The 55,049-nt window shown below is 67.5% G+C and carries 60 protein-coding genes, 1 tRNA gene, 1 other RNA gene and 1 pseudogene (1 of these 63 only partly in view); 30 read left to right on the forward strand and 33 right to left on the reverse strand.

The features are described 5' to 3' along the window. The 3 genes from ACFUEJ_RS13465 to ACFUEJ_RS13475 form a co-directional block, all read left to right on the forward strand. A protein-coding gene (locus tag ACFUEJ_RS13465) for a hypothetical protein (RefSeq protein WP_374193920.1) crosses the window boundary here: on the forward strand, window positions 1-277 show its final stretch. It extends 545 nt beyond the left edge of the window; only the last 277 of its 822 coding nucleotides appear in the window; its start codon lies off the left edge, out of view; it ends in the stop codon at window positions 275-277. A 265-nt stretch (window positions 278-542) separates the two neighbouring features. Then, window positions 543-887: an Lsr2 family protein gene (locus ACFUEJ_RS13470; protein ID WP_058252466.1), complete on the forward strand. Its 345-nt coding sequence runs from the start codon at window positions 543-545 to the stop codon at window positions 885-887. Between the two features lie 91 nt (window positions 888-978). Continuing rightward, the gene (locus ACFUEJ_RS13475; protein ID WP_388029907.1) at window positions 979-2,025 is read left to right on the forward strand and encodes a PHP domain-containing protein; all 1,047 of its coding nucleotides are present in this window, start codon (window positions 979-981) and stop codon (window positions 2,023-2,025) included. 37 nt (window positions 2,026-2,062) lie between these two features. On the opposite strand, the gene ACFUEJ_RS13480 is transcribed toward ACFUEJ_RS13475, so the two are convergent. The 6 genes and pseudogenes from ACFUEJ_RS13480 to ACFUEJ_RS13505 all read right to left on the reverse strand — a co-directional run bounded on the left by ACFUEJ_RS13480 (window position 2,063) and on the right by ACFUEJ_RS13505 (window position 7,993). Continuing rightward, window positions 2,063-3,157: an LLM class flavin-dependent oxidoreductase gene (locus ACFUEJ_RS13480; protein ID WP_388029910.1), complete on the reverse strand. Its 1,095-nt coding sequence runs from the start codon at window positions 3,155-3,157 to the stop codon at window positions 2,063-2,065. A gap of 24 nt (window positions 3,158-3,181) precedes the next feature. Further along, a complete protein-coding gene (locus ACFUEJ_RS13485; protein ID WP_388029913.1) occupies window positions 3,182-4,255 on the reverse strand; it encodes an ABC transporter substrate-binding protein in 1,074 nt (357 codons plus the stop codon). A 32-nt stretch (window positions 4,256-4,287) separates the two neighbouring features. Further along, the gene (locus tag ACFUEJ_RS13490) at window positions 4,288-5,076 is read right to left on the reverse strand and encodes an ABC transporter ATP-binding protein (protein ID WP_388029915.1); all 789 of its coding nucleotides are present in this window, start codon (window positions 5,074-5,076) and stop codon (window positions 4,288-4,290) included. Between the two features lie 40 nt (window positions 5,077-5,116). Further along, window positions 5,117-5,962: an ABC transporter permease gene (locus ACFUEJ_RS13495; RefSeq protein WP_058252462.1), complete on the reverse strand. Its 846-nt coding sequence runs from the start codon at window positions 5,960-5,962 to the stop codon at window positions 5,117-5,119. A 127-nt stretch (window positions 5,963-6,089) separates the two neighbouring features. Beyond that, window positions 6,090-6,689 carry a DUF1707 domain-containing protein gene (locus ACFUEJ_RS13500; RefSeq protein ID WP_058252553.1) on the reverse strand — a complete coding sequence of 200 codons (600 nt, stop codon included), beginning with the start codon at window positions 6,687-6,689 and terminating at the stop codon, window positions 6,090-6,092. A 68-nt stretch (window positions 6,690-6,757) separates the two neighbouring features. Further along, window positions 6,758-7,993, reverse strand: a pseudogene (locus tag ACFUEJ_RS13505) (serine hydrolase domain-containing protein). A gap of 94 nt (window positions 7,994-8,087) precedes the next feature. On the opposite strand from ACFUEJ_RS13505, the gene ygiD reads away from it, so the two are divergent. Continuing rightward, a complete protein-coding gene (gene ygiD, locus ACFUEJ_RS13510) occupies window positions 8,088-8,963 on the forward strand; it encodes a 4,5-DOPA dioxygenase extradiol (RefSeq protein WP_388029918.1) in 876 nt (291 codons plus the stop codon). 3 nt (window positions 8,964-8,966) lie between these two features. Here the strand turns inward: ygiD and ACFUEJ_RS13515 are convergent, their stop codons facing one another. Together ACFUEJ_RS13515 and ACFUEJ_RS13520 are read right to left on the reverse strand one after the other, a co-directional pair. Further along, window positions 8,967-9,452 carry an SRPBCC domain-containing protein gene (locus ACFUEJ_RS13515; protein WP_058252460.1) on the reverse strand — a complete coding sequence of 162 codons (486 nt, stop codon included), beginning with the start codon at window positions 9,450-9,452 and terminating at the stop codon, window positions 8,967-8,969. Window positions 9,453-9,455: 3 nt separating this feature from the next. Beyond that, entirely contained in the window at window positions 9,456-9,827 is a 372-nt protein-coding gene (locus ACFUEJ_RS13520) for a helix-turn-helix transcriptional regulator (RefSeq protein ID WP_058252459.1), read from the reverse strand. A gap of 177 nt (window positions 9,828-10,004) precedes the next feature. Here ACFUEJ_RS13520 and ACFUEJ_RS13525 point away from each other — a divergent pair, with 177 nt between their 5' ends. Further along, window positions 10,005-11,375 (forward strand): LLM class flavin-dependent oxidoreductase, encoded by a 1,371-nt coding sequence (locus ACFUEJ_RS13525; protein WP_388029922.1) that lies wholly within the window; start codon window positions 10,005-10,007, stop codon window positions 11,373-11,375. Window positions 11,376-11,381: 6 nt separating this feature from the next. Here the strand turns inward: ACFUEJ_RS13525 and ACFUEJ_RS13530 are convergent, their stop codons facing one another. Then, window positions 11,382-13,043 carry an ABC-F family ATP-binding cassette domain-containing protein gene (locus ACFUEJ_RS13530; protein WP_388029925.1) on the reverse strand — a complete coding sequence of 554 codons (1,662 nt, stop codon included), beginning with the start codon at window positions 13,041-13,043 and terminating at the stop codon, window positions 11,382-11,384. A gap of 113 nt (window positions 13,044-13,156) precedes the next feature. Here ACFUEJ_RS13530 and ACFUEJ_RS13535 point away from each other — a divergent pair, with 113 nt between their 5' ends. The 4 genes from ACFUEJ_RS13535 (at window position 13,157) to ACFUEJ_RS13550 (ending at window position 16,579) form a co-directional block, all read left to right on the forward strand. Then, on the forward strand, window positions 13,157-14,356 hold the full coding sequence (locus tag ACFUEJ_RS13535; RefSeq protein ID WP_388029927.1) for an NAD(P)/FAD-dependent oxidoreductase: 1,200 nt from the start codon (window positions 13,157-13,159) through the stop codon (window positions 14,354-14,356). A gap of 111 nt (window positions 14,357-14,467) precedes the next feature. Then, window positions 14,468-14,902, forward strand: coding sequence for a DUF1801 domain-containing protein (locus tag ACFUEJ_RS13540; RefSeq protein WP_388029930.1), 435 nt, complete (start codon window positions 14,468-14,470; stop codon window positions 14,900-14,902). A 272-nt stretch (window positions 14,903-15,174) separates the two neighbouring features. Continuing rightward, window positions 15,175-15,552, forward strand: a complete 378-nt coding sequence (locus ACFUEJ_RS13545) for a VOC family protein (RefSeq protein ID WP_388029932.1) — start codon at window positions 15,175-15,177, stop codon at window positions 15,550-15,552. 109 nt (window positions 15,553-15,661) lie between these two features. After that, window positions 15,662-16,579 (forward strand): hypothetical protein, encoded by a 918-nt coding sequence (locus ACFUEJ_RS13550; RefSeq protein WP_388029935.1) that lies wholly within the window; start codon window positions 15,662-15,664, stop codon window positions 16,577-16,579. A 27-nt stretch (window positions 16,580-16,606) separates the two neighbouring features. Here the strand turns inward: ACFUEJ_RS13550 and ACFUEJ_RS13555 are convergent, their stop codons facing one another. Both ACFUEJ_RS13555 and ACFUEJ_RS13560 read right to left on the reverse strand, forming a co-directional pair. After that, window positions 16,607-17,299, reverse strand: coding sequence for an alpha/beta fold hydrolase (locus ACFUEJ_RS13555; RefSeq protein WP_388029937.1), 693 nt, complete (start codon window positions 17,297-17,299; stop codon window positions 16,607-16,609). A 22-nt stretch (window positions 17,300-17,321) separates the two neighbouring features. Continuing rightward, entirely contained in the window at window positions 17,322-19,040 is a 1,719-nt protein-coding gene (locus ACFUEJ_RS13560; RefSeq protein WP_065631727.1) for a CocE/NonD family hydrolase, read from the reverse strand. A gap of 144 nt (window positions 19,041-19,184) precedes the next feature. Between ACFUEJ_RS13560 and ACFUEJ_RS13565 the strand changes: the two genes are divergently transcribed. The 6 genes from ACFUEJ_RS13565 (at window position 19,185) to ACFUEJ_RS13590 (ending at window position 21,990) form a co-directional block, all read left to right on the forward strand. Then, a complete protein-coding gene (locus ACFUEJ_RS13565; RefSeq protein ID WP_065631726.1) occupies window positions 19,185-19,541 on the forward strand; it encodes a VOC family protein in 357 nt (118 codons plus the stop codon). After that, window positions 19,538-19,891, forward strand: coding sequence for a helix-turn-helix transcriptional regulator (locus tag ACFUEJ_RS13570; RefSeq protein ID WP_078113706.1), 354 nt, complete (start codon window positions 19,538-19,540; stop codon window positions 19,889-19,891). The genes ACFUEJ_RS13565 and ACFUEJ_RS13570 overlap by 4 nt, the downstream gene beginning before the upstream one ends. After that, window positions 19,881-20,414 (forward strand): SRPBCC domain-containing protein, encoded by a 534-nt coding sequence (locus ACFUEJ_RS13575; RefSeq protein WP_205333529.1) that lies wholly within the window; start codon window positions 19,881-19,883, stop codon window positions 20,412-20,414. Before ACFUEJ_RS13570 ends, ACFUEJ_RS13575 begins: the two co-directional genes overlap by 11 nt. A 17-nt stretch (window positions 20,415-20,431) precedes the next feature. Then, window positions 20,432-20,731 (forward strand): YciI family protein, encoded by a 300-nt coding sequence (locus ACFUEJ_RS13580; RefSeq protein WP_137810758.1) that lies wholly within the window; start codon window positions 20,432-20,434, stop codon window positions 20,729-20,731. A gap of 150 nt (window positions 20,732-20,881) precedes the next feature. Next, the gene (locus ACFUEJ_RS13585) at window positions 20,882-21,412 is read left to right on the forward strand and encodes an excisionase family DNA-binding protein (protein ID WP_137810757.1); all 531 of its coding nucleotides are present in this window, start codon (window positions 20,882-20,884) and stop codon (window positions 21,410-21,412) included. Then, the gene (locus tag ACFUEJ_RS13590) at window positions 21,412-21,990 is read left to right on the forward strand and encodes a PIN domain-containing protein (RefSeq protein ID WP_083207433.1); all 579 of its coding nucleotides are present in this window, start codon (window positions 21,412-21,414) and stop codon (window positions 21,988-21,990) included. The genes ACFUEJ_RS13585 and ACFUEJ_RS13590 overlap by 1 nt, the downstream gene beginning before the upstream one ends. Window positions 21,991-22,106: 116 nt before the next feature. Here the strand turns inward: ACFUEJ_RS13590 and ACFUEJ_RS13595 are convergent. The 3 genes from ACFUEJ_RS13595 to pgm all read right to left on the reverse strand — a co-directional run bounded on the left by ACFUEJ_RS13595 (window position 22,107) and on the right by pgm (window position 24,782). Next, a tRNA-Ala gene (locus tag ACFUEJ_RS13595) sits at window positions 22,107-22,179 on the reverse strand. Between the two features lie 114 nt (window positions 22,180-22,293). After that, window positions 22,294-23,046: a DsbA family protein gene (locus ACFUEJ_RS13600; RefSeq protein ID WP_065631552.1), complete on the reverse strand. Its 753-nt coding sequence runs from the start codon at window positions 23,044-23,046 to the stop codon at window positions 22,294-22,296. Between the two features lie 92 nt (window positions 23,047-23,138). Next, entirely contained in the window at window positions 23,139-24,782 is a 1,644-nt protein-coding gene (gene pgm / locus ACFUEJ_RS13605; protein WP_068971897.1) for a phosphoglucomutase (alpha-D-glucose-1,6-bisphosphate-dependent), read from the reverse strand. On the opposite strand from pgm, the gene ACFUEJ_RS13610 reads away from it, so the two are divergent. Beyond that, window positions 24,781-25,539, forward strand: coding sequence for an alpha/beta hydrolase (locus ACFUEJ_RS13610; protein WP_137810756.1), 759 nt, complete (start codon window positions 24,781-24,783; stop codon window positions 25,537-25,539). The genes pgm and ACFUEJ_RS13610 overlap by 2 nt on opposite strands. Before the next feature lie 2 nt (window positions 25,540-25,541). Here ACFUEJ_RS13610 and ACFUEJ_RS13615 read toward each other — a convergent pair whose 3' ends face one another. After that, window positions 25,542-27,323 carry a long-chain-acyl-CoA synthetase gene (locus ACFUEJ_RS13615; protein ID WP_068971873.1) on the reverse strand — a complete coding sequence of 594 codons (1,782 nt, stop codon included), beginning with the start codon at window positions 27,321-27,323 and terminating at the stop codon, window positions 25,542-25,544. A 189-nt stretch (window positions 27,324-27,512) separates the two neighbouring features. Here ACFUEJ_RS13615 and ACFUEJ_RS13620 point away from each other — a divergent pair, with 189 nt between their 5' ends. From ACFUEJ_RS13620 to ACFUEJ_RS13650, 7 genes are all read left to right on the forward strand, one after another. After that, on the forward strand, window positions 27,513-28,748 hold the full coding sequence (locus ACFUEJ_RS13620; RefSeq protein ID WP_068971896.1) for a CaiB/BaiF CoA-transferase family protein: 1,236 nt from the start codon (window positions 27,513-27,515) through the stop codon (window positions 28,746-28,748). A 20-nt stretch (window positions 28,749-28,768) separates the two neighbouring features. Then, window positions 28,769-29,608, forward strand: a complete 840-nt coding sequence (locus ACFUEJ_RS13625) for an ABC transporter ATP-binding protein (protein ID WP_065631555.1) — start codon at window positions 28,769-28,771, stop codon at window positions 29,606-29,608. Continuing rightward, window positions 29,605-30,741, forward strand: a complete 1,137-nt coding sequence (locus tag ACFUEJ_RS13630; RefSeq protein ID WP_388029946.1) for an ABC transporter permease — start codon at window positions 29,605-29,607, stop codon at window positions 30,739-30,741. The genes ACFUEJ_RS13625 and ACFUEJ_RS13630 overlap by 4 nt, the downstream gene beginning before the upstream one ends. Continuing rightward, window positions 30,738-31,379 (forward strand): class I SAM-dependent DNA methyltransferase, encoded by a 642-nt coding sequence (locus ACFUEJ_RS13635; protein ID WP_388029948.1) that lies wholly within the window; start codon window positions 30,738-30,740, stop codon window positions 31,377-31,379. The genes ACFUEJ_RS13630 and ACFUEJ_RS13635 overlap by 4 nt, the downstream gene beginning before the upstream one ends. Window positions 31,380-31,444: 65 nt before the next feature. Further along, window positions 31,445-32,368, forward strand: a complete 924-nt coding sequence (locus ACFUEJ_RS13640; RefSeq protein ID WP_065631558.1) for a metal ABC transporter substrate-binding protein — start codon at window positions 31,445-31,447, stop codon at window positions 32,366-32,368. Beyond that, window positions 32,365-33,186, forward strand: coding sequence for a metal ABC transporter ATP-binding protein (locus ACFUEJ_RS13645; protein WP_065631559.1), 822 nt, complete (start codon window positions 32,365-32,367; stop codon window positions 33,184-33,186). The genes ACFUEJ_RS13640 and ACFUEJ_RS13645 overlap by 4 nt, the downstream gene beginning before the upstream one ends. After that, window positions 33,183-34,061 (forward strand): metal ABC transporter permease, encoded by an 879-nt coding sequence (locus ACFUEJ_RS13650; protein WP_058253663.1) that lies wholly within the window; start codon window positions 33,183-33,185, stop codon window positions 34,059-34,061. Before ACFUEJ_RS13645 ends, ACFUEJ_RS13650 begins: the two co-directional genes overlap by 4 nt. 55 nt (window positions 34,062-34,116) lie before the next feature. Here ACFUEJ_RS13650 and ssrA read toward each other — a convergent pair. Then, window positions 34,117-34,490, reverse strand: a transfer-messenger RNA (tmRNA) gene (gene ssrA / locus ACFUEJ_RS13655). Between the two features lie 162 nt (window positions 34,491-34,652). Between ssrA and ACFUEJ_RS13660 the strand changes: the two genes are divergently transcribed. Beyond that, window positions 34,653-35,234, forward strand: a complete 582-nt coding sequence (locus ACFUEJ_RS13660; protein WP_388029952.1) for a hypothetical protein — start codon at window positions 34,653-34,655, stop codon at window positions 35,232-35,234. 1 nt (window position 35,235) lies between these two features. On the opposite strand, the gene smpB is transcribed toward ACFUEJ_RS13660, so the two are convergent. The 7 genes from smpB to ACFUEJ_RS13695 all read right to left on the reverse strand — a co-directional run bounded on the left by smpB (window position 35,236) and on the right by ACFUEJ_RS13695 (window position 40,653). After that, complete coding sequence (gene smpB, locus ACFUEJ_RS13665; protein ID WP_058253665.1) at window positions 35,236-35,712, reverse strand: SsrA-binding protein SmpB; 477 nt, start codon at window positions 35,710-35,712, stop codon at window positions 35,236-35,238. 90 nt (window positions 35,713-35,802) lie between these two features. Beyond that, window positions 35,803-36,711 carry a permease-like cell division protein FtsX gene (gene ftsX, locus ACFUEJ_RS13670; protein WP_058253666.1) on the reverse strand — a complete coding sequence of 303 codons (909 nt, stop codon included), beginning with the start codon at window positions 36,709-36,711 and terminating at the stop codon, window positions 35,803-35,805. Between the two features lie 54 nt (window positions 36,712-36,765). Continuing rightward, entirely contained in the window at window positions 36,766-37,452 is a 687-nt protein-coding gene (ftsE, locus tag ACFUEJ_RS13675) for a cell division ATP-binding protein FtsE (protein WP_265969190.1), read from the reverse strand. Window positions 37,453-37,543: 91 nt separating this feature from the next. Then, entirely contained in the window at window positions 37,544-38,146 is a 603-nt protein-coding gene (locus ACFUEJ_RS13680) for a hypothetical protein (RefSeq protein WP_288811814.1), read from the reverse strand. After that, window positions 38,146-39,099, reverse strand: a complete 954-nt coding sequence (locus ACFUEJ_RS13685; protein WP_226513758.1) for a mechanosensitive ion channel family protein — start codon at window positions 39,097-39,099, stop codon at window positions 38,146-38,148. Before ACFUEJ_RS13685 ends, ACFUEJ_RS13680 begins: the two co-directional genes overlap by 1 nt. Then, the gene (gene prfB / locus ACFUEJ_RS13690) at window positions 39,099-40,214 is read right to left on the reverse strand and encodes a peptide chain release factor 2 (RefSeq protein ID WP_137810754.1); all 1,116 of its coding nucleotides are present in this window, start codon (window positions 40,212-40,214) and stop codon (window positions 39,099-39,101) included. The genes ACFUEJ_RS13685 and prfB overlap by 1 nt, the downstream gene beginning before the upstream one ends. Before the next feature lie 46 nt (window positions 40,215-40,260). Further along, entirely contained in the window at window positions 40,261-40,653 is a 393-nt protein-coding gene (locus tag ACFUEJ_RS13695) for a hypothetical protein (RefSeq protein WP_205333527.1), read from the reverse strand. A gap of 19 nt (window positions 40,654-40,672) precedes the next feature. Between ACFUEJ_RS13695 and hisN the strand changes: the two genes are divergently transcribed. Continuing rightward, window positions 40,673-41,482: a histidinol-phosphatase gene (gene hisN, locus ACFUEJ_RS13700; protein WP_068971867.1), complete on the forward strand. Its 810-nt coding sequence runs from the start codon at window positions 40,673-40,675 to the stop codon at window positions 41,480-41,482. A gap of 114 nt (window positions 41,483-41,596) precedes the next feature. On the opposite strand, the gene ACFUEJ_RS13705 is transcribed toward hisN, so the two are convergent. Further along, window positions 41,597-42,256, reverse strand: a complete 660-nt coding sequence (locus ACFUEJ_RS13705; protein WP_205333526.1) for an MBL fold metallo-hydrolase — start codon at window positions 42,254-42,256, stop codon at window positions 41,597-41,599. 17 nt (window positions 42,257-42,273) lie between these two features. After that, window positions 42,274-42,732, reverse strand: a complete 459-nt coding sequence (locus ACFUEJ_RS13710; RefSeq protein ID WP_058253673.1) for a DUF2752 domain-containing protein — start codon at window positions 42,730-42,732, stop codon at window positions 42,274-42,276. 179 nt (window positions 42,733-42,911) lie between these two features. Here ACFUEJ_RS13710 and ACFUEJ_RS13715 point away from each other — a divergent pair, with 179 nt between their 5' ends. Beyond that, window positions 42,912-44,282: an acyl-CoA dehydrogenase family protein gene (locus ACFUEJ_RS13715; RefSeq protein ID WP_388029959.1), complete on the forward strand. Its 1,371-nt coding sequence runs from the start codon at window positions 42,912-42,914 to the stop codon at window positions 44,280-44,282. A gap of 33 nt (window positions 44,283-44,315) precedes the next feature. Further along, a complete protein-coding gene (locus ACFUEJ_RS13720; protein WP_068971866.1) occupies window positions 44,316-45,539 on the forward strand; it encodes an acyl-CoA dehydrogenase family protein in 1,224 nt (407 codons plus the stop codon). A 73-nt stretch (window positions 45,540-45,612) separates the two neighbouring features. Here ACFUEJ_RS13720 and crcB read toward each other — a convergent pair whose 3' ends face one another. The 5 genes from crcB to ACFUEJ_RS13745 form a co-directional block, all read right to left on the reverse strand. Then, window positions 45,613-45,981 (reverse strand): fluoride efflux transporter CrcB, encoded by a 369-nt coding sequence (crcB, locus tag ACFUEJ_RS13725; RefSeq protein ID WP_388029962.1) that lies wholly within the window; start codon window positions 45,979-45,981, stop codon window positions 45,613-45,615. Further along, complete coding sequence (locus tag ACFUEJ_RS13730; protein WP_247449829.1) at window positions 45,978-46,442, reverse strand: CrcB family protein; 465 nt, start codon at window positions 46,440-46,442, stop codon at window positions 45,978-45,980. Before ACFUEJ_RS13730 ends, crcB begins: the two co-directional genes overlap by 4 nt. Before the next feature lie 14 nt (window positions 46,443-46,456). Further along, the gene (locus ACFUEJ_RS13735) at window positions 46,457-46,939 is read right to left on the reverse strand and encodes a DUF6790 family protein (protein WP_388029965.1); all 483 of its coding nucleotides are present in this window, start codon (window positions 46,937-46,939) and stop codon (window positions 46,457-46,459) included. Window positions 46,940-46,943: 4 nt separating this feature from the next. Then, window positions 46,944-48,824, reverse strand: a complete 1,881-nt coding sequence (locus ACFUEJ_RS13740; protein ID WP_388029967.1) for a propionyl-CoA synthetase — start codon at window positions 48,822-48,824, stop codon at window positions 46,944-46,946. Between the two features lie 109 nt (window positions 48,825-48,933). Beyond that, entirely contained in the window at window positions 48,934-49,377 is a 444-nt protein-coding gene (locus ACFUEJ_RS13745; RefSeq protein WP_065631567.1) for a MarR family winged helix-turn-helix transcriptional regulator, read from the reverse strand. Between the two features lie 72 nt (window positions 49,378-49,449). On the opposite strand from ACFUEJ_RS13745, the gene ACFUEJ_RS13750 reads away from it, so the two are divergent. Further along, complete coding sequence (locus ACFUEJ_RS13750) at window positions 49,450-50,343, forward strand: alpha/beta fold hydrolase (protein ID WP_137810743.1); 894 nt, start codon at window positions 49,450-49,452, stop codon at window positions 50,341-50,343. Between the two features lie 10 nt (window positions 50,344-50,353). Here the strand turns inward: ACFUEJ_RS13750 and ACFUEJ_RS13755 are convergent, their stop codons facing one another. Both ACFUEJ_RS13755 and ACFUEJ_RS13760 read right to left on the reverse strand, forming a co-directional pair. Then, entirely contained in the window at window positions 50,354-50,953 is a 600-nt protein-coding gene (locus tag ACFUEJ_RS13755; protein WP_269553841.1) for an MSMEG_1061 family FMN-dependent PPOX-type flavoprotein, read from the reverse strand. 26 nt (window positions 50,954-50,979) lie between these two features. Next, window positions 50,980-51,621, reverse strand: coding sequence for a universal stress protein (locus ACFUEJ_RS13760; protein ID WP_388029973.1), 642 nt, complete (start codon window positions 51,619-51,621; stop codon window positions 50,980-50,982). 160 nt (window positions 51,622-51,781) lie between these two features. Here ACFUEJ_RS13760 and ACFUEJ_RS13765 point away from each other — a divergent pair, with 160 nt between their 5' ends. Further along, window positions 51,782-52,954, forward strand: coding sequence for a sensor histidine kinase (locus tag ACFUEJ_RS13765; RefSeq protein ID WP_388029975.1), 1,173 nt, complete (start codon window positions 51,782-51,784; stop codon window positions 52,952-52,954). Then, entirely contained in the window at window positions 52,951-53,637 is a 687-nt protein-coding gene (locus ACFUEJ_RS13770) for a response regulator transcription factor (RefSeq protein WP_137810740.1), read from the forward strand. Before ACFUEJ_RS13765 ends, ACFUEJ_RS13770 begins: the two co-directional genes overlap by 4 nt. Window positions 53,638-53,648: 11 nt before the next feature. Here the strand turns inward: ACFUEJ_RS13770 and ACFUEJ_RS13775 are convergent, their stop codons facing one another. Continuing rightward, window positions 53,649-54,908, reverse strand: coding sequence for a helix-turn-helix domain-containing protein (locus ACFUEJ_RS13775; protein WP_137810739.1), 1,260 nt, complete (start codon window positions 54,906-54,908; stop codon window positions 53,649-53,651). Between the last annotated feature and the right edge of the window lie 141 nt (window positions 54,909-55,049).

A 55,049-nucleotide genomic window follows, 5' to 3' on the forward strand; every position in this document is an offset into this window, starting at 1 on the left:
GCAGCGCGGTGCGTGCGCCAATCGATATCCCGTTCTGTATCGCAGTTCGATTGTCGACTTCGGTCGCACAATTTCGATATCACGATTTTCTTGTCTCGTTGAGACCGTCGGTATGTTCTGTCTCGAATCGCGTTCTCAATCAGGATTCGCAATCACCCCGAACGGTTACCAAACCATCTATGCAGCAGATCGGGCGCCCGAAGCGTTGGTGAGCGTGTCGCCCGAGGAATCGGACGAATCGTCCCGGCGGACGACCGGGGCTGTGCCCACGAGCTAGACCACACCTACTTCGAACCGGTCCGCCACTGCGCGTAACCCGCCGTCGAGACCAGCATGGATCCGACTTGTCAACAAACGGACGTGTCTCGACTTCCCTAACGCTATTCAATGATTTATGGTCTAGGCGGGGGTTCTCAGCAAGTACTCATGGTTTGAGTCTAAGCTGTGCACTGTTGGAATAGATCAAAACGGGGGGACGCAGGTTTTCGGGCCTTGCACGTCCGTCTTGGTCGGATGACACAATTCGAGGGGACAAGCAATTCATGGCGAAAAAGGAAATCGTTCAGGTCATCGACGATCTCGACGGTAAGGTGCTGGATCAGTACGAAACCGTCCGGTGGTCACTCGATGGAAAGAACTACGAGTTCGACACTTCGTCGAAGCACGCGCAGCAATTCCGCGATTCGCTGTCGAAGTACCTCGACATCTCCCGCCAGACCGGTCGCGTGACCAAGCGCACCGCAACGGCGTCGACTGCGACCGGGGGCGGACGCAACAAGGAGACCACCAAGGCGATTCGTGAGTGGGCCATCCGCGAAGGTTACGAACTGAGTGATCGCGGTCGCATCCCGCAGAGCATCATCGAGGCCTTCGAAGCCGCACACTGATCGGTCAGTCCTGACCGTCATCACACATGAGATCTGTTGCCCGGCCGCCTTTCGCGGGCCGGGCAACAGGCGTTGAAAGGGCTGTTCGCCGATGAGGCCCCTGACCCCGCTGTCGGCTCCGGTGGACCCGATTCGCGCACTCGAGCGCATCTCGTGGCTGCTCGAGCGTCGTCGGGAGAGCACGTACCGCGTGGAGGCCTTCCGCCGCGCCGGGCAGGCGGCCGCCGGACTCGACCCGTCCGAGCTACACGCACGGGCTGTCGCCGGCACTCTCACCGCGATCAAGGGAATCGGCAAGACCACTGCGGCGGTCATCGCCGAGGCCGCCGACGGTGAGCTACCGGGGTACCTCGCACGTTTGCAGGCCGAAGATCCACCCCTCGCCCCCGACGGCGCCGAGGGCCTCGTCGAGGCCGTTGTCGGCGACCTGCACGCCCACACCGACTGGAGCGACGGCGGGGCGCCCATCGACGAGATGGCCGCGGCTGCGGAGGCCTCCGGCCACGACTGGCTCGCGATCATCGACCACTCGCCGCGCCTCACGGTCGCGAACGGACTGAGCCCGGAACGGCTCGCCGCCCAGATCGAGGCGATCGACAACTGGAACACCGGTCACAGCAGCCACTTTCGTCTCTTCCGTGGAATCGAGATCGACATCCTCGACGACGGCACGCTCGATCAGACCGACGAGATGATCGCCCGACTCGACGTCGTGACCGCATCCGTGCACTCAAATCTGCGCATGGCGCACGACGCCATGACCGACCGGCTCATCGCCGCGGTCTCCGACCCACGGGTGCACGTCCTCGGCCACTGCACAGGCCGGCGAGTGCTGAGCGGCCGGGGCCACCGCCCACCCTCGACCTTCGACGCCGAGGCCGTGTTCGCCGCCTGCGCGGCCCACGACACCATCGTGGAGATCAACTCCCGTCCGGAGCGGGTCGACCCGCCCGACGAACTGATCGAGATCGCCGACGACGCGGGCTGCCTGTTCGCGATCGACTCCGACGCCCACGCACCCGGGCAACTCGACTTCAAGATCCTCGGCGCGCGGCGGGCCGTCGACCACGGCATCGCCCCCGACCGGATCGTCACGACATGGTCGTCGGACCGGTTGTCGGAGTGGCTCGCCCGCTGACCTGTCCCGCTGGGCCCGAGCGGCCCAGAACGTGCTGTCAGCTCAGGGCCTCGACCCGGGCCCGGATCACCGGCAGCACACCTTCGGCGAACCAGTGCGCTTCCTCGATGTGCGGATAGCCCGACAGGATGAAGTGGGAGAAGCCCTCGGATTCGTACTCGCCGATCAGCGCCGCGACCTCGTCGTAGCTGCCGACGAGCGCGGTGCCGGCTCCCCCACGGATGAGCCCGACCCCCGCCCACAAGCCGGGATGGATCTCGAGCGCATCGCGACGTCCGCCGTGGAGTTCGGCCATCCGACGCTGACCGGTCGACTCCGAGACCGAGTGCAGGGCGAACGCGGTCTCGATCTCGTCGTCGGAGATCCCCTGCAGCAGTGTGTCGGCGACCCGCCACGCCTCCTCGGAGGTCTCGCGGGCGATGACATGCAGCCGCACACCGTATTCGAGAGACCGGCCGACCCTCTCGGCGCGTCGCGCCACCTCCGCGATCTTCTCTCCGGCCACCGCCGGCGGCTCGCCCCACGTGAGGTAGACCTGGGCACGCGAGGCCGCAACGGTCAGTGCCGGGTCCGACGACCCGCCGAAGTAGATCCGCGGTGGATCGGTCGGCGGATCCGCGAGGAACGCCCCGGCGATCTGGTAGAACTCGCCGTCGAAGTCGACGGTCTCTCCGGACCAGAGCCGGTCGACGATCTGCACGAACTCGTCGGTGCGCGCGTAACGGCGGTCGTGGTCGACCCAGTCACCGAACCGGCGTTGCTCGACCTCGTCACCGCCGGTCACGATGTTGACCGCGATCCGTCCACCCGAGAATCGCTGGAGCGTCGCCGCCTGCTGTGCGGCCAGGGTCGGCGAGATCAGCCCGGGGCGGAATGCGACGAGGAAGGTCAACTGCTCGGTGTGGGTGATCGCGGCGGCCGTGGTCATCCACGCGTCCTCACACCAGGTTCCGGTCGGGGTCAGGACACTCTCGTAGCCGAGCCGATCGGCGGTGCGTGCGACATCGATCAGGTACGGCAGGTCTGGCGCACGGTAACCCGGAGGGTGCCGTTTCGTCGCCGATGCATGTGAGGCTCCGACGATCCCGCGGCTGTCACCGGCGGTCGGAAGAAACCAATGGAAATGGCTCATGGGCGTGGTCCCTTTCTCGCACCTCTAGGACTGGGGCGTGCCGAACAGCGGTGCCAGGGCCTCGTCGTAGCGGTTGTCGACGAACGTCGCGAAGTCGACCTGCCCCTGGAGTTGCCCGGAGTCGGCGAAGGCATCGGCGAGCTCCTGCTCCGACGCCACGACGCTGTCGTCGAGTGCGATCGCGGGTCGGAGGCTGCGGCCCTGGGCGATCGCGCCGGCCCGCGGGTCGATTCCGACCTCGGCGGAGTACTGCTCGGCCCACTCTTCCGGGTTGGCCTCGGCCCAGTTGGCGGCCCGCGCGATCCCGAGCGCCAGTTCCCGTACCGCGGTGTTGCGACGCGGGTCGGCCAGCGCCTCGTCGCCCGCGATCCCGAAACCGTAACCGTTCGAGACGCCTTCGGCCGTGACGAGCGTCTTCGGGTTGTTCTCGAGCTGGACGATCGCGGTGTACGGGTCCCAGATCGCCCATGCGTCGACGTTGCCGGAGGTGAACGCGGACAACGCATCCGCGGGCTGCAGGAAGACCGGCTCGACGTCCTTGCCGGGCCCCAGGGTCAGATTCACCTTGTTCAGTTGCAGCAGCAGATGTCCGTGTGCCGAGCTGCCCTTCGCCACGGCGACCTTCTTGCCCCTGAGGTCGGCGACCGAGGCCAGTGTCGACGTTCCCGGGATCAGGATCGCGTCGCCGCTGGCGTTGTTCGCGTACCCGGTGACGATCTTGACCTTCGCGTTCGCCGCGGCGCCGAAGATGGGCGGCGTGTTCCCGGTGACCGCGAAGTCGATCTTGCCTGCGGTGGCGGCCTCGATCTGCGGCGGGCCGGAGGTGAAGGTGGAGAATTCGATGGTGAACGGGAGCTTCTCGAGTTCGCCCGAGGCGCGCAGTAGGGCTTCGGTGCCGCCCTTCTGGTCTCCGACTCGGAGGGTCAGGTCCTGCAGTGAGGCGACGTCGACCGTCTCGTTCGCGATCGATTCGGCGGTGTCCTCCCGCTGCACACAGCCCGCGAGGCCCAGGGTCAGGGCGGCGGTGGCCAGCACGGCGGCGAGCACGCGGCGCCGTCGGGGCCGGGATGCGCGCACGGAAAGATGGTGGTGTGTCATCGAGATCGGCTTTCGGTCAGGGAACGGGAGGGTCAGCGCGCCGGATCGGCGACGCCGAGTGCGGTCAGCAATTCGGCTCGCAGGCGCGGGATCTCGGAGTCGGGGTCATCGGCGTCGCCGGTCTGACGTGGACGGGGCACGGCGAGATCTTCGACGATCTCGCCACCGGCCAGGACGACGACGCGGTCGGCCAGCCGCAACGCCTCGTCGACGTCGTGGGTGACGAGGAGTGCACCGAACCCGTTGTCGCGCCACAGCGAGATGAGCAGTTCGTGCATCGTGCGCCGAGTGAGGGCGTCGAGTGCACCGAACGGCTCGTCGAGCAGCAGCAGTTGCGGACGGGCCACGAGCGCACGGGCGAGCGAGACCCGTTGCGCCTGACCACCCGAGAGTTGCGCGGGCCACGCAGCCGTCTTGTCGCTCAGGCCGACCTCGCCGAGGGTGCGGCGCGCGCGTTCGCGGGCCTGTGACTTGCCGACCTTCTCGCGCACGAGGCCGAAGGCGACGTTCTGTAAGACGGTGCGCCAGGGGAAGAGTCGCGGTTCCTGGAAGGACACCGCCGGGTGACCGGCGGTCCGGACGCTGCCCGACTCGGTCTGCGACAGGCCCGCCAGCAGGCGAAGCAGCGTCGACTTGCCGCTGCCGCTGCGTCCGATGAGCGCGACGATCTCGTGCGCCCCGACCCGTAGGGTAACGTCCCGCAACACGATATTGTCCCCGTAGCTCAGGCTCGCGTTCTCGACTTCCGCGGCGTATCCGGCGGGGTCGACCAGGTCGTCGGCGGACGGGACCTCGAGATCTCGGGTGGCGATGGCGGTCATGGTAGGGCCTCCTGGACTCGGTATGTGCGGGTTGGGGGCGTCACCGGTTCTGGTATCGGGTCGTGTAGCGCTCCAGCGCACGCACGATGGCGTCGGTGATCAAACCCAGTGCGGCGTAGACGATCAGGCCGAAGAAGATGATGTCGGTGCGGAGGAAGTCGCGCGCGTTGTTGATCAGGTATCCCAGCCCGGACGTGGCCGCGATCTGCTCGGCGACGATGAGGCTGAGCCATGCGATCGCCAGGGCCTGGCGCAGACCGACCAGGATCTGCGGCATGGCACCCGGGATGATGAGATCGCGGATGGTGGTCAGCCGCGAGAAGCCCAGCACGCGAGCGGTTTCCACCAGGCGGCCGTCGATCTGGCGAATCGCGGCGGAGGTGTTCAGGTAGAGGGGGAACAGCGCGCCGAGGGACACGAGCAGCACCTTGGGCATCTCGCCGATGCCGAACCACAGGATGAACAACGGGATCAGACCGAAGAGCGGAAGTGCGCGTATAGCCTGCATGTTCGGGTCGATGGCCGAGTCGGCGAACTTGCTCAGGCCGACCAGCAGGCCCAGACCGATCCCAACCGCGACGCCGATCGTCAGTCCGATCGCGACCCGCTGCGCCGACGCCGCGATGGCGTCGAGGAGTTGTCCGTTGTTCAGGACCTCCCACCCGGCCTCGGCGATCAGCGACGGTGCGGGCAGCTTGTCCTGCGGGATGATCCCCAGTGCGCTGCCCACCTGCCAGAGCACGAGAACGGCGATGGGTGACAGCGCGCGCAGGATGGTGTGCAGCCGGGACGACCGGCCCGCCTTGGCCGATGGGGAGTCGGACGACCCCGGGTCCACCGCCCGCGGATCGCCGGGCGCGCTGATACTGAGTGTTCGGTCGGCCACGTGCGGCAACGTTACGAATCGGGAAACACTCGCGACACCGTTGAGTTCAGCGTGAGCACAAGTAGGAAACCCGCCCAGCGTTCGCGTAACGGCGAGCGGTCAGCCCCGGTCGATACCGTTCGATGCGTCAGCTCCGTTTGATGACGATGCCGGTCATCCCCGACGCCGACCCCGTCAGCTCGATCACCGGTCCGCCCGGACGCGTCGGTGCGCCGGCCTTGTCCTTCACCTTCGACCATCCGGATAGTTGGAGGTCGCCGTACCTTATCTCCTGATCGGGGCCGATCCGGAGCTTCACCGTGGTGATGGAGACCTGCAGCTGCAGGATCGTCGACGGCCCGGGGAACGTCGCATGGGTGAAGTCCATGTCGACGGTGCCCATGCTGCCGGTGACCAGCGTCGACGGCGGAACATGCCACGTGCCCTTGCGTCGAACCGTCTCCCACTCGGCCGCGAGGTGCACGGGCCCGGCCGAAGGGACGGCGACGGCCGGGGTCGCGGCTACGGCCTGGCCCGGCTCGTTGAACAGGCGACCGGCGTTCGGCAGGTGTTCCAGGACGGCTCGCAGGTCTGCGCGGGTCTTGGCGGCGTACACCAGACCGGACCGGTCCTCGAACTCCGCGATCTCCAGATATCCCGACGAGAAGGCGTCGTTGAGAAGAGTCACGGCCCGTTCGCGTTCCGGGTTTCCGACCCGTAGATCGTCGTCGGGGAGGCGGTCGACCATACCTGCCACCTTATGGCACCCGCGCTGGGTGGGTTTTCGCAGCACGACGGCCGGGGCTCGCGGCGGCGTCAGTTCCGCGGGATCGGTGGCGCGGAGTCGGGGGCCATCAGGGCGCCGATCTGCGCGAAGATCGGATTGCCGCCGTTGGCGTAGGAGCCGTCCGGACCGAACGCCTCGGCGTCGTAGGTCACCGCCACCGCGATGGCGATCTTCTCTGACGGGAGATACGCGACGACCGCCGCGTAGCCGTTGAACAACGGGTTCTGCACGATCCAGCCGCCGGTCAGCACGACTCCCATGCCGTAGGTGTACTCCTCGTTCATCGGCCGGCACGTCGAGCAACCGGCCAGCGGACGCGCCACGCCGCGGAGCCGGGTGGAGACCATGGTGTCGTAGCCCTCGGCCGACAGCGTCTCCCCCGCGAAGAGTTTCCGGGCCGTCGCCTCGACGTCGTAGATGTTCGACGTCTGGATCGCACCGTGGGTGATGCTCCACGACGGGTTCCAGCCGGTCGTCTCCTCGTAGAACGGCGTCGACGGTGGAGGGTTCAGAATCCCGCGGCGTTCCGACGAGTAGGCATGCAGGGCGGGTTCCGAGATCACCGCCGTCAGATCCGACACCGTGTTGTCGAGGTCGAGCGGCTCGGAGATCCGCTGCCGGAGTAGATCCGCGACCGATTCACCGGTGATCTTCTCCAGCACGAGGCCGAGGATCACGTAGTTGGTGTGCGCGTAGTTCCAGTTCGTCCCCGGCGCGTAGAGCAGCGGCTCGTTCACCGCGTAGGACAACATCTCGTCGGTCGTCCACGCCTTGAACGGGTTCGTCAACTCCTCGATCTCGAACGCGTCGTTGCCGAGCACATAGTCCTGGTACCCCGACGTCATCGTCGCCAGTTGCCGGAGGGTGACCCGGTCGCTGTTGGGGATCTGGGGCACCCATGTCGCGATGATGTCGTCGAGGGCGACCGCCTTCTCGTCGACGAGTTGCAACAGCACCGCCGCGACGTGGGCGATGGCGACCGACCCGTTGCGGAAGTGCATGTCCGCGGTGGCGGGTACACCGGTCTGCGACTCGCCGAACGCCTTGGTGGTCACCTCCTGGCCGTCGTCGGTGACACGCACGATCACCGACTTGAGGTGTTGGGACTCCATCAGTCCCTCGACGATCTACTCGATCTGCGCCGCCTGCTGCGGGTTGGACGACGACGCCGACGAGGACGCGGGTTCGGCACCGCCCCCGGTGCCGCACGCCGCCAGAACGATCGCGAGGACCGCGGCAATCAGCATTGACCAGCGCTTGTGCATTGTCGAATTTTCACGGGCGCCGAACCCCTGTCGGCGACTTCGTCGATTCCGGAGTAGCGTCGACTCCGTCCGCAATCGGCCGGAGGAGGCGACGATGTCAGCGGTAGACGCGACGAGCTCGGGGACGATGCCGGTCGCGTTCATCGGTCACGGCAACCCGATGAATGCCCTGGAGCGCAACAAGTACACCGAGGCCTGGGCCGCTCTGGGTGCATCGGTGCCGAAACCGCGAGCGATCCTGGTGATCTCGGCGCACTGGTACACCAACGCCACCGCCGTGACGGCGATGCCACGGCCACGGACCATCCACGACTTCTACGGTTTCCCGCAGGACCTCTTCGACGTGGAGTACCCCGCCCCGGGCGACCCGGATGTCGCCGACATGGTCTCCGATGTCGTCAAACCCACGTGGTGCGGTCACGACATCGACAGCTGGGGTATCGACCACGGGACGTGGTCGGTGCTGGTGCACACGTTCCCGGATGCGTCCGTACCCGTACTCCAGTTGTCGCTCAACGCTTTCAAGGACTACGAACACCACTACGAACTGGGCCGCCGGCTCGCCCCGCTCCGCGACCAGGGTGTGCTGATCATCGGCAGCGGCAACATCGTGCACAACCTACGCGCGGTCGACTTCGCGAAGCCCGACAGCGGATTCGACTGGGCCCACCGGTTCGACGATGCGGCCCGAGAGGTGTTGCTGGACAAGCCGTCGAGTGTGCTGAGTCTGGACGGACATCCCGACTTCGACAAGTCCGTACCGACCCCGGACCACTATCTGCCGATGCTGTACATCGCCGGACTCGCCGGGGACGCCCCGCTGAATCTGCTCGTGGACGGCCATGCCGCCGGGTCGATCTCGATGGCCGCCTACACGCACGGGCTGGAGGTCGAGCCCACGGGGTCCGGCGCCGGTGACCCGGCTGCCGAACTGCCCGAGGGGTTTCCGACACTCAACTCGAACCTGTGACCCTCAGGCCGCGAGGAACTCGTCGATCTGGTTGATCGCCGACGACGCACCTTCGACGACTCCCATGTCGAGCACCTTCTGCAACGCCTCGGCCGAGTCGTAGGTGCTGATGAAGGTGGCGACGGTCTTACCGTCCGTCTCGGTGAATGCGTAGGAATTGCGGGATTCGGGCATGTCGGTGATCGGGTTGAGGTCCCCGTCGGCAAAGCCGTCCAGGAAGGTGAAGCCAGTGGGCTCGTCCACCGATTCGACTTTCCAGTAGCCGCCGAACTTCTCGCCCTCGGGACTGGTCATGTAGTACGTGACCTTGCCACCCGGGCGCAGGTCGTGGTCGACGACGGTCGCCGGATAGGTGGGCGGGCCCCAGATCTTCTCGAGCTGACGCGGATCGGCGTAGATCTGCCACACCCGTTCGATCGGCGCCGCGAATTCGGCGTTGATGGTGATCGTCCGGGCGTCCAGGTCGGGTGTCACATCGATGACAGGCATTGTTCATTCCTCCGGTGTGATTGTGGGTGAGGGTGATTCGAGCGTGAGTAGATCGTCGATGCGGGCGATACGACCACGCCACACCGCTTCGAGCTCGGTGAGCATCGAGGCCACCGAACGCACTGCCGCGACATCGCCGCTGGCCAGCTGCTCGCGTCCGGAACGACGCTTGGTGAGCAGACCGGCCTTCTCCAGGACGGCGACGTGCTTCTGTACCGCCGCGAAGCTCATGTCGTATTTCGCGGCGAGCACCGAGACCGAGTGTTCGCCGGCGAGCACGCGTCGCAGGATGTCACGACGGGTGCGGTCCGACAGCGCGTGGAACAGGGCGTCGGCCCGGTCCTCGTCTGTCGGTTCGCCTGCGTTCTCGGCCACGTCTCAAACATACAACCAATTGGTTGTATGTCAAGGGTCTGTTGCGATCACGACGGGCTCAACCCTGGCCGCCGGCTGACCCAGCGCCTTGACTTGTCCCGACCGTCTCGCCGCATCCGTCGCGCGTCGCCGCCATCGGACCGACTCCGCGATGCCGAACCCCGAAGGACCCCACTCGTGACCCGTCAGCTCCACCTCGGTGGTTTCTTGATCGCCTCCCCCGTCACCCACTCGCACGCCGCATGGCGTCATCCCGGGTCGGAGACCGACTACTTCGGGCCAGACCACTACCACCGGGTCGGCCGCATCCTCGAACGCGGCAAGTTCGACTTCGCCTTCTTCGCCGACCTGCTCGCCGCACCGGTCCGGTTCGGCGGCGACCAGTCCGAACCCTTCCGGCGCGGCACTCAGGCCGCCGCGACGATCGATCCGAGCCTGGTCGCGGCGAGCATCGCCGCCGTCACCACGCGACTCGGTATCGCGGTCACCAAGTCCACCACCTACTTTCACCCCTACGAACTCGCGCGCGTCTTCGGTTCCCTCGATCACCTCACCCGCGGACGGATCGCGTGGAACACCGTGACGTCGCTGTCGCAGGCCGAGGCGCAGAACTTCGGCTTCGACGACCACGTCCGACACGACGAGCGGTACGTGCGTGCCGAGGAGTTCGTCAGCACGGCGATCAAGCTGTGGTCGAGCTGGGATGCCGACGCCGTCACCGCCGACAAGGAGTCCGGCGTCTGGGCGGATCCGTCGAAGATCCACACCGTCGACCACGAAGGCACGCACTACCGCACGCGGGGTCCGCTCAACCAGCCCCGCTCACCGCAGCATCGCCCGGTACTCATCCAGGCGGGGTCGTCGAACACCGGCAAGGACTTCGCCGCGCGGTGGGCGGAGGCGATCTTCGAGATCGACCCGACCCCGGAGGGACGCCGGGCCTACTACGACGACGTGAAGTCGCGGGCGGTGAACTTCGGCCGAAATCCCGACCACGTCAACATCTTCCCGGCGTTCATCCCGTTCATCGGCGAGACCGAGTCGATCGCCCGGGAGAAGCAGGCGTTCCACAACGAACTCGCCGATCCGATCTCCGGCCTGATCACGCTGTCGGTTCACACCGACCACGACTTCTCCGCCTACGATCTCGACGCTCCCGTCGAAGACGTCCAGGTGAGCGGCACACAGGGGCTGTTCGACGTCGCCCGACGCCTCTCCGAGCGGGACAGTCTCACCCTCCGCGACATCGGCAAGCTCTACGCCCAGGGAGTGCTGCTGCCGCAGTTCGTCGGCACGGCCGCCGATGTCGCGGATCAGATCGAGGAGTCCTTCACCGGCGGTGAGGCCGACGGGTTCATCGTGTCGAGTGCGCAAACCCCGGGCACCTTCAACGATTTCGTGGACTACGTGGTGCCGGAGTTGCAGCGCCGCGGCCTGTTCCGCACGGAGTACGAGGGCACGACCCTGCGCGAGCACCTCGGACTCGGGAGCGCCGAGGAGGATCTGCCCGCGGACGTGCGTGGGGTAGACACCCGGCTCGCGGGCTGAGAGAACTCAGCGCTCGCCGACCCGGCCGCCGTCGACGTCCCAGTGCCGGTCGACGCGCACGTTCTGCAGCATGCGCCGATCGTGGGTCACGAGAAGCACTGCGCCGTCGTAGGAATCGAGGGCGGACTCGAGTTGCTCGATGGCCGGCAGGTCGAGGTGGTTGGTCGGCTCGTCGAGGACGAGGACATTGGTGCCCCGCGCCTGCAGCAGGGCGAGTCCGGCCCGCGTGCGTTCGCCGGGTGACAGCTCTCCGACCGGCCGGTCCACGTGATCGGCCCGCAGGCCGAACTTGGCGAGCAACGTCCGCACGTCCGCGGTGGAGTATTCGGGGACCAGCGTTTCGAACCGTTCGGCCAGCGGCCGGGGACCGGTGAACAGGCCACGCGCCTGGTCGATCTCGCCGATCGCGACGTTGGCACCGAGTCGCGCGGTCCCCTCGTCGGGTTCAACGCGACCGAGCAGTAGCCGCAGCAGCGTCGTCTTGCCGGCACCGTTGTGGCCCGTGATGCCGATGCGTTCGCCGGCGTTCACCTGTAACGACACCGGGCCCAGCACGAAATCCCCCTTTCGCACGACCGCTTCATTGAGGGTGGCGACCACTGAGCTGGAGCGCGGCGCGGACCCGATGGTGAACTCGAGGACCCATTCCTTGCGCGGTTCGGCGACCTCGTCGAGCCGAGCGATCCGGCTCTCCATCTGCCGGACCTTCTGCGCCTGCTTCTCACTGGACTCGGTGGCGGCGCGGCGTCGGATCTTGTCGTTGTCCGGCGCTTTCCGGATGGCATTGCGGACACCCTGGCTCGACCATTCACGCTGGGTCCGAGCGCGTGCGACGAGGTCGGCCTTCCTGGCCGCGAACTCCTCGTACTCCTCGCGACGGTGACGGCGGGCGACGGCACGCTCCTCGAGGTAGCTCTCGTAGCCGCCGCCGTACACGGTGTTGGTGTGCTGCGCGAGGTCGAGTTCGAGCACCCGGGTGACGCTGCGCGCGAGGAACTCTCGGTCGTGACTGACGAGGACGACGCCGCCCCGCATGCCGGCCACGACCTCCTCCAGGCGCGCGAGACCGTCGAGATCGAGGTCGTTGGTCGGTTCGTCGAGGAGCACGATGTCGAAGCGCGAGCACAGCAGCGCGGCGAGCCCGACCCGGGCGGCCTGGCCGCCGGACAGATCCGCCATCAGGGTGGCATCCGGGTCGATGACACCGTCACCGAGCCCGAGGTCGGCGAGGACCGCGGGCAGCCGCTCGTCGAGATCGGCCGCCCCGGTGGCCAACCAGTGGTCGAGCGCGGCCGCATACGTCTCGGCCGGATCTCCCGGCGCCGCGGCGTCGGGGTCGGCCAACGCGTCCGCCGCCGCGTCCATCGCGGTCGTCGCCGCCGCGCACCCCGTCCGGCGGGCGACGTACGCGCGCACCACCTCACCGGGAACCCGTTCGTGCTCCTGCGGCAACCATCCGACGAAAGCGTCGGACGGTGCACGGGTCACCGTCCCCTCCAGGGGCGCGAGATCACCGGCGAGTACCCGCAGCAGCGTGGTCTTCCCGGCACCGTTCGCACCGACCACGCCGATCACGTCGCCGGGTGCCACCGTGAGATCGAGGTGGTCGAAGAGGACGCGGTGGGCATATCCCCCGGCGACGTCCTTGGCGACGAGCGTGGCGGTCATCGGTCCATGGTCGCACCCAGCTCTCGGACCACGAGGACCCGGCCGAGGCGGCCCCGGCACGCGGCAGCCGGCTCCCCCGGTTTTCCCGAGCGCCCGGCCGGGTATTGACCCGCATGACCTCATCTCGCGAGACCCGACACTTCGACGTCGTCATCGTCGGCGGCGGAAACGCCGGCCTCAGCGCGGCGGCGCGACTGCTGCGCCTGGGCGTCACCGATGTCGCGGTGATCGAACCGCAGGCCGTCCACACGTACCGCCCACTGCTCTCCTACGTCGGCGGAGGTCAGGCGACGCTGCAGGACGCCGAGCGCACGCAGCGATCGGTGACGCCGGACGGGGTGACGTGGTTGCGCGACACCGCCGTCGTCGTCGACGCGGGAAAGCGGACGGTCCGCTGCGTCTCGGGCGCCGACATCGGCTACCGGGACCTCGTCCTGGCCGTCGGACTCGTACCGGATCACGACGCGATGCCGGGGATCGAGCTCGCGATCGCCGACCCGGCGGTGGCCAGCAACTATCTCGACCGGGCCGAACAGACCTGGGATCTCGTCACCTCGATGCCGCGGGGTGGACGGGCCGTGTTCACCGTCCCGCGTCCGCCGGTCAGCTGCACCGGGACCACACTCAAACCACTCTTCCTGGCCGCCGCCCACTGGCGGCGTCGAGGCATCCTCGAGTCGCTCGACATCACCTTGATCGTTGACCGGCCCCATCTGCTCGGAGTCGCGGCCCTCGACGCCCGCCTCTCGGAGTGCCTCGACGAACTCGGCGTCCGCGTGCTGCTCGACAGTTCCGTACGACTACATCCGGTCGATCGCCGGGTCACCGTCGTCACCGGCTCGGCCACCCGAGATGTGTACTACGACATGCTGCACCTCGTCCCGCCCTTCCGAGGCGCCGACCTGGTGACCGACTCGGGCCTGGCCGGCGCCCGCGGCCGGGGGCTCGTCGACATCGATCCCAACACGCTGCGTCACCGCACCCATCCGTCCATCTGGGGAGCCGGTGACGGCGCCGCGATCGCGACCGACCCATCGGGCGGCGGGCTGCGCCGGCAGATCTCGGTGCTCGCAGACAACATCGCGGCCGCGCGGGCCGGTGAGGAGCTCACCGCCTACGACGGGTACACCGTCGCTCCGATCGCGACGGACGCACATCATCTGATCGCCGCCGAGTTCGACCGCGACGGGACCGTCACGTCCTCATTGCCGTCGGTCATCGACCCGCTCAAACCGCGCCGGAGTGCGTGGGCCTTCGACCGATATGCCCTCCCGCGCCTGTACTGGAACGCGATCTTGCGTGGGCGGGTGTGAGTCCGCGTCGAGACCTCTGACCGGTTCGGAATCGAGAAGCCCCTCGACCCGCCGCGGACTACCGTGAATGCTGCCTCGGCCCCGAGGCCGTCGACCACGAAGGAAACGCGAATGGGCAGCTCTGGAGGATTCTCCGATCAGGAACGGGCCGCGATGAAGGAGCGCGCCGCGGAGCTCGAGAAGGAGAAGACCCGCGGGCGCGGGAACAAGAAGGCGGCCGAGGAACTGGATCTGCTCGCGAAGCTCGAGAGCATGGACCCGGCCGATCGCGCGCTGGCCGAACGCATCCACGCGATCGTCACCACGACCGCGCCGGACCTCGCGCCGAAGCTCTGGTACGGGCAACCGGCCTACGCGCTGAAGGGCAAGGTCGTGTGTTTCTTCCGCAGCGGGCACGACGACAAGGAGCGGTTCTCCACCTTAGGGTTCACCCAGAACGCGAGCCTCGACGACGGCGGATTCTGGCCGACGTCGTTCGCGGTCAGCACCCTGGACACCGAGGCGGAAAAGACCATCGCGACGCTGGTCGCCAAGGCGGTGAGCTGACCTTCCCCTTACTGCCTCATCCGAAAGACTGTAAACCCGCAGGTCCCAGCCCTGCTCCCGGAGGTGTGAGGAGCGTTAGCGACGAGCCACGAAGGGCCAGCAAACCGACGCGGGATCGTCCTCCCAGCGAATTTGGCTCCCCCTCAACAGGTTTGAAGGGTATATTGCCCTTCGCGCCGACTCACGGGGACGGAGATTCAGCGCTGGGAGCCGGTTCCGGCTTCTGCGAACAACGCCGGTTCGACTCCCGCGGCCGGACTACTCTGATCGCCATGATCACCGCGGTGCACACACTGATCTACTGCGACGACCCGGACGCCGCCCGCGCCTTCTTCCGCGACGTGTTGCGCTTCCCGCACGTCGACACGGGCGGCGGCTGGCTGATCTTCCAGACCGGTCCCAGCGAACTCGGAGCGCACCCGAATGCCTGGGAGCACGAGGGAAGCGCCGGGCGCACCGATCAGAAGTTCGACGTGTCGTTCATGTGCGAAGATCTCGACTCCACCATGCGCGAACTCGCCGGCCGGGGCGCCGAGTTCGCCGGCACCCCGACTGATGAGGGCTGGGGCGTGACTGTCCGGGTCAAGGTCCCCGGCGCCGGGGAGATCACGCTGTACGAACCGAAATACCCACCGCCCGCGCTCCTGTGAACGTCCGGACCCGTCCGCCGGACGTCGCTCATTCGGTCGCATGAAACCCGGCGATGCCCCCATCGAAGCGCGGTAATCTCCCGAGGTCACCGACCAGGAGGAGCCGACCGTGGGCAGTCCCTACGACCCCAACCAGCCGACCGCAATGGGTCCGCAGGGGCCGCAGCAACCCGGCTGGCCGCCATCTGGCGGTCACCAACCCGGCGGGCCGCAGCCGGCTCCCGGCCAGCCGCCGAACCCGGGTCCGTACGGTGGGCAGCCGTACGGCCAACAACCGTATGGCCAGCCGTTCGGTCAGCAACCGCCCCCGCCGGCCAAGAGCGGGAGCAAGAAGTGGTGGTTCATCGGCGGCGGCGGACTGGTCCTCGTACTGATCGTCGTGGTGGCGGTGGTGCTGGCGCTGACCCTGCGCGGTGGTGGCGACGACGAACCGTCGATCCCGACCGCCTCGGCCCTCCAACTGGTGCTGCCCGAAGACCAGTTCCCGGACATCACGGGCGAATTCAGCACGGAGACCGGCAGTACCGACGACAACGGCAGCACCGTGGACAACGAGAAGTGTGCGACGCTGGTCCAGTCTCAGCAGACCGGCAACGAACGCGCGGAGCGCGAGCTCACCGAGACCTCGTCGTCCAGTGAGATACTCTTCGGTCTCGACAACTACAGTGCCGACGTGACCAAGCCGGCCGACAACGGTTACGACGAGTTCGACGAGATCGTCTCCGCCTGTTCGTCTTTCACGCTGACCCTCGAGGACGGCGACGTCCCGGTCACTCTCGCGCTCGAGAAGGTCGAGCTGCCGATCGACGGTGACTACAAAGCGGTCCGGATGACCGGCGAGTACGAGGTCGGTGCGATCGAGGTTCACCTCGCCGGGATCATCGTGGTCGGCGAAGAGCGGGGCGTGTCGTTCACGGTCACGCACAACACGGTTGACGACGCCCCGCCCGCGATGGACACCACGGTCAGCAACAATCTGGCCGAGATGTTCACGGCCCAGCGGCAGATCATCGCCGACGCGACCTGAAGCCCGACGGTCGAGATTCGCCGGTCGTCAGAGGAGGATTCGCGCCACCGCGGCCGGGTCGTCGAAGATGCTCATATGCCAGGCCCCGGCGCGGACGATGAAGCCCGATCCCGGTATCCGCTGATGCATGGCTTTCATGGAGGCGACGTCGGACACCGTGTCGTGTTCGGCCGCGACCACGGTCACCGGGCACGAGATCGACGCGGTGCGTTGCGAACAGTCGAAGTGGGCGATCGCGCGCAGCGCCGACGCCCAGGACGCGTGGTCCGCGGCGGCCACGGCTTCGCGAGCGTAGCGGACGACCGGTCCATCGTTGCGCAACTCGTCTGCGCTGAACCAGCGTCCGAGTGTGCCGTCGACATCGACGGTGCCGGCCTCGACGGCGGCTGCCGCAGCGTCGAATGCCGGGAAGGGCGTGTCTCGGGTGCACAGCAGCGTCAGGCGGGAGACGAGCTCGGGGCGCCGGATCGCGAGTTCCAGGGCCACCTGTCCGCCGAAGGAATGTCCCACCACATGCCAGGGCGCCTCGGACGCAACCGATTCCGCGACCCCGGCGGCGAGCCGCGCGGGTAGATCGTCATCCGCATAACCCGGCGGCGGGCTGATCGCAGGCGTGATCACGTGTCCGTACTCGGCCAGCTCGGCACGCACGCCGTCCCACACCGCCGGCGACAGCGGGGTTCCCGGCAGTAGCAGCCAGGTCGGGGGTTCGGTCGTCACCACGTACTCTCCTCAGCTGTCGTCACGGATTCAGACCGGCCGCCGGATTCGTCGCCTCGATCAGCGGCACCGTCAGCATCGAGGGATGATCTCCGCCCCGATGAATCCGACACGTTCCGCGGGGACCGGTCTGATAGCGGGCGGGGAAATGTCCGGTCAACGGGTTGCCCCGGTCGATGTTCCGTCCCGCGAGCACCAGCCGCAGGCGATCGCCGGGCATGAAAGATGTTGCCGACGAACCGAGTCCGACCTCTATCTCCACGATCTGACCGGGCTCCAGCAACTGAACGCGGTCGAAGCTGTGCACCGGCCGGGCCACCGACGATGCATCGCGGTCCAGTGCTCGCAGGGAGAGCTTCTGCCTACCCGTCACGATGCGGTCCCGGCCGTATCCGTACGAACCCTCGAACGGGACCCACCGCGTTCCGGCCCATTTCTCCACTGCCACGAACAACGTCGCATCCCCACCGCGCGGCAGGCTGACCCATAGTCGAGCACTCATCGGTCCGGAGAGTTCGAGATGAGAATCGATGGCAAGGTCGTAGGCCAGCCCGGCCCCGCGCAGGTCGAGAACCGACGAACCACTCGCCACGCCTCCCCCGGTGACCCGGGTCAGACGATCACCGTCGGCGAGTAGCAGTTCGGTCCACGTGGTCGCCGCCGGCGGCCACTCATGTTCCTCGCGTACATCGGTGACCTCGGTCCGCGACCCCCGGACTTCGAGGCGGACCCGTGGCAGGGTCCTGGTCGTGTCCCCGCGCAGGTGTCGGTCGAAGAACGCGTGCTGGGTCGCCACCGCGTCGTCGCTGTAGAACGTCGCCCATTTCGGTCCGCGGTGGGTGTACAGGTACTTGTGAGCCGACCCGGCCCGCTCGAACGCACGCATCGAACCCGCGCTGTGCAGATTGCTGTCGGAGAAACTGGCGCACACCAGCATCGGCACCTCGATGGCCGTAAGATTCGGTGTCTTGCTCTGCCACCAGTCATCTCGCAGGGGGTGGCGGCGGCGTTCGGCACCGATGTCCTCCGACAACCGGGCGGCCTTCCGGGTGACGAGAGCCCAGATGCGGGAGAACCCTCTCTCGTCGACTCCACCGGGCTTCATGAAGTCGCGGTAGAGGTCGGTGAACCCTTCCCACGGACAGATCGCCGCGAGGTGGGGCGGGTGGAGTGCGGCCGCCTTGTACTGCGAGAGCGCGAGATACGACACGCCCAGCATGCCGACCGCTCCGGTCGACCAGGACTGCCGGCCGGCCCACTCGATCAGGTCGTGGACATCGAGGGCCTCGGCGTCGGAGAGCAGCGATCCGGTTCCCTCCGAGGTCCCCGCGCCGCGCAGGTCGGCATTGATGACGACGTAGCTCCGCGAGGTCCAGACCGCGGGGTCGGGCGCCTCCCAGCCCGTCTCACTCGAAACGCGATACGGCGCAGGTTGATTCATGATCCGGTACTGGAAGTTGATCTTCCACCCGAACCGCGTCCGGACCGGCAGCGCGTCCTTGCCGTAGGGGTGCGCCGAGAGCAGGACCGGGAACGGACCATCCCCCGCCGGCCGATACACGTTGACCCGCAGGGTGACCCCGTCGCGCATCACCACCGGGACGTCGGCATCCTTGATCATGTCGTCGGGTGGCGGGTAGATGGTCACCGGCGGACGTACGGCGTTCCGCACCCGCCGCAGGCCGTAGCGGAGAGCACCCGGGCGCCGCCACGGCCGGTCGTGACTCACCGAATCCCCCATACGACCTCCGACGACAGTGCGACACCCATGGCTGGACTCTAGGGCACAGGCCGAGACCGGTCATGGCTCTCCACACCCTTGCGTGTTCCGTCAGCAATCGCTAACGTTAGCCATTACCGACACATACCGGCACAAGGAGTCCTCATGGGAGCACCAGTCGCATTCTTCGAGATCACCTCGCATGACCCCACCCGTCTCACCGCGTTCTATCGCGATCTGTTCGGCTGGACCATCGACGACAGTTCCGGCCCGGAATACTCGCTTGTCGACACCGGCGCAGGTGACGGCGCCGTCTCCGGCGGCATCGGCGCCGTGTCCGAACCCGGCGGGACCAGCGGGGTGAGTGTCTACATGCGCGTCGACGATCTGCAGGCGTCCCTCGACCGGGCCGAGACGCTCGGTGGCAAGGCACTCGTGCCGCCCACGGACCTCCCGGATGGGTACGGCAGATTCGCGATGTTCGCCGACCCCGACGGCAACTCGATCGGACTCTGGGCGTGACCGACAAGTCCCCAGGCGTCGACGAGGCCCTGCGCGCGATGGCGGAGCCCCGCCGCCGCGCCATCCTCGAACTCGTCTCCGGCGAGGAGCTGTCCGCGGGCGACATCGCCGCCCGGTTCGACGTCAGCCGCACCGCGATCTCTCAGCACATCACGGTGTTGAAAGACGCCGGGTTGCTGGCCGAACGCCGCGAGGGGACCCGACGCATCTACCGCGCCCGACCCGAGGGCATCGACCGACTACGCGACCTGCTCGACGACATGTGGGCGTCATCTCTCGACGTCGCGCGGCAACTGGTCGAGGCCGAACGCGGACTGACCGACGCCGACGAGGTGAACCGTGCCGGGTGAACGCGAGGTCGCCGACGCCGGAAGTCGCGATGGCGGTGCCGTTCTCCCGCTCCGACGGCCGCCGATACGTCAATCCACCACCGTCCGTAGCGATCTCGACCACGTCTTCACCACCTTTGTCCGGACCATCGGGGTCTGGTGGCCGCTGCAGCCGATGTCGATCGGCGGGGACCGGGCACGGACGGTGACCATCGACGAGTTCACCGGCGGCCGGGTCTATGAGACCTGGGACGACGGCACGACCGCCGAATGGGGTCGATTGGCGGTGTGGGAACCCCCGAGTCGGTTCGTCATGTCGTGGCTGAACACTCCCGAGCCGACCGAGGTCGAGCTGTCGTTCACCTCGCTCGGTCCGGCTCTGACGCGGGTGTCCGTGGAACACCGCGGCTGGGAGCATCTGAGCGAGGAACAGCTTCGCGAAGACTGCGCCGCGCCAGGCGGTTACAGCTCCGGCGCGTATTCCGGCGGCTGGGCCGCCGCCCTGGCGGCCTGCGTCGACGTCATCGAATCGACCCACCCCTGAAGAGAGAGCGTCAGAACATGACCCACTTCGTGTACAAACTCGTCCCGCCGCGTCCCACCTTCGGTCCCGGCGACATGTCCGACGACGAGGCCGCCATCATGGGCCGCCACGGCGCGTACTGGTCGGGGCTGCTCGCCGACGGCACCGCCGTGATCTTCGGTCCCGTCCTCGACCCGGCCGGCAACTGGGGCCTGGGCGTGGTGCGCGCCGACTCCGAGGACGATGTCCGGGCCATCAGCGCCGCCGACCCGGCCGTCACCTCGGGCCTCGCCCGCGTCGAGATCCTCCCCATGCCCGTGGGCATCGGGCACGACTGACCGGACCCGTTCGACGACGAAGGCCGTTCCGACATCGGTCGGAACGGGCTTCGTTCGGTGGAGCCAGGGGGACTCGAACCGCTGACCCCAAGCTGCCAATACAGCCACCAAGGGATTGCGGATATTTCGATTAGTCGGCAAACTTGTCAGATGAGCCCGACTACCGCACCGCGCAGAACAGGAACATTCTTCCCCCCGACCGACGCCCCCGACCTCGACGCCCTCATGGATTTGTCGCGGTTCCTCGATCACCACCACGAGCCCGCCGCGCTCGTCGGGCCCGACGGTGAAGAAGTTCCTCTCCCACTCGAGGTCTATCGGACGCTGACACAGATCGTGGATGCGATGCGCGCGCACCGCGCGGTCGTTGTCGCTCCGGTCGACCAGAAACTCTCGACGCAGGAGTCGGCCGACTACCTCGGCATCAGCCGCCCTACTCTCATCAAACTGCTGGAGAGCGGCAGAATCCCCTTCGAGACCGTAGAAGGCAGCCGACACCGGCGCGTGAAGTTGGGCGATCTACTCGAGTATCAGTCACAGCGCGCAATCGAGCGGCGCGGGGCACTGCAAGCTCTCGTCGATGACGCCGAAGACAGCGGTCTGTACGACGTGCCCGCCGAGGACTACCGGGAAGCCATGCGCACATCTCGCCGCGAGATTGCCGAGGAGCGCAAGCGGTAGTGGCGGGGTTTCGCGTGATGCTCGACGCGTGTGTCCTGGTGCCGATCCACAAGGCCGATCTGCTGCTCACCTTCGCCGAGCACCGGGCGTTCTACCCTCTGTGGAGCAACCGCATCATGGACGAGACGGTGCGCGGTATCAATCGGGCGACAAAAGGACGAGTCTCAGAGACGACCGCACGCTTGCGGGTCGATGCAATGAACGATGCCTTCGAGGACGCGTGCGTCGAAGGCTGGGAACCACTTGAAACGGCAATCTCAGGAATGCCCGATCCCGACGACCGACACGTTGTCGCAGCCGCCGTGAGAGGCCACGCGGCCGCGATCGTCACCGACAACATCCAGCATTTTCCCAAAGCAGTTGTGGAGCCGCTGGGGCTGCACATACGCAGCTCCGACCAGTTCCTGTTGGACCTACTCCACCGCAATCCGGCGCGTGCGGTGGCCTCTGTAGCCCAAACCGCCGACAAGCGTCGTCGCCCACCGGTGACCACCGAACAGTTCCTCGATGCTCTCGCAGCCTCTGGCACAACCGATTTCGTCAGGGATATCGCACCCTACTTCGAATCCGGTAGCTAGAACACGTCGCCGCCTCCGTAGAGCGCCTAGCTGTCACTACGCAACTCGGTTCGACAGGCTCTATCCCACCAACGACGAAGCCCGTTCCGACATCAGTCGGAACGGGCTTCGTTCGGTGGAGCTAAGGGGACTCGAACCCCTGACCCCCACACTGCCAGTGTGGTGCGCTACCAGCTGCGCCATAGCCCCGTATTTTGTTGTTCCGCCCTGTTCAAGGGCACTGGCGAAGTTACACCATCTCGGCGATACCAGCCAAATCGCCAGGACGCCGACCCGATCGGTGTCGAGTCGGCGTCACGCGACTCAGGAGTTGCCACCACCCAGGATGCTGTCGAGCCAACCGGTGCCCTCGAGGACGCCGTTGACGGGCTCGCCGTCGTGCAGCACGGTCGGGGTGCCGACCTGGCCGCCGGTCGCCTTCGACAGTTCGTCGGTCGACTTCTGCGCGTTCTCCTCGGCCTGGGCGACCTTCGCATTGTCGGTGATGCACGTGGCGGTGGCCGGCGTCGCGCCCTGCTCGGTGGCGAGACGCGCGAGCTCGGGGCTGGTGATGTTGCCGGTGCCGTCCTCGGGCGGCTGGGCGGCGAACAGCGCGCTGTGGAATCGCAGGAACAGATCGGTGTTCTGCTCGTCGGCCACGCAGGTCAGCGCACCGGCAGCCCGCGAGCTGTAGTCACCGGTCGCCGACCGCGAGTTCAAGAAGTGCAGCGTGTGGTAGCGCACGCGGAGTTTGCCCTCGGTGACGGCCTTGGTGATGGCCGGTCCGGACTGCTGCTCGAACACCTTGCACACCGGACACATCGGGTCTTCGAAGACGTCGATGAGCGGAGCGGTCTCGGGACCGACGATCATCGTCGAACTCGACGCCAGCGCGGCTTGATCGGTGTCACCCTGATCGCGTCCGCTCCACCAGATCCCGCCGATCACGAGGCCCGCGATCACCAGGACCGCGATGCCGCCGAGCACGTAGGTCATCGTGTTCGACGGCGCGCTCGGCTGATACTTCGAGTTGGTGGTGCGGGGCACCGATGCTCCCGGCTTGCGCTTCTTGCTCACATTCCGACAATAACGGCGCCGCGCTGAAAATTGTCTGAGGGAACGTCCGGCCGGACCGGGGCGGTGACCACCACCGCCGTCCCGCTACTCGCTCACGCCCCCAGCGCCGCGTCGACGACGTGCTGCGCCTCGCTCTGCACCTGCGCGAGATGGTCTGCGCCCTTGAAGGATTCGGCGTAGATCTTGTAGACGTCTTCGGTCCCCGAGGGACGAGCCGCGAACCAGGCGTTCTCCGTCGTGACCTTCAGGCCGCCGATCGGGGCGCCGTTGCCCGGTGCGGTCGTCATGATCGCCGAGATGGGTTCGCCCGCCAGTTCCGTCGCCGTCACCTGCTCCGGCGACAGCTTCGACAGCACCGCCTTCTGCTCCCGGCTGGCCGGCGCGTCGATCCGCGCGTACGCCGTCGTCCCGTACTCCTCGGCGAGTTCGGCGTAGCGCTGCGACGGCGACTTGCCCGTCACCGCGAGGATCTCCGACGCCAGCAGCGCCATGATGATGCCGTCCTTGTCGGTCGACCACGGGCTGCCGTCGAAGGTCAGGAACGACGCCCCGGCGCTCTCCTCACCACCGAAGGCGACGCGACCGTTCAGCAGGCCGTCGACGAACCACTTGAAGCCGACGGGAACCTCGAGCAGCGGTCGTCCGATCCCGGCGACCACCCGGTCGATCAGCGACGACGACACGAGCGTCTTGCCGACGGCCGCCGACTCCGACCACTGCGGCCGGTGCGTGAAGAGGTAGTCGATCGCGACGGCCAGGTAGTGGTTGGGGTTCATCAGACCGGCGTCGGGCGTGACGATGCCGTGCCGGTCCGAGTCGGCGTCGTTGCCGGTCGCGATGTCGTAGGAATCACGGGAGGAGATGAGCGAGGCCATCGCGTTGGCCGACGAACAGTCCATCCGGATCTTGCCGTCGGTGTCGAGCGTCATGAACGAGAACGTCGGGTCCACCGTCGGATTAACGACCGTCAGATGTTCGAGGTTGTATCGGAGGCCCAGCAGCGCCCAATAGCCGACGGACGCGCCGCCGAGCGGGTCGGCGCCGATGTGGATGCCGGCATCGCGGATCGCCCGCATGTCGACCACATCGCCGAGTCCGTCGATGTAGTTGAGGAGGAACGAGTAGTCGTGCACGAACTCGCTGCCGCGCGCACGCTCGAACGGGATGCGCGCGACACCGTCGAGCTTCTGCTCGAGCAGTTCGTTCGCCCGCGCCGCGACGACCGAGGTGATCGAGGTGTCTGCGGGACCGCCGGTCGGCGGGTTGTACTTGAACCCGCCGTCCCGCGGCGGATTGTGTGACGGCGTCACGACGATGCCGTCGGACAGCACCCCCGGGTTGTCCTGGTTGAACATGAGGATGGCGCGGCTGACCGCCGGCGTGGGTGTGAACGAGTCGCTCTCGGCGGTGTAGACGGTGATCTCGTTGGCCGCGAGCACTTCGAGTGCGGTGCGCCAGGCGGGGACCGAGAGAGCGTGGGTGTCGAACCCGATGAACAGCGGACCAGAGATCCCGGCGGAGCGGCGGTAGTCGACGATCGCCTGCGTCGTCGCGAGGATGTGGGCCTCGTTGAACGCGTTGTCGAAGCTCGATCCGCGATGCCCCGACGTCCCGAACACGACCTGCTGCAACGGGTCCGACGGGTCGGGTGTGTTGTCGTAATAGGCACGCGCCAGGGCGTCCACGTCGACGAGGTCTTCGGGCAGGGCCAAGGTACCAGCGCGAGGATGTGCCATGACCGCGATTGTGCCACTCCACACGCCGTTCGCCCGGTCGACGAACCGATCCGTCCGGACCCGGATACCGAATCGCTACGGTGGGACGATCGTCGACGTCGCATCGAAGGGGCCTGCACACATGCTGATCGCCGGATTGTCGGGACTGCTGTCCCCCGGACGCCGATCCCCCAGCCTGCTCGTGCTCGTCCTGCCGGGCGGCACGGACAACAGCCACAAACCGTTCAGTCCCTGGCAGCCGTCCGCCCTGCGCATGTACCCGTTCACCTGGTCGCTGCGACTGCGATTCGGCCGGTCGGTGCGCGTCCACCAGGTCGGCTACCGCGTGTACGGCTGGAACGGCGACGACAACTCGCCTCTGCTCCCCGCCCGTGCGGCACTCGACGAGATCTGCCGACGGCACCCGGGCGTGCCGGTGGTCGCGATCGGACACTCGATGGGCGGACGCGTGGCCGCCCATCTCGCCGCCGACCGCCGGGTCATCGGCGTCCTCGGCCTGGCGCCGTGGTGGCAGTTCGCCGACTGGCGACACATCCAGCCCGGCGCGCGGGTCGTCGCGGTGCACGGCGACGCCGACACGCGCACGCTCGCGAAACGGACCCGCAAGGGCATCGACGAGCTCTCGGCACTCGGAATCGACGCCGAGTTCATCCCGGTCCCCGGCGGCGGTCACGCCATGCTCGATCACATCGGGCTCTGGCAGCGCAGCGCGCTCGACTTCGTCGGCGAGCGCCTGTCCGCGCTGCGCGGTGCCTGACCTCAGCGCGTCGGCCGGCCGGCCAACTCCTCGACGAACTCCGGATAGAACTCGACGTATTTCTCCCCGACGAGCACGTAGAGCGGATCGTCGCCGGTCTGCCCGTAGGCCTGCTTGCGGAGTTCGGTGCGCATGTTCTTGAACGTCGAGGTGTGTTCCAGCGCCTCGACGATCCGGACGAACAGCGGCACGGCGTACGCGGGCAGACCGTCGCGAACGTGTCGGGCGAGACCGTCGGCGTCGAAGGTCTCGCCGTCGCGCAGGCTCACCGCCGCCATGCCGGCCTTGCCGTCGACCCCCGGAACGGGCACACCGAACACGACCGCCTCCTCGACGGCGGGGTGCGCGTCGAGCACCGCCTCGACCTCGGTGGTGGCCACGTTCTCGCCCTTCCAGCGGAAGGTGTCACCGATGCGGTCGACGAAGCCGATGTGCGAGAAGCCCTGATCGCGGACGACGTCGCCGCTGTTGAACCACTTGTCGCCCTTGCGCTTCGCGTCGCGGACGATCTTTCGTTCGGTCGCGGCCGGGTCGGTGTAACCGTCGAACGGTACCCGTGAATTGATCTGCGCGAGAAGCAATCCGGTACCACCCTTCCCGACCGGCCGCACCCGCCCGTCGGGACCGCGCAGTGGCTCGCCGGTCTCGTCGTCGTATTCGACGATCGTGTACGGCAACGGCGAGAACCCGGCCGTCTTGGACAAGCCGAAGACGTTGATGAAACCGATGTTCGCCTCGCTCGCCGCATACAACTCGACGACGCGGTCGATACCGAACCGCTCGGTGAAGGCATCCCAGATGTCCGGGCGCAGACCGTTGCCGACGGCGAGCCGGAGGCGGTGCGCGCGATCGGTCGGCTTCGGCGGCTGCGCGAGGAGATAGCGGCACAGCTCACCGATGCAGGCGAACGCGGTGGCGTTGTTCTCGATGATCTCGTCGATGAACTTCGACGCCGAGAACTGCTTGCCGATGGCCAGGCAGGCGCCCGATGCGAGGACCGACGAGACCGAGATCGTGAGAGCGTTGTTGTGGTAGAAGGGCAACGCCGTGTACATGACGTCGTCGCCGCGCAGACGGATTCCCAACCCGCCGATGCCGTTCATCGCCACCAGCCAGCGGTAATGACTCATCTTGCTGGCCTTCGGGTAACCCGTTGTGCCCGAGGTAAAGATGTAGATCGCGGTCGACCCGACCTCGATCGAGTCGGTGACCGGCCGGTCGAGCGGTGAGCAGCGCGCGGTCAGTGTGGCGAGTTCGGCGAAGGTGAACTCCTTCTCCGGTCGGCATCCGGTCGGCACCGATTCCAGCGCCTCCAGCAGATCGGACTGATAGAGAACCACTTTCGGCTCGATGAGTCCGAGACTGTGTTCCAGCACCGCGCCGCGCTGATTGAAGTTGAGCATTCCGCAGATCGCCCCGATCTTGACGATCGCGAACATCGCGATGACGACATCGGGGTGATTACGCGAGAGCACCGCGACCACGTCATCGCGCCCGACACCCTCGCGAGTGAGGAGATCCGCGAGCCGGTTGGCCCGAGCATTGGCCTCGCGGTAGGTGATCGACGCACCCTCGAACCGGAGGAAGTCCCGGTCGGGGTACTTCTGCGCACTCTGCTGGAACCGCTTGCCGATGGACATCTTCGTGGTCGGCGGTGTGGGCAGCATCGCCGGTAGGGTCCGCAGGATCGTGCCAGCGTCACGACGCAACGACGCGACTCCCGACACCATGTCCGCCAACCGGATGTCCGGCAGCAGTCCCGTGCCCGGCGCCTGATCAACCATGTTCTGCCCGCCCCTTCGGTGTGTTCGACGACACACACCCTAGCGTCGGCTCGTACTCATTGACACATCGGGGTTGATTTGTTTCAAACGTTCCGAGTGTGTCGAGCCAGCAGGCGAGACCGCACCGCGATCGGCCGGCCACCCGGGCCGACCCTTGGCGCACGCCGGGTGACCGGCCACACTGTCTGGATGACCGACACCTCGCCGAGACCGATGAGCGACCGTCCCGCCGGCCCGCTCGACGGCGTCACCGTCCTCGAACTGGGCACGCTCATCGCCGGACCACACGCGGCACGGCTGTTGGGTGACATGGGCGCGGACGTCATCAAGATCGAACCGCCCGGCAAGCCCGATCCGATCCGCACCTGGGGACAGGCGGAGGTCGACGGTCACCGCTTCTATTGGACGGTGCACGGCCGCAACAAGAAGGCGGTGACCCTCGATCTGCGGGCGGACCGAGGGCGCGAGCTGTTCCTCGATCTCGTCGAACGGGCCGACATCATCGTCGAGAATTTCCGTCCCGGGACGCTCGAGCGGCTCGGCATCGGCCCGGATGTACTGTCCGCTCGCAACCCGGGCATCGTCGTGGTGCGGGTCTCGGGCTACGGCCAGACCGGCCCGGATTCGACACGAGCCGGGTACGCCTCCGTCGCCGAGGCCGCCAGCGGTCTGCGGTATCTCAACGGCTACCCCGGACAGCTCCCGCCCCGGCTGGCGCTGTCACTCGGCGACACCCTGGCCGGTATGTTCGCCGCGCAGGGCGCCCTCGCGGCACTGTACCGGCGTTCGGTGACCGGCGAGGGGCAGGTCGTCGACACCTCCCTCATCGAATCGTGTGTCGCCGTGCAGGAATCGGCCATCGCGGACTACGACGCAGGTGGCGTCGTCCGCGGCCCGTCGGGCACCCGGCTCGACGGCATCGCACCGTCGAACCTCTACCCGACCAGCGCGGGCACTCACGTCATCATCGCCGCCAACCAGGATTCGGTGTTCGCCCGGCTGTGCGCGGCGATGGGACAACCCGAGCTCGCGACCGACGACCGCTTCGTCGATCACGCCGCGCGCGGACGCAACCAGGACGAGCTCGACGATTTGATCGGCGAATGGTCGCGGCAGTACACACCGGAGAAGCTGACCGAAGTACTCGGTGCCGCGGGAGTCGTTGTCGGACCGGTGAACTCCGTCGCCGAGGTGGTCGCCGACCCGCATCTACAGGCACGGGGGATGATCGCCGAACACTACGACGAGCGTGCGCACCGCACCGTCCTCGGTCCCGGCGTCGTGCCACAGTTCAGCGACACCCCCGGTGGCATCCGCAACGCCGGTCCCCCCGCCCCCGGTTGCGACAACGAGGCCGTCTACGGCGGATTGCTCGGGCTGCCCGAAGACGAGATCGCGGCGTTGCGGACGGCCGGGGTCATCTGACACTCGGCTACGGTCGAGCCATGTCACTGGTCGCGACCGGGCTCTCGCGCACCTTCGGCCGGCACACGGCCGTCGCCGATGCGAGCCTCGAACTCGGATCCGGCAGGATCACCGGGCTCGTGGGGCCCAACGGGGCGGGCAAGACCACCCTGCTCCTGCTTCTCGCCGGCCTGCTCGCCCCCGACACCGGTGCGATCGTGGTCGACGACGCGCCGGCGAAGCCGGCGGACATGCGTCGACTGACGGGGTGGATGCCGGACATCTTCGGCACCTGGGAAAGCCTCACGACGCACGAGATCCTGACGACCTTCGCCAAGCTGTACGGAATGCCCACCACCCAGGCGCGGCAACGCGCCGCCGAACTGCTCGAGTCGGTCCATCTCACCGATTTCGCGACCCGGCCGGCGCACGAGCTGTCGCGCGGCCAGAAACAGCGCCTCGGCTTCGCCCGAGCCCTGGTGCACCGGCCCCGGATTCTGCTGCTCGACGAGCCGGCATCCGGAATGGACCCGCGGTCACGGATGGAGCTGCGCGGCCACTTGCGCCGCCTCGCCGACGACGGGTGCGCCATCCTGGTGTCCTCGCACATCCTCTCCGAGCTGGAGGAGATGGTCGACGACGTCGTGCTGATGACCGGGGGCCGAACCCGCACACCGCACGGTGCGGCCGGCGGGGTGTGGCGGATCCGGCTCGTCGGGCAGCCGCCCGGGCAGGCGCGGGAAGTTCGCTTCGACGACGAGTCCGCTGCCGCGCGGCACCTCGCGCAGGTGGTGTCGTCCGGTGCGGCGGTCAGCGAATTCGCTCCTGTGTCCTCCGGCATCGAAGATGCCTACCTCGCACTCGACCCGGAGCGCCGATGACCACCGAGACGCACGAAGCAGATGTCTCGCCGCGGGCCCGATTCTCGTCGTGGTGGCGGATGGTCGGGGTCATCGTCGAACTCGAACTCCGCCAACGGCTACGGACGACGAGATGGAAGGCCACGCTCGTCGTCGCCTTCGTCGTGACCTCCCTCGCCGTCTTCGGATCGATGTACCTGGCCGTCGGGGCATTCGGCGGCACCTACGCCGGGTGGGCGTCGAATCTGTACGGGCTCCTGATCGGATTCCTGGTGCTACTCGGGATCATCGTGGCCCCAACCCTGGCGGCGACCACGATCAACGGTGACCGCAAGGACGCGACCCTGGCCGTGGTGCAGGACACCGCGATCAGCAATTGGCAACTCGCACTCGGCAAGCTCATCGGCAGTTGGGTGGCGGGGATGGCCTTGGTCGCCGTCGCCGCACCGTATGTGATCTGGGGCTTGGTCGAAGCGCCCCAGCCGATCTGGCGCGGGGTGGTCGGCGCGGTCGTCCTCGCGCTCGTCTTCGCTTGCTACGCGGGGATCGGACTCGGGTTCTCCGCGGTGACGGCGCGACCGGCAGGGTCCGCGGTGCTGACGCAAGCCGCCGTCTTCTTCCTCCTGCTCGGCCTGCCGGTGGTGTTCGGCCTGCTGTATCCGACAGTCGCGCAGACGCATTCGGTGGTCCGCACCGACACGACGGCGACCGACCCATCGAGCCCGACGCCCATCTGGACGTGTCGCGAGGTCACCCGAGGAGAGGAATTCCACCACCACGACCGCATCTGGTGGCTCCTCGCCCCGAATCCGTTCTTCATCGTGGCCGACGCCGTCTCCTCGCCGCCGCAGCACCCGATGAGGACCTCCGACAGCACGGCAGCCCAGGAGATCGCACGGACCCTGTCGGCAGTCCGGGCGGGTCCGTACATCGGCCCGCGGACATGTGCCGACATCTCCTACGGTTACAGCGACGGGAGCGACCCCACCGGCCATCGCGCCCGTGAAGCAGCACATGAGACGTCCGAGATGGGCCACTCGTGGTACGTCGGCCTGGGGATCTATCTGGCGCTCGGCGGACTCGGATACGTTGCCGCGGCACGTCGTCTGCGGATCCCTGCGGGAAAGCTGCCGCGCGGAGTCCGGATCGCATGAGTGCCGGCGACGACTCTGCCGGGTACCAGCCCGGTTACGACGCCCTCGCCGACCTGTACGCCGCGACATTCCCCTCGCCGTTCTCGAACGCGCTGCAGCGCCGCGTGATCGAGTCCTTCGTCGACCACGTTCGCGGGAGCGGGATCCCCGGGACCGTGCTGGACGTGGGTTGCGGACCGGGCGGTGTGACGGCGGAATTGGCCTCCGCCGGTCTCGATGTCCTCGGCGTCGACCCGAGCGCCGAGATGCTGCGGATCGCGAGATCGTCGCATGCCGACCTACGCTTCGTTCTCGACGACGCGCATTTGACCTCGACGGAGCTCGACGACATCGACGTCGCCGCAATCGTGGCGCGCTTCAGCCTGATCCATGTGCCACCCGCGTCCGTTCCCGGCATTCTCGACGGCTGGGCCGGTCGGATGCCCACCGGCGGCGGCGTGCTGGTCGCCGGGCAGACGATCGACACCGACGAGATCGTCGATTTCGATCATCGGGTGGCGCCCGCCTGGCGTTGGCACCCGGATCGGATGGCGGCGGCCCTGGCCGACGCTGGTTTCGACGAGGAGTGGCGCACGGTGAAGCGTGCCGACGACACCCACCGCTTCGCCGAGTTCCATCTCCTCGCGATACGCCGATGACGCCGCTCCCGGGCACATTAGCCCCCGAACTAGAAAGTTCGGTGAACCGAAACTATAGTGTCGGCATGCCCAAGCTCGTGCGTCGCCGGTTCGTCACCGTCGGGGCACTGCTTGCTGCCGTGTGCACGATCCTCGCAGGATGCACGCTGTCGAGTCGGCTGCCCGACGAGAAGGTCGTGCTCACCACGTTCACCGTGCTCGCCGACATCGCCTCGGAGGTCGCCGGCGACCGTCTGCAGGTGGAGTCGATCACCAAGCCGGGAGCCGAGATCCACGGCTACGAGCCGACTCCCGGCGACATCCGCCGGGCCGCGACCGCGTCGCTCGTCCTCGACAACGGTCTCAACCTCGAAGCCTGGTTCGCACAGTTCGTCGACGGCCTCGACGTCCGGCACGTCGTCGTCAGCGAGGGTGTCGAACCGATCGACATTGCGTCGGATGCCTATGCGGGCAAGCCGAATCCGCATGCGTGGATGAGTCCGGTGAATGTGCAGATCTATGTCGACAACATGGTGCGCGCGTTCACCGAGCTCGACCCCGACGGCGCCGCCACCTTCGAATCGAACGCGACCGCGTACAAGCGGCAGCTCCAGCAGGTACAGACCGATCTCACCTCCGCACTCGCCGGACTACCCGCCAACGAGCGGGCCCTCGTCACCTGCGAGGGCGCGTTCTCGTATCTCGCCCGCGACGCCGGACTCGTCGAGCGCTACATCTGGCCGGTCAACGCCGAACAGCAGGCGACGCCGCAACAGGTCGCCGAGACGATCGACTTCGTCCGGGCGAACCGTGTCCCCGGCGTGTTCTGCGAGTCCACGGTCTCCGACGCCCCGATGCGACAAGTCGTGAACGCGACCGACGCCCGGTTCGGCGGCACCCTGTACGTCGACTCGCTCTCCGAGGCCGACGGCCCCGTACCCACCTATCTCGACCTCATCCGCCACGACGTCGCGACCATCGTGTCGGGCCTGACCGGGAGCAACACGTGAACGTCTCAGCGACAAGCGGTTCCGCCATCGAGGTGACGGACGTGACCGTACGGTACGGCGACATCCTCGCGCTCGACCACGCGTCGGTACGAGTACCGTCCGGCCAGGTGTGCGGCCTCGTCGGGATGAACGGATCGGGCAAGTCGACGCTGTTCAAGACGATCGTGGGGTCGGTGACCCCGACGACCGGCACGGTCCGGCTCGGCGGCCGGACCCCCGCCGCGGCGCGTCGGGCCGGCGCGCTCGGTTACGTGCCGCAGTCCGAGGACATCGACTGGAGCTTCCCGGTCTCGGTCCGTGACGTCGTGATGACGGGTCGCTACGGCCATCTCGGATTCACGCGCCGCCCCAAGCGGGCCGACCACGACGCCGTCGACGAAGCCCTCGCACGCGTCGAGCTCACCGACTTCGCCGACCGCCAGATCGGCCAGTTGTCCGGCGGGCAGCGCAAGCGGGCCTTCGTGGCCCGCGGCATCGCACAGGAAGCCGAGATCCTGCTGCTCGACGAACCGTTCGCCGGCGTCGACAAACGCACCGAGGGGACCATCACCGCACTGCTACGCGAACTCGCCGATGCCGGGACGACGATCCTGGTGTCCACGCACGATCTGCAGGTCCTGCCCGAGCTGGCCGACGAGGCGATCCTGCTGATGCGCCGCGTGATCGCGCAGGGCGCGCCGGCCGAGGTGATCACCACCGACAACCTCGTCCGCGCGTTCGGGCTCGATCCGCTCGCCCGACCGACGTTCGAACGCCTCGAGTCCGAACGCCTCGAGTCCGGGCGCCTCGCCACCGATCGCCACGAGGAGGTCTCGTGAACATCGTCGACATCCTTCTCGACCCGTTCGCCTACGCGTTCATGACGCGTGCCCTGTGGGCGACGCTGATCGCCTCGGTCGTGTGTGCGCTGTTGTCGTGCTGGCTCGTGCTGATCGGCTGGTCGCTGATGGGTGACGCGGTCTCGCACGCGGTGCTGCCGGGCGTGGTCCTCGCCTACATCGTCGGCGTGCCGTTCGCCATCGGCGCGGTGATCTTCGGCTTCCTGGCGGTGGCACTGATCGGCGCTGTCCGCGACGGCGGCCGGGTCAAGGAGGACGCCGCCATCGGCATCGTCTTCACCACCCTCTTCGCCTTCGGCCTGGTGCTGATCTCGGTGACGCCGAGCCAGACCGACCTGAACCACATCATCTTCGGCAACCTCCTGGGCGTCTCGACGTCGGATCTCGTGCAGATCGCGATCCTGGGTGCGATCGTGGCGACCTTGCTGCTGCTCAAGAGACGCGACTTCACCCTCTACGCCTTCGACCGCACGCACGCCTTCGCGATCGGACTCAGCCCGAAACTCCTCGGCGCGGCCCTTCTCGCGCTGCTCGCCCTCACCGCGGTGACCGCGCTGCAGGTGGTCGGCATCGTGCTCGTGGTCGCGATGCTCATCATCCCCGGCGCGACGGCCCGACTGCTCACCGATCGCTTCGGCCGGATGCTCGTCATCGCGCCCGCGATCTCGGCGATCTGCGGGGTCATCGGCCTCTACGTCTCCTACTACCAGGACACCTCCCCCGGCGGGATGGTCGTCCTCGTCCAGGGCATCGCGTTCTTCGGTGTCTACCTGTTCAGCCCGACCCACGGCGTCGTCACCAAACGACGCAAGCATCGCGAGAGCGCGACGCTCGATGCGCTGAGTACCGGTTAGCGAACCGGCCGGCGCGAAACGAAAGGCGCCCCACCGAATCCGGTGGGGCGCCTTCTCGTGGAGCTGCCGGGAATTGAACCCGGGTCCTCCGTCGTGTTGTTAGGGCTTCTCCGTGTGCAGTCCGCTATGTCTCTACTCGGATCTCTCGGTCACGCGAACAAGCCGAGATGACGATCCCAGTCGCTGTTTGATGTTCCGACCTCACCCGCGACCGGCGAGAACGGTGAGCTCCCATGGATGATGCCGGCAACCGGGTCTGGGAGCATAACCCGGGCCGACAGACTAGCCGGCGCTACTCAGGCAGCGAGGGCGTAGTCGCGCTGATTGGAATCGGCGCTTAATTGGTTGCTGCGACGCTCACGGTGGTCTCCAGCCTGCACCGACACGCTTCCCCTATCTCGACGCACGAAGTCGAAACCGATCAGCCCCGAGTAGGACCCGCCGACCGGAGTCAGCGAGCACTTCAGTCTAACAACTCGTCACTCAGAGTTCATTCCCATTACCGGTCGCCTACCGCTCGCCGCGATCACCAGCGCATTCACAGCTGACCGACAGCGTCGACCAAGACACCGCCGGGATCGTGGAGACCTCGTGAGCCGAGGACGGACTCGGCCGACCGACGAGAGCGAGACCGACATGACGCCCCCGACCCCTGGCGGACACGACCCCGACAGCACCTCCCCGGCCCCGCCGGCACCCACGACATCCGACGACGCCGCGACCACACCGATCAGCCCGGAGCCGACCCCGGGAGCGAACTCCCACGAGTCCATCAGCGCGGGCAACTCACCCGACTCGCGCGGCCCGGTCGGCGAACCGAGCCCGGTGGCCCCGAAGACCGCACCGGCCCGGTCGGCCCTGATCGCCGGTGCAGCCGGGCTGGCCATCGTCGCGGGCGCACTCGGCTTCGGCGCCGGCTACATCACCGGGGACAACACGACGCCCGAGCGGCCGTCGCCGGCAGCGGTCTGGCAGCAGGGCGGCAACGGGCCCGGAATGGGCGGCGGTCCCCAGATGGGTGGTCCTCAGATGGGTGGGCCCGGGATGGGCGGCCTGCCGGGCCGACAGAACCAGGACGGCGAGAACGGCTCCGAGTCCGACGACCAAAACGGACCGAACACGTCGCCGGGAACGCCGACTGAGCAACAGGGTCAGGCCGACACCGGCGCGTGAGTCAGCCCATGCCCTTCACGCGGCGGCCGACCTCACGTTCGACCTCACGCTGGGCGGTGCGCTTGGCGATGTCCTGGCGCTTGTCGTGCGCCTGCTTGCCGCGGGCCAGCGCGAGTTCGACCTTCACCTTGCCGTCGTTGAAGTACATCGACAGCGGCACCAGCGTGAGGTTGCCGTCGCGGATCTTGCCGACGAGGTTGTCGATCTCGCGTCGGTGCATCAGCAGTTTGCGCTTGCGGCGGACCGAGTGGTTGGTCCAGGAGCCGTTGCCGTACTCGGCGATGTGCAGGGCATGAAGCCACACCTCGCCGTCGTCGATCGTCGCGAACGCGTCGACCAGCGAGGCCTTGCCCGCCCGCAGGCTTTTCACCTCGGTGCCGACCAGGACGACGCCGGCCTCGTAGACGTCGAGGATGGCGTAGTTGTGCCGCGCCTTGCGGTTGGACGCGATCACATTGCGTCCCTTTTCCTTCGGCATGCACTCACCTCCTCGTAGTGTGGTCGATCGCCCTGTTGGTGACCGACCGGTTGCCGATAGCCGACAATCCGAACCGCCCGGACGGACCGATCATTCCCGGACATAGACACGAAGCGTGACATACGCGGTCGCACCCGCCAACACAATTCCGCCGAGCACCAGCCAGGGTGCGACGAACAGCACGTCGGTCAGCTCGATCCGGGCGAAGAAGCTGACCCCGTACAGCTCGCGTAACGCGTTGTCGAAGAAGAACTTCTTGGCCAGCAACAGACCGCCGATGGCCAGCATCGAGCCGACAAAGGCCGACACCACCGCCTCGAGCAGGAACGGTAACTGGGTGTACCAGCGGGTCGCGCCGACGAGGCGCATGATCGACACCTCGGTCCGTCTGGTGAACGCCGCGACCTGAACCGTGTTGATGATCAACAGGATCGCGGCGATCGCCAGGACCGAAGCGATGGCGAAGGTCGCGTTGCGGACGCCGTCGAGGACACTGAAGATCCGCTGCACGAGCTTGCGGTCGTCCTTGAAGGCGTCCACCCCCAGATCTTTCCGCGTCGCGTACTTGGTGAGCACCGCGTCGAACTGGCCGGGATCGGACACCCGCACACGCAGCGAGGCCGGCAACGTGCCCTCGACGATGTTCTCGGCGAGATCGGGGTTGTTCGCGAAGATCTCCTTCGCGCGTTTGAAGGCCTCGTCCTTGTCGAGGTAGGTCACCGAGGTGACGCCGGGTTCGTTCTCCAGCCCGCGGCGAAGTTGGGCGCACGGGTCGGACTCGCACTGCGGATCACGTTCGGTCACCTCGGGATTGAGATAGAACTCCATCTCCACCCGGTCGAGGAAGATCTGCTGACTCTTGTCCGCCATCTGGATCACCAGGAGCCCACCGCCGAACATTCCCAGCGTGATCGCGGTGGTGATGATCATCGCGATGGTCATGGTCGCGTTGCGGCGGAGTCCGTGGAGAACCTCGCTGATGATGAAATTCGCTCGCATGTCTGCTCAGACAGTCCTTGGGTCTCGGGGAAGTGTGTCGGGTCGGGCTGCGCGTCAGCCGATTCCGTACACGCCCTGCGGATCGTTGCGGACGAGTTGGCCGCTGTCGAACTCGAGAACCCGTCGTCGCATCGCGTCGACGATGTGGCGGTCGTGGGTGGCCATCACCACCGTGGTGCCGCGGCGGTTGACCCGGTCGAGGACGTCGACGATCTCCTCGCTGGTCTCGGGATCGAGGTTGCCGGTGGGCTCGTCGGCCAGGAGCACCAGCGGACGGTTCACGATCGCGCGGGCGATGGCCACGCGCTGCATCTCGCCGCCGGACAACTCGTTCGGCATGCGATCGTGCTTGCCTTCCAGGCCGACGTACTCGAGCACCTCCGGCACCACCCGCTGGATGGTGGAGCGAGGCCGGCCGATCACCTCGAGCGCGAACGCGACGTTCTCGGCCACCGTCTTCTTCTGGAGCAGTCGGAAGTCCTGGAACACACACCCGATCGACTGCCGCAGCTTCGGCACGCTGCGCGCCTTCAGTCGGTTGACGTGGAACTCCCCGAGGTACACCTCGCCGCTCGTCGGGCGGTCCTCTTTCAGGAGGAGGCGGAAGAACGTCGACTTACCCGACCCCGAGGGACCGATGAGAAACGCGAACTCCCCCTTGTCGACCTCGAGGCTCAGATTCCTGAGAGCGGGTCGACTGGACGCCTTGTACTGCATCGTGACGTTCTCCAGCTTGATCACGATGTGCCAGTGTAACGACGACTCCTGAGAGCGCGTTCAGGCACGACGCCCCAGCTCAGCCACCCGCCTGACCAGCGAATTCCCCGCCGGTTCAGCGTGTCGGGACCGTGGTGGTCGGCGTCTGTCCGCCGAAATTCGGGAGCGGGATGTTGGGCAGACCCGGGATGGTCTCGCGGCTCGTACCGGGCGCGGGCGCCGGGGCCCCGTCCGTCGACGAGCCGTCCGTACCCTCGACGCCGCTGGTCGAGTCGGTCGTCGACGGTTCCGTCGAGGTGGTGGTCGTGGATGACGACGTCGACGGTGGCGGCTCGTACGTCGGTTCGACCGTCTGCGATGTCGTCGGCGCGGGCCGTGCCGGTGAGTACACCACACCGTAGCGCTGCGAGGTGTACCCGTACAGCACGCAACAGGCGAGGAAGACCGTAACCAAGATCGCGGTGCTGGTCCGCATCCGGGTGCGGGCGATGTGCCGCCAGTCGTGCCCTCGCTTGCCGTCGGACTCGTCCGGCGACTGCTGCGGCGGTGGGGCCTCGGGGGGGATGCCCTGCGTCGGGATGATCTGTGTCGGGGCGTCGTCGGCGGGGATGTCTCTACCAGGCCCACCCTCGCCGGGCTGCTCGTCGTGGGGCAGGCTCTCGTCAGCCCTGTCCCCAGCCGGCCCGTTCCGGCGCGGGGAATTCGGTGTCTCAGCCATCAGTCTCCCCCGTCCCGAATGCCCTGATCGGCGTGTGTCGCCGGCGGCCCACCCGCGGATCGGACATCGCGGGCGGGCACATTGATGCCCTCACGCGCGAGCGCTCGGATGATGTGGACGCGCAGCGCGCGCCCGACCTCGAACTGCTTGCCCGGAAGCGTACGGGTGACCATGCGCACCGTGATGGCGTCGAGCTCGAGGCTGATGACACCGAGGGACGACGGTGCGTCGAGAAGGAGGTCGTGCCACCGGGGCAGGGCATAGAACTCGCGGCCGACCCGGTCGAGCGTGTCGTTGACGAGCCCGATGTCGGCTTCGGACGGGACCGGGACATCGACGACGGCGCGTGCCCAGTCCTTGGACAGGTTGGTGGCCTTGACGATCTGGCCGTTGGGGACGGTGATGACCTCGCCCTCGGCGGTGCGCAGTTTGGTCACCCGCAGCGTCACGTCCTCGACGGTTCCCTCGGCCGGCGCGTTGCCCGTCACCGTCAGGTTGACGACGTCGCCGTAGCCGTACTGCTTCTCCGCGACGACGAAGAAACCGGCGAGGATGTCCTGCACGATGCGCTGCGCACCGAAGCCGAGGGCGGCACCGATCACCGCGGTGGGTCCGGTCAACCCGCTCAGCGGAATGCCGAACACCGACAGGGTGTGCACGATGACGATGATCCCGATCACCACGATCAGCGTCCACGCCACCACGTCGACCAGTGCGCGACGGTGTTTGGCGTCCTCGGTCTGCACGATGAGGTCGCTGGTGGAGAACCGCGAGTCCACCCGGGAGGCGTACTTGTCGGCGCCCCACCGGATCAATCGGGCGAGTAGCACCGCGCCCAGGATCCAGATGAGGATCTCCAAGCCGTTGGTGGCCATCCACACGTAGACCCGACCGATCAGGACCTCGGTCGGACTCGGCGGCGCGGCGAGCAGCAGGACTGCGGGGTCGGGCATCACGCTTCGGCGGTCGCCATCCGCCAGCGAATCCCGGCCTCGATGAACTTGTCCAGCTCGCCGTCGAGCACCGACGTCGGGTTGTTGTCCTCGACGCCGGTCCGCAGGTCCTTCACCATCTGGTACGGGTGCAGCACGTACGACCGCATCTGGTTGCCCCAGCTCGAACCGCCGTCACCCTTCAGCGCGTCGAGTTCGGCGCGTTCCTCCTGCCGTTTGCGGTCGAGCAGTTTGGCCTGCAGGACGCGCATCGCCGACGCCTTGTTCTGCAACTGGCTCTTCTCGTTCTGACAGGTCACGACGATGCCGGTGGGAATGTGGGTGAGGCGAACCGCGGAATCGGTCGTGTTGACCGACTGCCCGCCAGGACCCGAGGACCGGTAGACGTCGACCTTGATGTCGTTCTCGTCGACGTCGATGTGGTCGGTGGTCTCGACCACCGGCAACACCTCGACCTCGGCGAAGGACGTCTGTCGTCGGCTCTGGTTGTCGAACGGGCTGATCCGCACGAGTCGGTGCGTACCCTGCTCGACCGAGAGCGTGCCGTACATGTACGGGGCCTTCACCGCGAACGTCGCGCTCTTGAGGCCCGCTTCTTCGGCGTAGGAGGTGTCGTAGACCTCGACCCCGTACCCCTTCTGCTCGGCCCACCGGATGTACATGCGCATGAGCATCTGCGCCCAGTCCGCCGCGTCGACGCCGCCCGCACCGGAGCGGATGTTGACGACCGCGTCGCGCGAGTCGTACTCGCCGGCGAGCATTGTCTTGACCTCCATCGCCTCGATGTCGGTCCGCAGGCTCTCACGTTCGGCATCGGCGTCGGCCAGCGCAGCCGTCTTGTCGTCACCCTCTTCGGCCTCGGCGAGCTCGTAGAGCACGGGTAGATCCTCGAGGCGCTGCCGCAACTCCGAGACCTTCCGGAACTCGGACTGCGCGTGCGAGAGCTCGCTGGTCACCTTCTGGGCGTGGTCCTGGTCGTTCCACAGGTCGGGATCCGAGGCCTGCATCTCCAGCTCGTCGATGCGACGACGGAGCTCCTCGAGGTCGAGCACCTTCTCCACGGTGGTCAAGGTGGCGTCGAGGGATTCGAGGTCTGCGGTCACGTCGGGATGCACGGTGATCCAGAGTACCGACAGACGGGCACGCGAGCGCCCGGGAGGATCAGACTGGGCCGGGACCGGCTTCGGGCATCACCCCGAACCGCCACGACGTCGCGGCCTTCTGCGGTTTGTAGAGGACCGGCAGATCGTCGCCGACCTGGGGCCAGGGGTCGCCCGCGCCCAGCACGAGCGTCCCGTACACCTCGGTCGGACTGGTCTCGGGACCGACGATCGTCCCGGAGATGGTGCAGAACCGGTTTCCGTCCTTGTCGGCCGCGCTCTTGGTCGGCTCGTCGTCGCGGTCGGAGACCCCGACGACCGTGAACGTGCCCTGTACGAACTGGGAGGCCTTGGCCGCCGACATCGGCTGCGGGTTGCGGCCGCGCTGCCACTGCACCACCAGCACCACCACGAGAGCCGCGATCAACAGGGTGAACGTCACGGTCAGCACCATGACAGCTACCCTACCGGGCATGTCCGTCCCTCCCGGTCCGACGACGTTCAGCGATGACCTCGAGCTCGCGCTCTCCCTCGCCGATTCCGCCGACGCGCTCACCATGGACCGCTTCGGCGCCGTGGACCTGAAGGTGGACGACAAGCCGGATCTCACACCGGTGTCCGATGCCGACCTGGCGTGCGAAACCCTGATCCGCGAACGCCTTTCGGCCCGTCGTCCCGCCGACACCGTGCTCGGTGAGGAGTTCGGCGGCGACGCCGTGTTCTCCGGGCGGCAGTGGGTCGTCGATCCCATCGACGGGACCAAAAACTTCGTCCGCGGCGTCCCGGTATGGGCCACGCTGATCGCGCTCCTCATCGACGGCGTACCCACGGTCGGGGTTGTCTCGGCACCGGCACTTCGCCGACGCTGGTGGGCGGCAACAGGTCTCGGTGCGCACGTGCGTTTCGACGAGGATGTCCGACGCCTGTCGGTGTCCGGGGTGGCCGATCTAGGGTCGGCGAGCCTCGCGTTCTCGAGCCTGTCGGGCTGGGCCGATCGCGGCATCCGCGGGAAGTTCATCGACCTCACCGACCGGGTGTGGCGCGTGCGCGGCTACGGCGACTTCTTCAACTACTGCCTCGTCGCCGAGGGCGCGGTCGACGTGACCGCCGAACCCGAGGTCTCGCTGTGGGACCTGGCGCCGCTCGACATCCTGGTACGCGAGGCAGGCGGACGCTTCACCGCCCTCGACGGCACGCCCGGACCCGCCGGCGGCAGTGCGATCGCCAGCAACGGACTGCTGCACGACGAGGTGCTGGGAGCGCTGCGCGTCGACCCTTCGTGACGCTCGCAAGCTCGCTCCTCAGGGACCGGAGGGAGCCCGCTCGCAGGCCCCCCTCGCTGGTTGAGCCGGTGAGGAGCGCAGCGACGAACCGAGTCGAAGCCACCTCCCGGCCCCTCACACCTGCGTGGCGCTCTCCTTTTCCAGCACCGTGAACTCGGTCGCGTCGTCCTTCATGTCCGCGAGTCGCCCGTAGTGGATGCCGCTGCCGGCGTCGGACAGGACCGCCTGATGGATGGGGACGGCGACGCGCGGCGCCATCGCCCGGAGGTAGTCGACCGATTCGCTGAGTTTCATCCATGGCGCGGCCGACGGCAGCGCGAGAACATCGACATGCTCGAACGGAATGTAGAACGAGTCCCCCGGATGCATGAATTGGCCCGGCTGGTCGGCGGTCCCGAGGACATAGGCGACGTTGTCGATGACCGGGATCTCGGGATGGATGACGGCATGCCGGCCGCCGGTGAAACGCGCGGTGAGCGAACCGATCTCGATCTGGTCCCCGCTGCGGGCGGCCGTCCACGTGCCGGCCACGTCGTCGTCGTTGAGCTGCTTGGTCGTCTGGGGATCGGCGTAGAGAATCGCGTCGGGGTTCGCGGCGACGAGGTCGGGGAGCTTCGCGACGTCGCAGTGATCGGGATGCTGGTGGGTGATCAGGATGGCGTCGAGACCGCTGAGGCCGTCGAAACCGTGGGAGAAGTTCCCCGGGTCGAAGAGCACCTTGGTCCCGTCGATCTCGACGAGCAGACAGGAATGGCCGAAGTGGGTGATCTGCATGACTCCACTGTGCCCGTTCACACGACGACCGGGAAGAACCCCCACCCGAACGCGGCGTCGAGGATTCGCACGAAACCGTAGGTCAGCCACACCCCCAGCAGGACGGCGCCGACGGGTCCGAGCACGCGGTCGCGCCAGCCGGCGAGCGGCGCCCCGCGACGGCGCACCAGGGTGACCGTCGCCGCGACGACGGTCACCGCGGTCAGCACCAGGAACACCGGACCGAAGGCATTGAAGGTGAACGCGGACCCGACGTCGCCGTGCATGAAGGCAACCCAGCTCCGGGTGAGTCCGCAGCCGGGACACGGAAGGCCGGTCATCACCGCGAACGGACACAGCGGCGGTCCGCTCTCCACACCACTCGGACTGAACACACACGCGGCGCCGAGCGCGGCGGCACCGACCACCGCGACGGTCGTCGCGCCCACCACCTGAGTGCCTGATAAGCCCTGTTCGCGGCGGTGATCGAGGGTCATGCGGCCAGCGTAGCGGGTGTGCGGAACGGTGGTGTCGGGCAAGTGCGTGACAAACTTCTTACTCCGAAGTAAGGTATGGACTTACTACTGAGTAAGATAGGTCGCATCGACCCTCCACCCACACGTGGATCCACGCACAGACCCCCACCGGGGCGACTGGAAAGAAACGGCTGGTGATCATGACAACCCACACCGAACCGCGCGACACCTCCGCAGTCGGCCGCAACCCGCACCCGCGCAACTTCATCGGCACCGCGATGCGCGTCCTGACCACGGTGACGGGCTCCGAGTTCGCCGAGAAGTACAAGATCCGCGAACCGATCAACCGCATCGCCTACCAGGGCACCAAGACCGGATTCCAGACCCTCGGGGCGGCGAACCGAGCGTTCAAGGCCGCTCAGGGCGGCGGCTCGGGCCTGGCCAAGCGTCTCACCAGCACGCCCAAGGACTACTTCAACCTCACCCCCGACGACGAACAGCAGATGATCGCCGAGACGGTGAAGGAGTTCGCCACCGAGCTCCTGCGTCCGGCGGCACACGATGCCGACGCCGCCGCGGCGGCCCCCGAAGACCTGGTCAAGCGGTCTGCCGAGCTCGGCATCACCATGATCAACGTCCCCGAGGAGTTCGAGGGCGCCGCCTCCGAGCGCGGGGTCGTGACCAACGCGCTCGTCGCCGAGGCGATGGCCTACGGCGACATGGGCCTGGCGCTTCCGCTCCTCGCGCCGAGTGGCGTGGCCACCACCCTGACCAACTTCGGTACCGACGAGCAGCAGCGCACCTACCTGCCCGACTTCGCCGGGGAGAACGTGCCCCAGTCCGCGGTCGTCATCGCCGAGCCGCGTCCGCTGTTCGACGCCTTCTCGTTGAGCACCAAGGCAACTCGCGTGCCGAGCGGGTTCCGTCTCAACGGTGTCAAGTCCTTCGTCCCGGCTGCCGGCTCGTCGGAACTGTTCATCGTCGGCGCCCAGCTCGACGGCGAGCCGGGCCTCTTCATCGTCGAATCCGACACGAAGGGTCTGATCGTCGAGGCCGACCCGGGCATGGGTGTGCGCGCCGCGGGCATGGGTCGTCTGCTGCTGCAGGACGTCGCCGTACCGGCGACCGCCATCATCGGCGGCGAGGCCGACGCCGCGACGTCGGCGTACCGCGACGTCGTTCGCCTGTCCCGGCTGGGCTGGTCGGCGCTGGCCGCGGGCACCGCACGCGCCGTCCTCGACTACGTGATCCCCTACGTCAACGAGCGCGAGGCGTTCGGCGAGCCGATCTCCAACCGTCAGGCGGTGGCCTTCATGGTCGCCACGATGGCGACCGAGGTCGACTCGATCCGCCTCGTCACGCTGCGCGGTGCCGCGCGCGCCGAGCAGGGTCTGTCCTTCGCCCGCGAAGCCGCACTGGCGCGCAAGCTGACCATCGACAAGGGGCTGCAGATCGGCCTCGACGGCGTCCAGCTGCTCGGCGGCCACGGCTTCACCAAGGAACACCCCGTCGAGCGCTGGTACCGCGATCTCCGCGGTGCCGGCATCGGCGAAGGCATCGTCGTCCTCTGACCGCGATTTGCGAACGTAGCGAAAGAACCTCTCATGAGCATCAATCTCGAACTCCCGAAGAAGCTGCGCGTCACCGTCGACCAGGCCCATCAGGCGGCCGCGGAGATCTTCCGGCCCATCTCGCGCAAGTACGACCTGCGCGAGCACGACTACCCCGTCGAGCTCGACACCCTCGCCAGCCTGTACGACGGTCTGTCCGAGACCGGACAGGCCGGTGCGGGCGCCGACGGCGGACGTAGCCAACAGAAGAAGGACAAGCCCAAGGCCGAGGGCGCCGTGGTCAACGGCGGCAACATGCAGTCCGTCGTCAACGTGATGGAGACCTCCTGGGGCGATGTCGGCCTCATGCTCTCGATTCCCTATCAGGGACTGGGGAACTCGGCGATCGCCGCCGTCGCGACCGACGAGCAGCTCGAGCGCTTCGGCAAGGTGTGGGCGGCCATGGCCATCACCGAGCCCGGCTTCGGCTCCGACTCGGCCGCCGTCTCGACCACCGCCACCCTCGACGGCGACGAATACGTCATCAACGGCGAGAAGATCTACGTGACGGCGGGATCCCGCGCCACCCACATCGTCGTCTGGGCGACCGTCGACAAGAGCGCCGGCCGCGCCGCCATCAAGAGCTTCGTGGTGCCGCGTACCCATCCGGGTGTCACCGTCGAACGCCTCGAGCACAAGCTGGGTATCAAGGTCTCCGACACGGCGGCGATCCGCTTCGAGAACTGCCGGATTCCGAAGGAGAACCTGCTCGGCTCACCCGAGGTCGACACCAAGAAGGGCTTCGGCGGGGTCATGCAGACCTTCGACAACACCCGCCCGCTGGTGGCCGGCATGGCCGTCGGCGTGACCCGTGCCGCGCTCGAGGAACTGCGCGCGATTCTCGACGAGGCCGGCATCGAGGTCGACTACGATCGGCCTGCCGCCGACCAGCACGCCGCCGCTGCCGAGTTCCTGCGCATGGAGGCGGATTTCGAGGCCGCGTACCTGCACACCATGCGGGCCGCCTGGATGGCCGACAACAAGCAGCCGAACTCGACCGAGGCGTCGATGTCCAAGGCGAAGGCGGGCCGCACCGCCACCGACGTCACCAACAAGGTCGTCGAACTCACCGGCACCCTCGGCTACTCGGAGCGGTTGCTGGTGGAGAAGTGGGCGCGCGACTCCAAGATCCTCGACATCTTCGAGGGGACGCAGCAGATCCAGAATCTGATCATCGCCCGGCGTGTGCTGAACAAGAGCAGCGCCGAACTCAAGTGATCATCTGACACAACGCCTCTCGGCCCCGCGACGGAGCTTCCGTCGCGGGGCCGAGTCGTTGGTGGGCCGGCGATCAGACGAGCCACACCACCCACACGGCGGCCGCACACGCGAACACCGACGCGACCAGCGTTCCGACGGCGTACGCGGCGGACCGCCACCTGTCCTTCTGCTGCCCCAGCCGCACCGTCTCGAACGCAGCCGTACTGAAAGTCGTGTAGCCACCGCAGAATCCGGTCCCGAAGACCAGTTGCCAGTCGTGCGGCGCCCCGTGGAAGACGACGAGACCGGCGAGCACACCCAACAGTGCCGACCCGCTGACGTTGATCGCGAAGGTGCCCCAGTGCGTCGTCGACGGCCATCGGCGTCGAATCGCTCCGTCGACGACGAACCGGGTGACGGCACCGAGCGCTCCCGCCACCATCACGGCGAACGCGATCACGACCGTTCCCTCCGCCCGGCGATCGTCGATGCGACTCCGATCCCGCAACCCGCCGCGAGAACCCCCAGCACCACGCTCAGCACCGCATACATGGTTGCGGTCACGACCGCCGAAGCCCGTGTCAGTTCGGTGATCTCCAGCGCGAAGGTGCTGTAGGTGGTCAGCGCCCCACAGATGCCGGTGCCGCCGAAGAGACGGATGCGCTGGCGCCATCCGTCGTCGGGTCCCGAACGCATCAGCAACTCGAGCAACGCTCCCAGCACGAACGCGCCGGCGACGTTCACCCCGAAAGTGGCCCAGGGCCACTGCCCTTCGACGGCCGGGAACGAGTTCTCGGCCCACAGCCGGAGCCCGGTGCCGAGAATCCCGCCGGCGAACACCCAGGCGACGGCCTGCACACGCAGGTGCACAGGGCGTTCGTCCGGATCGACCGGGAGTTCGCGGTGCTCGTCTCGGTGCACGCGCCAAGTCTCCGCTACGTGACCGACACGTACAACACGATCAGGTAGATCGGTACCAGCACGTCGAAGAAGAAGATGGGACCGGCGTTGCCCGCCCTGAAGTTCCGCCGGGTCACCATCTCCCGTACGTGCCCGACCGCGGCGCCCAGGTAGAACACCGAGAACGCGATGATGGTGGCGAGGGTGAACTCGTCACCGAAACCCGATGCGAGCACGCCCAAGACACCCGTCGCCAGGCTGGCGAGCCCGACCTCCCATTGCCACGGCGTCTTCGGGGGCCACCCGATCGACTCGGCGATCGGCTCGCCGAAGAACATGTGGCCGCACCCGGTCATCCATCCCTGGACACCGATCATCCACAGCACGGAGTTCTCGAGCAGATCCCGGCCCAGGTCACCACCCGGGGTCGACGCGTCGACGATCGTGGTGATGATCGTGCCGACCAACCCGACGAACGGCACCAGCCGGATCGCGGTGCGAAGCACACCATCGAGCATCGACTCAGCCCTCGAGTTGTGCGGCCAGCGCGGTCAGGACATCGGGGTCCTCGATGGTGGAGGGCACGGTGTACTCCTCGTGGTCGGCGATCTGCCGCATGGTCTTTCGAAGGATCTTGCCCGACCGTGTCTTCGGCAGCGCCGGCACCACCGTCACGTCGCGGAACGTCGCGACGGCCCCGATCTCGTCGCGCACCATGGCCACGAGTTCGGTGCGCAGTGTCTCGGCGTCGATGTCGACGCCGGACTTGAGCACCACGTACCCGCTGGGACGCTGGCCCTTCAGTTCGTCGTGGATCCCGATGACCGCGCACTCGGCCACCGCAGGGTGCGACGCCACCACCGCCTCGATACTGCCCGTCGAGAGCCGGTGTCCGGCAACGTTGATCACGTCATCGGACCGGCCGAGAACGAACACGTAACCGTCGGCATCGACGTAGCCGGAGTCGCCGGTCAGGTAGACGCCGTCGAACGCCGACAGATACGACTTGCGGTACCGCTCCTCGTCGCGCCACAACCCGGCGAGGGTTCCGGGCGGCAGCGGCAGACCGATGACGATGTTGCCCTCCTCGTCCGGGCCCAGCGAATTGCCCTCGGCGTCGACGACCCCCACGCGGTAGCCGGGAACGGGGACCGTCGGCGAGCCCGCCTTGATCGGCATCGGTTCCAGGCCACGGAGATTCGCCGCAATCGCCCAACCGGTCTCGGTCTGCCACCAGTGGTCCACGACCGGGACACCGAGCACCTCCGAGGCCCACGTGAACGTGTCCGGGTCGAGTCGCTCGCCCGCTGCGAACAACGTCTCGAGCGAGGACACGTCGTACTTGCTCAGTTCGGTGGCGTCCGGGTCGGCCTTGCGGATTGCGCGGATCGCGGTGGGTGCGGTGAACAACGCCTTCACCCCGTGTTCGCCGATGACACGCCAGAACGCGCCCGCGTCCGGGGTACCGACCGGCTTGCCCTCGTACATCACCGACGTCGCTCCGACGAGGAGGGGCCCGTACACGATGTAGGAGTGTCCGACGACCCACCCGACATCCGAGGCGGTCCACCACACGTCGCCGGCGGCGATGTCGTAGATGTTCGCCATCGACCATGTCAGGGCCACCGCATGCCCGCCGTTGTCGCGGACGACGCCCTTGGGCTTCCCGGTGGTCCCCGAGGTGTAGAGGATGTACAGCGGATCGGTGGCCTTGACCGCGACCGGCTCGACCGGATCGGCACCGGCGAGCACGTCGTCCCAGTCGAGCCAACCCTCGTGATCCGCTGCGACACCGCCGATCTCGGGACGGTCCTTGACGATGACGACGCGCGGGGGCGTCGCCGACAACTCGATGGCCTTGGCCACCATCGGCAGATACTCGACGACCCGGCCCGGTTCCAGACCGCCCGAGGCGGTGAGGACGGCGACGGGCTCGGCGTCGTCGATACGGGTCGCGAGCTCACGGGCGGCGAAACCGCCGAAGACCACCGAGTGCACCGCGCCGATCCGCGCGCACGCCAGCATCGCGACGGCCGCCTCGGGAATCATCGGCATGTAGATCACCACGCGATCTCCGTAACCGATCCCTTGCCCGGTGAGGACACCGGCGAATCGCGAGACCTCGTCGAGCAGTTCGGCGTAGGAGTACCGACGGACCTCGCCCACCATCGCCGAGTCCCAGATCAGCGCGGTCCGGTCGCCGTGTCCCGCCGACACGTGGCGATCGAGGGTGTTGGCACAGGTGTTCAGGGTCGCGTCCGGGAACCAGCGGTAGAGCGGGGCGGCAGAGTCGTCGAGCGCGGAGGTGGGTGGGGTGATCCATTCGACGCCGGTGGCGGCGTCGAGCCAGAAAGCCTCCCGATCGTCGGCTGCTCGTGTGAACGCTTCGATGTACCGGCCCATGGCCATCCCTTCGCCGTCGTCGGTGAGGGCACCGGTGTCGTCGGTGCCGCATCGCCCTTCGAGGGTATCGGTGTGACCGTCACCACGAAAATGAGATGCCCGGTCTCGGTCAGCGGCTGCGAGCGTCGGCCACCGCAGTCGTGACCCGATCGAGGAAGGTGCGGATGGCGGCAAGTTCATCGTCGGAGAATCCGTCGGCCACGGCGATGACCTGCTCGATGAGCGGTCCGAAGAACGACCACCCCATCTGCTGAGCCGCGTCGGTGACGTGCAGCGCCACCTTCCGACGGTCGGTGCCGTCCCGCGAGCGCGAAACCAGGCCCTTCGTCTCCAGGCGATCTATCAGGGCCGTCGTCGATGCGCTGTTGAGGCCGAGATGACCGGCCAGCCAACCCGGCGACGCGACGTCGCCTGACCGCTGCCGGTCCAACAGCGCGACGAGGGCTCGGAGATCGGTGGCGTGCAATTCGTTTCGGGCGGCGAAAGCGGAGCCGAACACATCGAGCTCCAAGGTCAACGATCGCAACCGGTGCACGAGGTCGTCGTTGTTCACACGGTTACTGTACTCGTCACCACTCGACAGTCTAGTATCTCGATGATCGAGTAATTTGCCGGAGGGAGTCCGATGTTCGCCAAGGTCCGCCCGACGATCGACACCTTTGCCGCCACGCCCGACGGCGCCACGTTCTTCGCCCACTACGACGCCCTCGTGCAGAGGTCGTCCGCCACACCACTCGACATCGGCAGTCGGTTCGGCACCACGCGAGTCAACAGTTTCGGACCGGCCGGGACCAGACCGGTGATTTTGCTGCCAGGCGGCGGGGCGACCTCGATGGCCTGGGTGAACGTCGCCGGCTCCCTCGCACGAACACGCCGGGTACACGCAGTCGACCTCATCAACGACGTCGGCCGTTCCCACGTGACCCGGCCCCCGGACACCGCAGGCGACCTACTCGACTGGCTGTCGTCCGTCCTCGACGGGCTCGGCGCCGCACGCGTCGACCTCGCCGGCCACTCCTACGGTGCCATGGTCGCGCTGGCCTACGCGGTCGGTCCCGGCAAGGACCGGGTGGACCGGCTCGCGCTCGTCGACCCCACCTCGTCCTTCACCGGCCTGCGCACGACCTATCTCCTGCGGGCTCTGCCAGTCTTGTTGTCTCCCAACCCCGGGCGGCTCCGGCGTTTCCTCCGATGGGAGACCGGTGGGGCCGCGTTGAACCCCGACTGGCGTGACATGTACTGCGCCGGAGCCCGGTTCCCCACCGCGCCGACCGTGGTTCCGAAACGGCCCACCGATGAAGCACTCTCGGCACTGGGAGACGGCGGGTCGGTGACCGTGATAGTCGCCCCCGACAGCCGGGCGCACGATCCGAGGGTCGTCTCACGGCGTGTACGGGCATTGTTGCCCTCGGCGCGGGTGACGATGCTGCACAGCGGCAGTCATCACACTGTTCCCCTCGAACCCGCGGACGAGATCGCTGATGCACTCGTCGGCGCTTTCGACGACACCTCGGCGTAGCTCGCCGCCCTCAGTAGAGGTAGGGACGGAAGCTGTCCTCGGTGAACCGTTCGTTGCCCGCTTCGGGCATCACGCGCCGGGTGATCTCCGCGACCGACGGCAGCGCGTCGGGTCGCCATGAGTCCGGCTTCCACAGGTCTGACCGGAGAAACGCCTTGGGACAGTGGTAGAACACCTCGTCGACGGTGATCTCCACCGCGAGGATCGGCCGCTTACCGCTGACCGTGAGGTCGTCGAAGTAGTCGGCGTCGTCGACGATGCGGGCGCGGCCGTTGATCCGCAGCGTGTCCCCGCGACCGGGTACGACGAAGATGGTGCCCGCGTTGGGGTTCCGGAGTATGTTCACGTAGCCGTCGACACGACGGTTGCCCGGCCGCTCGGGTATCGCGATGTGCCGGTCGTCGATGACGTGGACGACCTTGCCGGCCGGGTCGCCCTTGGGCGACACGTCGATCCGTCCGAGTTCGTCGGCGGTCGCCAGGAACACCATCGGCGACTCCGCGAGCCATTCCCGGTCGACGTCGGCGAGTGAGTTCCGCGCCTTGTCGCGGATGAGCTCCATCGGATGGCCGACGATCTCCCGCAGCCTCGACTCGTCGGTGATGTGCATCTGCACATCGTGTCACGCGGTCGTCGCTACGCGGGTCGCGGTGCGGGCGCCGGCCAGGGGAAGGTCCAACTGGTGTCGCGGACTTCGTCGACCCGCGCCGCCCGTCGGCGCAGATGGACCGACCCGTCGGTGACGATCAGGGTGACGTCGGCGTCGAGGCGTCCGGCGAGACGTCGGGCGGTCCAGCCCGGTCGTGTCCCACCGGTTCCGAGGACGACGGCGCCGGCTCCCACCCGTCGGGCTGCCCGGTGCAGGACCGACGTCGGGTCGCCGACCTCGCTCATGGTCGACACCGTCCGTGCACCGTGCCACCTCGCGAGTTCGGCGGCGGTCCGCAGGGTCTCGTCGACTCCCGCCTGACCGGAGAGCAGATAGGACTCGTCCTTGAGGGCGTCGTGCAGCGTGGTGCTCGCTTCTTTCCGACGACGCCGCGTGGCGCAGATCAGGATCAGGTCGCCGGAATCGCCGAGCAGTCGAACGGCGACCTTCACCGCACGCAGTGAGGCGTCACTCCCGTCGACTCCGACGACGACCGGACGGCCGAACCCCGCGTGGCCCGGCACCGGTACGCCGCGCGCGTCGATCGGCGGGGCCAGGGCGGGATCTGTCGGCCCTGGTCGGGTCTCGAGGCGCTCCCAGCGCCGGGGTCGTGTCCGCAGCGTGCTCATGATGTCCTCCTCGGTCGGCGATATCGGCTGCTCACAACGCTATGGAGGCCATCGTTCCGAGTCGCCATCCCGCGGGTTGACCGGTTCTCCACCCCAGGGTGGACAGCGGAATCCACCGTGAGGCGGACGTTTGGCAGTTCTGCGGAACTATCCTGGAACGGTGACGGGCTTCACAGCGGAGATGGGCGCGGGGCTGCGCCGGCGGATCGAACGGGCGGGCGGCGACTACCCGCCGCTGTACCCCGCGGTGATCCTGTCGTCGAGCGTCGTGGTCACACTGGTGTCGACGGCACAACGTTTCCCGTTCGATCAGATCGGGTGGGTGATCGCGGCTCTCGTCCTCGCCGTGCTCTCGCTGGTGCTCGACCTGACCCTGCCGCCGACCTCGTACCCGTGCTCTGCGGTGATCACCAGTACGGTCTGCTTCCTCATGGTCCCGACGCCCACCGACGCCGCCCCACTCCAACTCGTCCTGGTGGCGGCGATCGCCGCCGCGATGTATCCCCTTCTCGGCGGACTGATCGTGACGGCGGCCTGCTTCGCCGTCATCGTGTGGTTCGGCGCAGTCGGCGGTCTCGAATCACCGGCCATCTACGCGCTCGGCGTCGCGTGCGGTTGGCTGATCGGCTACATGATGCTGATCCAGAAGCGTCTGGCCGACAATCGGGCCCGGGTGCTCGCCGAGCGTGCCGACCGCGCCGCGAGCGACGAACGACAGCGGATCGCCCGCGAGATCCACGATGTCATCGCGCATTCCCTGTCGATCACCATGCTCAACGTCACCGGCGCCCGTCGCGTGCTCGAACAGGATCGTGACATCGAGGAGGCACTGGAGGCACTCTCCGACGCCGAACGCCAAGGCCGACAGGCGATGACCGAGATCCGCACCATCGTCCACGTATTGGGGACGACCGAGCCGACGGGATCGACGGCCCCGTCACCGGGCGCCGGAGACCTCGTCCGGCTCGTCGAGGACTACCGCAAGGCCGGCGTCGACATCGACTTCAGCCTCGTCGGCGACCTCACCGAGCTGCCACGTCCGATCGGTGCGGCGCTGTATCGGATCACCCAGGAGTCCCTGGCCAACGTCGTCAAACACTCGGTGGCCAAGCAGGCCTCGGTCTCGGTGTCGGTGGCCGATGCGGTGGCTCTCACGGTCGAGAACCCGGCGACCGAGGATCGGCCTCGAGAATGCGACGGCACCGGTATCGAGGGAATGACCCAGCGCGCGGCACTGCTCGGCGGCACGCTCCACACATCACATCGCGCAGGCTCCTGGTCGGTACACGCGACGCTGCCGTCGCGACCGATCACCGCGGGGGTGCCCGCATGACGACGACCGCACCCGCCGATCCCGCGACCGACCCGATCCGGGTTCTCCTCGTCGACGACCAGGAGCTCATCCGTACGGGCCTGCGTCGCATCCTGCGCCTGCGCGACGGCTTCGACATCGTGGGTGAGTGCGCGGACGGCTCCGGAGTCCTCGCGGGGATCGCCGAAAACCGGCCCGACATCGTCCTGATGGATCTGCGGATGCGCGACGTCGACGGCATCACCGCCACCACGATGGTCCGCACCCTGCGGGAGCCGCCGCCGGTGCTGATCCTGACCACCTTCGACGACGACGCCCTGTTGTCCCGTGCGCTGCGCGCCGGAGCGGCCGGGTTCATACTCAAGGACTCGCCGGCCGAGGCGCTGATCTGGGCGGTCCGCGCGGTGGTCCGTGACGGTGCGTTCCTCGACCCGGCGGTGACCGAACGCGTTCTCCACGGTTTCCGACGGTCGGGGCGTGAGCAGGTGAGCACCGTGCCCGGATTCACCGACCGCGAGACCGATGTCCTCCGCCTGATCGCCCGCGGCCGTACGAACGCGGAAATCGGTGCGGCCCTCGGCATCTCGCAGGTGACCGTGAAGAGCCACATCAACCACATCTTCACGAAGCTCGATCTCCGCGACCGGGCGGCGGCGATCGTATACGCCTTCGACCGTGGGCTCGTGGTCGCCGAGTACGACTGAGCCCGTGTAGATCAGTCGCGCACGGTGGTGATCTCAGGGGCGATCACCTCGACGTCGACCCCATCGACGAACCGGTACGGGCCCGCCACGAGCAGACCACCGAAGTACTTGCGCAGCCGGGACATCTCGGCCCGCACGGTGACCGTCCGGTCGTCGACGCCGAACAGATGCATCGACATCTGGGCCGCGGTGACGCCGGCGGGCCGTCGCGCCAGGAGGGTGAGGATCTCGCCATGCCGGGGCGAACAGCGATGGGTCCAGGCACCGCTCGCGCCTTCGACGGTGACCTCGACATTTCGGAGACCCGACGCGTCCGGCGGTACCCGCACGATCACCCGTGTGGTGGATGCGTCCGAGGTCTCCGCGACGCGCACCAACCATCCACCGGGCAACGCCTCGACGTCGCACTCCCCCAGCGCATTCACGAAGATCCGGCCGGGGCCGAGCCGCGGTGGCAGGATCAGTCGCGATCGCGGAGACACGGTGTCCACGGCGGCGACCCACCCGTCGGTGTCGACCGCCAACGCCGGGCCGGGCATGCGGGCGAGGATCGGCGCGGCCACCGCCCGCAACGAATCGAGTCGTCGGTGGTGGCTCTCGCGTAGTTGTGATTCGGCCAGCCGGGCGACCGCATGCACCAGCGCCAAGGTGGTCGGATGGATGGTGGCGGCCGGACCACTCACATCGACCACCCCCAACATCTCACCGGTCCGCGGGTCCTTGATCGGTGCACCGGTACAGGTCCACGAATGATGACTGCGCACGAAGTGCTCGGCCGAGAACACCTGCACCGAACGACCGGACATCAGTGCCGTACCGATCGCGTTGGTCCCCACCGAGCCCTCGGCCCAGTCGGCACCCTCGACGAATCCGAGAGTGTCCGCGCGCGTGAGCACCTTCGACGATCCGCTCCGCCACAGCACGTGCCCGTCGGCATCCGAGACGACCAGGATGTTGTCGCCGTCGGCGATCAGCGAGTCGAGGCCACGTGCCAACTCGTCCACGACCTCCGCCAGGCCGGAGCGTCGGCGGCGTTCTTCGAGCTCCTCGAGCTGAAGCGTCCGTTCCCCGGCGCAGTCCACGTCCGGGTCGAGACCGGCACGTCGGAGTCGCTGCCACGAGTCGTCGATGACGCTCCGCGGACGCGCCGGCATGCGCCCGCCCGACATCGCCGCGTCGTGAACCGCGCTGAGAACGGACGCGAACTCGCGCGGATCGTCGCCGGCGTGGACCGCGGGCTCCAGCTCGGAGGCCGACTCGTAAGCGTTCATCTCTTCGATTGTGCGTCACGTCACAGACGACGACAACGTACCCCGCCCCTCGCAACCCCCTGCAACCCTTGCCGCCACCCGGCGCCGGGGCGTCTGCTGTCCACAACCCGCTGTGTTCCACATCACGTTCGCGGGGCACAT

It is taken from the genome of Gordonia sp. NPDC057258, from assembly GCF_042668985.1.
GTDB lineage: Bacteria > Actinomycetota > Actinomycetes > Mycobacteriales > Mycobacteriaceae > Gordonia > Gordonia hongkongensis.

Excerpts from the sequence above, each read along its gene's own strand:
- ACFUEJ_RS13625 (WP_065631555.1), top strand. The coding sequence starts at position 28,769 with ATGTCACTGGTCGCGACCGGGCTCTCGCGCACCTTCGGCCGGCACACG.
- ACFUEJ_RS13685 (WP_226513758.1), bottom strand. The coding sequence starts at position 39,099 with ATGCCCGACCCCGCAGTCCTGCTGCTCGCCGCGCCGCCGAGTCCGACC.
- ygiD (WP_388029918.1), top strand. The coding sequence starts at position 8,088 with ATGTCAGCGGTAGACGCGACGAGCTCGGGGACGATGCCGGTCGCGTTC.
- hisN (WP_068971867.1), top strand. The coding sequence starts at position 40,673 with ATGTCCGTCCCTCCCGGTCCGACGACGTTCAGCGATGACCTCGAGCTC.
- ACFUEJ_RS13585 (WP_137810757.1), top strand. The coding sequence starts at position 20,882 with ATGAGCCCGACTACCGCACCGCGCAGAACAGGAACATTCTTCCCCCCG.
- ACFUEJ_RS13540 (WP_388029930.1), top strand. The coding sequence starts at position 14,468 with ATGGGCAGCTCTGGAGGATTCTCCGATCAGGAACGGGCCGCGATGAAG.
- ACFUEJ_RS13680 (WP_288811814.1), bottom strand. The coding sequence starts at position 38,146 with ATGGCTGAGACACCGAATTCCCCGCGCCGGAACGGGCCGGCTGGGGAC.
- ACFUEJ_RS13630 (WP_388029946.1), top strand. The coding sequence starts at position 29,605 with ATGACCACCGAGACGCACGAAGCAGATGTCTCGCCGCGGGCCCGATTC.
- smpB (WP_058253665.1), bottom strand. The coding sequence starts at position 35,712 with ATGCCGAAGGAAAAGGGACGCAATGTGATCGCGTCCAACCGCAAGGCG.
- ACFUEJ_RS13530 (WP_388029925.1), bottom strand. The coding sequence starts at position 13,043 with ATGACCGCCACGCTCGTCGCCAAGGACGTCGCCGGGGGATATGCCCAC.
- ACFUEJ_RS13750 (WP_137810743.1), top strand. The coding sequence starts at position 49,450 with ATGTTCGCCAAGGTCCGCCCGACGATCGACACCTTTGCCGCCACGCCC.
- ACFUEJ_RS13715 (WP_388029959.1), top strand. The coding sequence starts at position 42,912 with ATGACAACCCACACCGAACCGCGCGACACCTCCGCAGTCGGCCGCAAC.
- ACFUEJ_RS13610 (WP_137810756.1), top strand. The coding sequence starts at position 24,781 with ATGACCGCGATTGTGCCACTCCACACGCCGTTCGCCCGGTCGACGAAC.
- ACFUEJ_RS13470 (WP_058252466.1), top strand. The coding sequence starts at position 543 with ATGGCGAAAAAGGAAATCGTTCAGGTCATCGACGATCTCGACGGTAAG.
- ACFUEJ_RS13480 (WP_388029910.1), bottom strand. The coding sequence starts at position 3,157 with ATGAGCCATTTCCATTGGTTTCTTCCGACCGCCGGTGACAGCCGCGGG.
- ACFUEJ_RS13740 (WP_388029967.1), bottom strand. The coding sequence starts at position 48,824 with ATGGGCCGGTACATCGAAGCGTTCACACGAGCAGCCGACGATCGGGAG.
- ACFUEJ_RS13640 (WP_065631558.1), top strand. The coding sequence starts at position 31,445 with ATGCCCAAGCTCGTGCGTCGCCGGTTCGTCACCGTCGGGGCACTGCTT.
- ACFUEJ_RS13485 (WP_388029913.1), bottom strand. The coding sequence starts at position 4,255 with ATGACACACCACCATCTTTCCGTGCGCGCATCCCGGCCCCGACGGCGC.
- ACFUEJ_RS13770 (WP_137810740.1), top strand. The coding sequence starts at position 52,951 with ATGACGACGACCGCACCCGCCGATCCCGCGACCGACCCGATCCGGGTT.
- ACFUEJ_RS13560 (WP_065631727.1), bottom strand. The coding sequence starts at position 19,040 with ATGGGGGATTCGGTGAGTCACGACCGGCCGTGGCGGCGCCCGGGTGCT.
- ACFUEJ_RS13720 (WP_068971866.1), top strand. The coding sequence starts at position 44,316 with ATGAGCATCAATCTCGAACTCCCGAAGAAGCTGCGCGTCACCGTCGAC.
- ACFUEJ_RS13490 (WP_388029915.1), bottom strand. The coding sequence starts at position 5,076 with ATGACCGCCATCGCCACCCGAGATCTCGAGGTCCCGTCCGCCGACGAC.
- ACFUEJ_RS13515 (WP_058252460.1), bottom strand. The coding sequence starts at position 9,452 with ATGCCTGTCATCGATGTGACACCCGACCTGGACGCCCGGACGATCACC.
- pgm (WP_068971897.1), bottom strand. The coding sequence starts at position 24,782 with ATGGCACATCCTCGCGCTGGTACCTTGGCCCTGCCCGAAGACCTCGTC.
- ftsX (WP_058253666.1), bottom strand. The coding sequence starts at position 36,711 with ATGCGAGCGAATTTCATCATCAGCGAGGTTCTCCACGGACTCCGCCGC.
- ACFUEJ_RS13475 (WP_388029907.1), top strand. The coding sequence starts at position 979 with ATGAGGCCCCTGACCCCGCTGTCGGCTCCGGTGGACCCGATTCGCGCA.
- ACFUEJ_RS13735 (WP_388029965.1), bottom strand. The coding sequence starts at position 46,939 with ATGCTCGATGGTGTGCTTCGCACCGCGATCCGGCTGGTGCCGTTCGTC.
- ACFUEJ_RS13635 (WP_388029948.1), top strand. The coding sequence starts at position 30,738 with ATGAGTGCCGGCGACGACTCTGCCGGGTACCAGCCCGGTTACGACGCC.
- ACFUEJ_RS13615 (WP_068971873.1), bottom strand. The coding sequence starts at position 27,323 with ATGGTTGATCAGGCGCCGGGCACGGGACTGCTGCCGGACATCCGGTTG.
- ACFUEJ_RS13545 (WP_388029932.1), top strand. The coding sequence starts at position 15,175 with ATGATCACCGCGGTGCACACACTGATCTACTGCGACGACCCGGACGCC.
- ACFUEJ_RS13580 (WP_137810758.1), top strand. The coding sequence starts at position 20,432 with ATGACCCACTTCGTGTACAAACTCGTCCCGCCGCGTCCCACCTTCGGT.
- ACFUEJ_RS13500 (WP_058252553.1), bottom strand. The coding sequence starts at position 6,689 with ATGGTCGACCGCCTCCCCGACGACGATCTACGGGTCGGAAACCCGGAA.
- ACFUEJ_RS13565 (WP_065631726.1), top strand. The coding sequence starts at position 19,185 with ATGGGAGCACCAGTCGCATTCTTCGAGATCACCTCGCATGACCCCACC.
- ACFUEJ_RS13775 (WP_137810739.1), bottom strand. The coding sequence starts at position 54,908 with ATGAACGCTTACGAGTCGGCCTCCGAGCTGGAGCCCGCGGTCCACGCC.
- ACFUEJ_RS13695 (WP_205333527.1), bottom strand. The coding sequence starts at position 40,653 with ATGGTGCTGACCGTGACGTTCACCCTGTTGATCGCGGCTCTCGTGGTG.
- ACFUEJ_RS13620 (WP_068971896.1), top strand. The coding sequence starts at position 27,513 with ATGACCGACACCTCGCCGAGACCGATGAGCGACCGTCCCGCCGGCCCG.
- ACFUEJ_RS13705 (WP_205333526.1), bottom strand. The coding sequence starts at position 42,256 with ATGCAGATCACCCACTTCGGCCATTCCTGTCTGCTCGTCGAGATCGAC.
- ACFUEJ_RS13760 (WP_388029973.1), bottom strand. The coding sequence starts at position 51,621 with ATGAGCACGCTGCGGACACGACCCCGGCGCTGGGAGCGCCTCGAGACC.
- ACFUEJ_RS13755 (WP_269553841.1), bottom strand. The coding sequence starts at position 50,953 with ATGCACATCACCGACGAGTCGAGGCTGCGGGAGATCGTCGGCCATCCG.
- ACFUEJ_RS13535 (WP_388029927.1), top strand. The coding sequence starts at position 13,157 with ATGACCTCATCTCGCGAGACCCGACACTTCGACGTCGTCATCGTCGGC.
- ACFUEJ_RS13710 (WP_058253673.1), bottom strand. The coding sequence starts at position 42,732 with ATGACCCTCGATCACCGCCGCGAACAGGGCTTATCAGGCACTCAGGTG.